48 protein-coding genes and 1 tRNA gene (2 of these 49 only partly in view) are annotated in these 57671 nt (G+C 74.2%); 12 read left to right on the top strand and 37 right to left on the bottom strand.

Features of this window, described 5'->3' with window-relative positions:
• Together D459_RS0101945 and D459_RS0101940 are read left to right on the top strand one after the other, a co-directional pair.
• Window positions 1-73, top strand: partial view of a TldD/PmbA family protein gene (locus D459_RS0101945; RefSeq protein ID WP_017591303.1) — the end only. It extends 1415 nt beyond the left edge of the window; the window shows 73 of its 1488 coding nt (coding positions 1416-1488); the start codon falls outside the window, past its left edge; it ends in the stop codon at window positions 71-73.
• Window positions 70-1479 carry a metallopeptidase TldD-related protein gene (locus D459_RS0101940; protein ID WP_026119971.1) on the top strand — a complete coding sequence of 470 codons (1410 nt, stop codon included), beginning with the start codon at window positions 70-72 and terminating at the stop codon, window positions 1477-1479. Before D459_RS0101945 ends, D459_RS0101940 begins: the two co-directional genes overlap by 4 nt.
• Window positions 1480-1641: 162 nt before the next feature.
• Here D459_RS0101940 and D459_RS0101935 read toward each other — a convergent pair whose 3' ends face one another.
• The gene (locus tag D459_RS0101935; RefSeq protein ID WP_017591301.1) at window positions 1642-1860 is read right to left on the bottom strand and encodes a dodecin; all 219 of its coding nucleotides are present in this window, start codon (window positions 1858-1860) and stop codon (window positions 1642-1644) included.
• A 478-nt stretch (window positions 1861-2338) separates the two neighbouring features.
• Here D459_RS0101935 and D459_RS0101930 point away from each other — a divergent pair, with 478 nt between their 5' ends.
• On the top strand, window positions 2339-2566 hold the full coding sequence (locus tag D459_RS0101930; protein WP_017591300.1) for a hypothetical protein: 228 nt from the start codon (window positions 2339-2341) through the stop codon (window positions 2564-2566).
• Window positions 2567-2644: 78 nt separating this feature from the next.
• On the opposite strand, the gene mobA is transcribed toward D459_RS0101930, so the two are convergent.
• Both mobA and D459_RS30395 read right to left on the bottom strand, forming a co-directional pair.
• Entirely contained in the window at window positions 2645-3229 is a 585-nt protein-coding gene (mobA, locus tag D459_RS0101925; RefSeq protein ID WP_017591299.1) for a molybdenum cofactor guanylyltransferase, read from the bottom strand.
• A gap of 196 nt (window positions 3230-3425) precedes the next feature.
• Complete coding sequence (locus D459_RS30395) at window positions 3426-5831, bottom strand: serine/threonine-protein kinase (RefSeq protein WP_051065297.1); 2406 nt, start codon at window positions 5829-5831, stop codon at window positions 3426-3428.
• 365 nt (window positions 5832-6196) lie between these two features.
• Here D459_RS30395 and D459_RS35745 point away from each other — a divergent pair, with 365 nt between their 5' ends.
• Entirely contained in the window at window positions 6197-6334 is a 138-nt protein-coding gene (locus tag D459_RS35745) for a hypothetical protein (RefSeq protein ID WP_017591298.1), read from the top strand.
• A 9-nt stretch (window positions 6335-6343) separates the two neighbouring features.
• On the opposite strand, the gene D459_RS0101910 is transcribed toward D459_RS35745, so the two are convergent.
• Entirely contained in the window at window positions 6344-7783 is a 1440-nt protein-coding gene (locus D459_RS0101910) for an MFS transporter (RefSeq protein ID WP_017591297.1), read from the bottom strand.
• A 168-nt stretch (window positions 7784-7951) separates the two neighbouring features.
• Between D459_RS0101910 and D459_RS0101905 the strand changes: the two genes are divergently transcribed.
• Complete coding sequence (locus D459_RS0101905; protein WP_017591296.1) at window positions 7952-8332, top strand: ArsR/SmtB family transcription factor; 381 nt, start codon at window positions 7952-7954, stop codon at window positions 8330-8332.
• A gap of 284 nt (window positions 8333-8616) precedes the next feature.
• On the opposite strand, the gene D459_RS0101900 is transcribed toward D459_RS0101905, so the two are convergent.
• Entirely contained in the window at window positions 8617-9438 is an 822-nt protein-coding gene (locus D459_RS0101900; RefSeq protein ID WP_017591295.1) for an alpha/beta fold hydrolase, read from the bottom strand.
• Between the two features lie 294 nt (window positions 9439-9732).
• On the opposite strand from D459_RS0101900, the gene D459_RS0101895 reads away from it, so the two are divergent.
• Window positions 9733-10203, top strand: coding sequence for a MarR family winged helix-turn-helix transcriptional regulator (locus tag D459_RS0101895; RefSeq protein ID WP_017591294.1), 471 nt, complete (start codon window positions 9733-9735; stop codon window positions 10201-10203).
• A 142-nt stretch (window positions 10204-10345) separates the two neighbouring features.
• Here D459_RS0101895 and D459_RS0101890 read toward each other — a convergent pair whose 3' ends face one another.
• The 22 genes from D459_RS0101890 to polA form a co-directional block, all read right to left on the bottom strand.
• A complete protein-coding gene (locus tag D459_RS0101890) occupies window positions 10346-11149 on the bottom strand; it encodes an SAM-dependent methyltransferase (protein ID WP_017591293.1) in 804 nt (267 codons plus the stop codon).
• Between the two features lie 191 nt (window positions 11150-11340).
• Window positions 11341-11841: a DUF523 domain-containing protein gene (locus D459_RS0101885; protein WP_017591292.1), complete on the bottom strand. Its 501-nt coding sequence runs from the start codon at window positions 11839-11841 to the stop codon at window positions 11341-11343.
• A gap of 120 nt (window positions 11842-11961) precedes the next feature.
• On the bottom strand, window positions 11962-13377 hold the full coding sequence (gene der / locus D459_RS0101880) for a ribosome biogenesis GTPase Der (protein WP_017591291.1): 1416 nt from the start codon (window positions 13375-13377) through the stop codon (window positions 11962-11964).
• A 129-nt stretch (window positions 13378-13506) separates the two neighbouring features.
• Entirely contained in the window at window positions 13507-14250 is a 744-nt protein-coding gene (gene cmk, locus D459_RS0101875) for a (d)CMP kinase (protein WP_017591290.1), read from the bottom strand.
• A 104-nt stretch (window positions 14251-14354) separates the two neighbouring features.
• On the bottom strand, window positions 14355-15440 hold the full coding sequence (locus tag D459_RS0101870; RefSeq protein ID WP_017591289.1) for a prephenate dehydrogenase: 1086 nt from the start codon (window positions 15438-15440) through the stop codon (window positions 14355-14357).
• A gap of 367 nt (window positions 15441-15807) precedes the next feature.
• Complete coding sequence (gene aroH, locus D459_RS0101865) at window positions 15808-16170, bottom strand: chorismate mutase (RefSeq protein ID WP_026119970.1); 363 nt, start codon at window positions 16168-16170, stop codon at window positions 15808-15810.
• 97 nt (window positions 16171-16267) lie between these two features.
• Complete coding sequence (locus D459_RS34035; RefSeq protein WP_017591287.1) at window positions 16268-18148, bottom strand: pseudouridine synthase; 1881 nt, start codon at window positions 18146-18148, stop codon at window positions 16268-16270.
• Window positions 18132-18737 (bottom strand): SMC-Scp complex subunit ScpB, encoded by a 606-nt coding sequence (gene scpB, locus D459_RS0101855; protein WP_017591286.1) that lies wholly within the window; start codon window positions 18735-18737, stop codon window positions 18132-18134. Before scpB ends, D459_RS34035 begins: the two co-directional genes overlap by 17 nt.
• The gene (locus D459_RS0101850; protein WP_017591285.1) at window positions 18734-19594 is read right to left on the bottom strand and encodes a segregation and condensation protein A; all 861 of its coding nucleotides are present in this window, start codon (window positions 19592-19594) and stop codon (window positions 18734-18736) included. The genes scpB and D459_RS0101850 overlap by 4 nt, the downstream gene beginning before the upstream one ends.
• Before the next feature lie 67 nt (window positions 19595-19661).
• Window positions 19662-20045 carry a hypothetical protein gene (locus D459_RS0101845; RefSeq protein WP_017591284.1) on the bottom strand — a complete coding sequence of 128 codons (384 nt, stop codon included), beginning with the start codon at window positions 20043-20045 and terminating at the stop codon, window positions 19662-19664.
• Window positions 20018-20980: a ParA family protein gene (locus D459_RS0101840; RefSeq protein WP_026119969.1), complete on the bottom strand. Its 963-nt coding sequence runs from the start codon at window positions 20978-20980 to the stop codon at window positions 20018-20020. Before D459_RS0101840 ends, D459_RS0101845 begins: the two co-directional genes overlap by 28 nt.
• 237 nt (window positions 20981-21217) lie before the next feature.
• Window positions 21218-22201 carry a site-specific tyrosine recombinase XerD gene (locus tag D459_RS0101835; protein ID WP_017591282.1) on the bottom strand — a complete coding sequence of 328 codons (984 nt, stop codon included), beginning with the start codon at window positions 22199-22201 and terminating at the stop codon, window positions 21218-21220.
• Between the two features lie 218 nt (window positions 22202-22419).
• Window positions 22420-23049 (bottom strand): NUDIX domain-containing protein, encoded by a 630-nt coding sequence (locus D459_RS0101830; RefSeq protein ID WP_017591281.1) that lies wholly within the window; start codon window positions 23047-23049, stop codon window positions 22420-22422.
• Window positions 23046-24692: a CTP synthase gene (locus tag D459_RS0101825; protein ID WP_017591280.1), complete on the bottom strand. Its 1647-nt coding sequence runs from the start codon at window positions 24690-24692 to the stop codon at window positions 23046-23048. The genes D459_RS0101830 and D459_RS0101825 overlap by 4 nt, the downstream gene beginning before the upstream one ends.
• Before the next feature lie 456 nt (window positions 24693-25148).
• Complete coding sequence (locus D459_RS0101820; RefSeq protein ID WP_017591279.1) at window positions 25149-26069, bottom strand: hydroxymethylglutaryl-CoA lyase; 921 nt, start codon at window positions 26067-26069, stop codon at window positions 25149-25151.
• 116 nt (window positions 26070-26185) lie between these two features.
• On the bottom strand, window positions 26186-27181 hold the full coding sequence (locus D459_RS0101815) for a GNAT family N-acetyltransferase (protein WP_017591278.1): 996 nt from the start codon (window positions 27179-27181) through the stop codon (window positions 26186-26188).
• Between the two features lie 314 nt (window positions 27182-27495).
• The gene (uvrB, locus tag D459_RS0101810; RefSeq protein WP_017591277.1) at window positions 27496-29592 is read right to left on the bottom strand and encodes an excinuclease ABC subunit UvrB; all 2097 of its coding nucleotides are present in this window, start codon (window positions 29590-29592) and stop codon (window positions 27496-27498) included.
• 275 nt (window positions 29593-29867) lie between these two features.
• Window positions 29868-30506, bottom strand: coding sequence for a dephospho-CoA kinase (gene coaE / locus D459_RS30385; RefSeq protein ID WP_020380024.1), 639 nt, complete (start codon window positions 30504-30506; stop codon window positions 29868-29870).
• A 10-nt stretch (window positions 30507-30516) separates the two neighbouring features.
• On the bottom strand, window positions 30517-31071 hold the full coding sequence (locus D459_RS0101800) for a GNAT family N-acetyltransferase (protein WP_017591275.1): 555 nt from the start codon (window positions 31069-31071) through the stop codon (window positions 30517-30519).
• A gap of 260 nt (window positions 31072-31331) precedes the next feature.
• Window positions 31332-32822 (bottom strand): 30S ribosomal protein S1, encoded by a 1491-nt coding sequence (rpsA, locus tag D459_RS0101795; protein WP_017591274.1) that lies wholly within the window; start codon window positions 32820-32822, stop codon window positions 31332-31334.
• A 375-nt stretch (window positions 32823-33197) separates the two neighbouring features.
• Window positions 33198-33629: an alternative ribosome rescue aminoacyl-tRNA hydrolase ArfB gene (arfB, locus tag D459_RS0101790; RefSeq protein ID WP_017591273.1), complete on the bottom strand. Its 432-nt coding sequence runs from the start codon at window positions 33627-33629 to the stop codon at window positions 33198-33200.
• A 43-nt stretch (window positions 33630-33672) separates the two neighbouring features.
• Window positions 33673-36438: a DNA polymerase I gene (gene polA / locus D459_RS0101785; protein WP_081620405.1), complete on the bottom strand. Its 2766-nt coding sequence runs from the start codon at window positions 36436-36438 to the stop codon at window positions 33673-33675.
• Between the two features lie 87 nt (window positions 36439-36525).
• On the opposite strand from polA, the gene D459_RS0101780 reads away from it, so the two are divergent.
• Entirely contained in the window at window positions 36526-36942 is a 417-nt protein-coding gene (locus tag D459_RS0101780; RefSeq protein WP_017591271.1) for a PaaI family thioesterase, read from the top strand.
• Window positions 36943-37261: 319 nt separating this feature from the next.
• Window positions 37262-38494 carry an ABC transporter substrate-binding protein gene (locus D459_RS0101775; RefSeq protein ID WP_017591270.1) on the top strand — a complete coding sequence of 411 codons (1233 nt, stop codon included), beginning with the start codon at window positions 37262-37264 and terminating at the stop codon, window positions 38492-38494.
• Window positions 38495-38799: 305 nt separating this feature from the next.
• Here D459_RS0101775 and D459_RS0101770 read toward each other — a convergent pair whose 3' ends face one another.
• The 5 genes from D459_RS0101770 to D459_RS0101750 all read right to left on the bottom strand — a co-directional run bounded on the left by D459_RS0101770 (window position 38800) and on the right by D459_RS0101750 (window position 44011).
• The gene (locus D459_RS0101770) at window positions 38800-39690 is read right to left on the bottom strand and encodes an ABC transporter ATP-binding protein (protein ID WP_017591269.1); all 891 of its coding nucleotides are present in this window, start codon (window positions 39688-39690) and stop codon (window positions 38800-38802) included.
• Entirely contained in the window at window positions 39690-40538 is an 849-nt protein-coding gene (locus D459_RS0101765) for an ABC transporter ATP-binding protein (RefSeq protein ID WP_017591268.1), read from the bottom strand. Before D459_RS0101765 ends, D459_RS0101770 begins: the two co-directional genes overlap by 1 nt.
• A 28-nt stretch (window positions 40539-40566) precedes the next feature.
• Window positions 40567-41553 carry a branched-chain amino acid ABC transporter permease gene (locus D459_RS0101760; RefSeq protein WP_017591267.1) on the bottom strand — a complete coding sequence of 329 codons (987 nt, stop codon included), beginning with the start codon at window positions 41551-41553 and terminating at the stop codon, window positions 40567-40569.
• 13 nt (window positions 41554-41566) lie between these two features.
• Window positions 41567-42982 carry an ABC transporter permease subunit gene (locus D459_RS0101755; protein ID WP_020380023.1) on the bottom strand — a complete coding sequence of 472 codons (1416 nt, stop codon included), beginning with the start codon at window positions 42980-42982 and terminating at the stop codon, window positions 41567-41569.
• 462 nt (window positions 42983-43444) lie between these two features.
• A complete protein-coding gene (locus tag D459_RS0101750; protein ID WP_017591265.1) occupies window positions 43445-44011 on the bottom strand; it encodes an ANTAR domain-containing response regulator in 567 nt (188 codons plus the stop codon).
• A 136-nt stretch (window positions 44012-44147) separates the two neighbouring features.
• Here D459_RS0101750 and D459_RS0101745 point away from each other — a divergent pair.
• The 3 genes from D459_RS0101745 to D459_RS0101735 all read left to right on the top strand — a co-directional run bounded on the left by D459_RS0101745 (window position 44148) and on the right by D459_RS0101735 (window position 46346).
• A tRNA-Leu gene (locus D459_RS0101745) sits at window positions 44148-44233 on the top strand.
• Window positions 44234-44333: 100 nt separating this feature from the next.
• The gene (locus D459_RS0101740; RefSeq protein WP_017591264.1) at window positions 44334-45134 is read left to right on the top strand and encodes a helix-turn-helix domain-containing protein; all 801 of its coding nucleotides are present in this window, start codon (window positions 44334-44336) and stop codon (window positions 45132-45134) included.
• Window positions 45135-45308: 174 nt separating this feature from the next.
• On the top strand, window positions 45309-46346 hold the full coding sequence (locus D459_RS0101735) for a DUF1266 domain-containing protein (RefSeq protein ID WP_017591263.1): 1038 nt from the start codon (window positions 45309-45311) through the stop codon (window positions 46344-46346).
• A 251-nt stretch (window positions 46347-46597) separates the two neighbouring features.
• On the opposite strand, the gene pyk is transcribed toward D459_RS0101735, so the two are convergent.
• The 5 genes from pyk to gltB all read right to left on the bottom strand — a co-directional run bounded on the left by pyk (window position 46598) and on the right by gltB (window position 55986).
• Window positions 46598-48028: a pyruvate kinase gene (gene pyk / locus D459_RS0101730; RefSeq protein ID WP_026119967.1), complete on the bottom strand. Its 1431-nt coding sequence runs from the start codon at window positions 48026-48028 to the stop codon at window positions 46598-46600.
• A gap of 222 nt (window positions 48029-48250) precedes the next feature.
• On the bottom strand, window positions 48251-49144 hold the full coding sequence (locus D459_RS0101725) for a hypothetical protein (RefSeq protein WP_017591261.1): 894 nt from the start codon (window positions 49142-49144) through the stop codon (window positions 48251-48253).
• 123 nt (window positions 49145-49267) lie between these two features.
• Window positions 49268-49678, bottom strand: a complete 411-nt coding sequence (locus D459_RS0101720) for a DUF2784 domain-containing protein (protein ID WP_017591260.1) — start codon at window positions 49676-49678, stop codon at window positions 49268-49270.
• Between the two features lie 221 nt (window positions 49679-49899).
• The gene (locus D459_RS0101715; RefSeq protein ID WP_017591259.1) at window positions 49900-51360 is read right to left on the bottom strand and encodes a glutamate synthase subunit beta; all 1461 of its coding nucleotides are present in this window, start codon (window positions 51358-51360) and stop codon (window positions 49900-49902) included.
• A 30-nt stretch (window positions 51361-51390) separates the two neighbouring features.
• A complete protein-coding gene (gene gltB / locus D459_RS0101710) occupies window positions 51391-55986 on the bottom strand; it encodes a glutamate synthase large subunit (protein ID WP_026119966.1) in 4596 nt (1531 codons plus the stop codon).
• Between the two features lie 696 nt (window positions 55987-56682).
• On the opposite strand from gltB, the gene D459_RS0101700 reads away from it, so the two are divergent.
• Window positions 56683-57671: the 5' portion of a bis-aminopropyl spermidine synthase family protein gene (locus D459_RS0101700; protein ID WP_017591256.1), read on the top strand. It continues 643 nt past the right edge of the window; the window shows 989 of its 1632 coding nt (coding positions 1-989); it begins with the start codon at window positions 56683-56685; the stop codon falls past the right edge of the window.

Here is a 57671-nt window from a genome sequence, read left to right as displayed (position 1 = left end):
CAGCCACGGCTGCCCGTCGGCGGTCTTCACCGATGTCCGCGTCCTCAACACCGCGCAGGAGGCAGGAAAGTGAGCGGGTCCTCCCCTCAGGCAGTGGTCGAGCGGGCGCTGGAGCTCTCCCGCTCCTCGTCCTGCATGGTGCTGGTGCGCGAGCGCAGCACCGCCAACCTCCGCTGGGCCGGCAGTTCGCTGACGACCAACGGGGTCGCCCGGAACCGGACGGTGACCGTCATCGCGCTCACCGACGGCCCATCGGGCACCTCGGTCGGCGTGATGGCCCGCAGCGGCCTGCGCGACGACGAGCTGGAGGGGCTGGTGCGCGCCGCCGAGGCGGCGAGCGAGTCGGCGCTGCCCAGCGAGGAGGCGGTGCCGCTGCTCGGCCCGGCCGAGGCGGGCGCCGGCGGCGACTGGGACGCCCCGGCCGCCGCCACCGGCGTGGACGTCTTCTCCGCCGCCGCCACCGGGCTGGGCCGGGCGTTCCGCGCCTCCGCGGAGTCGGGCCGGCTGCACTACGGCTACGCCGAGCACACCGTGGAGTCGGTGTTCCTGGGCACCTCCACCGGGGTGCGGCTCCGGCACGACCAGCCCACCGGGACCATCGAGATGAACACCCGGGGGAGCTCCGCGGACGGCACCGACCCGCGCTCGGCGTGGGTGGGCCGGGCCACCCGGGACTTCACCGACGTCGACCCGGACGCGCTCGACGCGGAGCTGGCCCGGCGCGCCGAGTGGGCGCGCACCCCGGTCGAGCTGCCGGCCGGGCGGTACGAGACGGTCCTGCCGCCCACCGCGGTGGCCGACATGATGGTGCCGATGTACTTCGACTCCGGGGCCCGGGACGCCTCGGAGGGCCGCAGCGCGTTCTCCGACGGCGAGGGCGGGGTGCGGATCGGCGAGCGGATCGCCGGCCTTCCGCTGACCCTGCTGAGCGACCCGGCCCGCCCCGGCCTGGAGTGCGCGCCGTTCGTCGTCGCCGACGCCCCGGGCCGGGACGTCAGCGCCTTCGACAACGGGCTCCCGCTGCGGCGGACCGAGTGGATCTCGAAGGGGGTGCTGTCCGCGCTGGGCCAGACCCGGGCCACCGCGGCCCGGCTGGGCACCCCGCCCGCCGGGTTCGCGGACAACCTGGTGCTGGAGCAGGAGGGCGCGGCCGGCGGCACCGACGACCTGGTCGCCTCCACCGAGCGCGGCCTGCTGCTGACCTGCCTGTGGTACATCCGGATGGTCGACCCGCAGACGATGCTGCTGACCGGCCTCACCCGGGACGGGGTCTACCTGATCGAGGACGGCCGGATCACCGGCGCGGTGAACAACTTCCGGTTCAACGAGTCCCCGGTGGGCCTGCTGCAGCGGGCCACCGAGGCGGGGGCGCCGGTGCCGGCGCTCTCCCGGGAGATGGGCGACTACTTCCCGCGCACGGAGATGCCCGCGCTGCGCATCCCGGACTTCAACATGTCCACGGTGAGCAAGGCGTCCTGAGGCGTCCCGGGGCGCCCTGAGGCTTCCTGGGGCGTTCCGCGGCCGGTCCCGGTGCCCGCCGCCGGGGCCGGAACGGCCCGCGGGGCGCGAGGCGCGGGGCGCGAGGGCCGGGCGGGGGAGGCGGGAGACCGCCTCCCCCGCCCGGCCCTCTTTGCGCGGCGGTCACCCGCCGGTGGACTCCAGGCGGAAGCCGACCTTCATCCCCACCTGGTAGTGGGCGATCTCGCCGTTCTCCAGATGGCCGCGCACCTGGGTGACCTCGAACCAGTCCAGCCCGCGCAGCGTCTCGCCGGCCCTGGCGATCCCGTTGCGGATCGCCGCGTCCACGCCCTCCGTCGAGGTGCCCACGATCTCGGTGACGCGGTAGGTGTGGTCGGTCATGCCGCCTCCTCGGTCGTACCGTTCTCTCCCCGGCCGGGAAGAGGGATGTGTCATACACCACATTCCCTTTCCGTCTCCGCCTCGTTCCCGCTCGGGAAGACCGACAATCCGCCCGCCACGCCTACTTTCCCGTCCCTTTACCGGACCCTCTGCAGTGCCATAGGTCCCTTGCCAGACAATTCGCCATTCATCGACAAAAGCGCACTTCGCTGAACTGTCCCGAGATCACGTCGTAACCGACTCTTGACGTACCGGAGGGGGTCGCGGTGTACATTGGTTTTCGGCGCTTCGGTCCCCCGTCGAAGCGCTTGGCCAGTGTTTCGAGCCCCCGTCGGAACACTGCGCGCGACGTCGGGTGGTTTGCCCCCGTAGCCACCCGGCGTCGCCTTTTTTCTTGTACCGATCCCGGCCGCGCCGCACCGGCGCCCCTCCGCCCTCCGGGCGCGGACCGCCCGGGCCGCACCAGGAAAGTCCCGAGTTGAACGACGACGCAGCCGCCGCCCCCGCCGAGCCCCCCGTGTGCTCCCGGAAGGGGTGCCGGGCCGCCGCCCGCTGGGCCCTGGTGTGGAACAACCCGAAGGTGCACACCCCCGACCGGCGCAAGACCTGGCTGGCCTGCGACGAGCACCGGGAGTACCTGGCCGCCTTCCTGGACCTCCGCGGCTTCCTCCGGGAGACGGTCCCCTTCGACGAGTTCGAGGGCTGACCTCGGCCGCTCCCGGAGCGGCCCGCCGGGGCCGGGAGCGGCCGGTGCGGCGCTCCCCCGGGGCGGCCGGTGCGGCGCTCAGCGGTCGCGCCGCCGGGCGGCGCCGAGCAGCTCGCGGGCGCGGGCCAGCTGCTCGGGAGTGTCGCAGTCGAACGCGGTCAGGTCCTGCTCGCCGGCCGGCGGGACGGGCACCGGCCGCAGCGGGCCGAGCAGCCCGCGCAGCGACCCGCCGGAGTAGCCGCCCAGGGCGGTCCGGAGCACCTCCGTGCGCCAGACGCCCAGCAGCCACTGCTCCCGCCCCCCGGCGTCCAGCAGCACCGCGCCGGCGCCCTCCTCGGCGGCGGCGCGCAGCGCGTCGATCCGCTCGGGGCGCAGGAACGGCAGGTCCCCGGCGAGCAGCGCGGTCCAGGGCTCGCCGACCTCGGCCAGCCCGGCGCGGAGCGCGGGCACCGGGCCCGCGCCCGGCGGGTCCTCCCGCACGTAGAGCGCGCGCGGCCGGTCCCGCTCCGGCCCCACGACCACGATCCGGCCCGGCGCCGCGGCGGCCACCCGCTCCAGCAGCGTCGCCCCGCCGGCCTCCAGGCCCGGCTTGTCCCGGCCGCCCATCCGGTCGGCCCGCCCGCCGGCCAGGATCACGCTGTCGCAGGCCTCGCGCACGCCCATCGCCGTCCTCCCGGCTCCCGCGCGGCCGGGCGGCCGCGCCCTGCCCCCAGTATGCGGACGGGGCGCGCCGGAGCCCGGCACCGGGTGCGCGAAGCCCGGGCGGGGCCGCTCCCGGCGCCCGCCGCTCCCGCGCCCGGCGGCGGCCCGGCGCCGACCGCAGAGCGCCGCACGGCCAAGCCCCCCTGGGCGGCGGCCGTCAGGCGTCGGCGGCGCGCAGGATCCGGTCGAGCTCCTCGGTGCCGTACTCGTCGACGACGAGGATCTCCGAGTCCGGCAGCAGCCAGTACCGCTGCCGGTACTCGGAAGGGCCGCCGGCCCCGGTGTCCAGGCAGTCGATCGTCCAGGTGCGGTGGTAGGCCATCAGCGACCCGATCGGGGCGAGGTCCTCGGCCCGCTCCGGCGGGCCGCCGTCCGCGCCCTCGGGGCGGGCCGGGCACTCGACCACGCCGGTGGAGGGGTGGTACGGCGCGTTCTCGTCCAGCGGGCCGTTCTCGTCGCCGGTGGCGATGGCGCCGGGGCCGAGCAGCAGCACGTGCGGGCAGTCGGCGGCCCCGGGTTCGGCGTCCGCGCCGCAGGGCTCGTCCGGGTCGGTGCCGAGCAGCACCCAGCCGTCGGTGACCGGCTCCCCCTGGAACCGGGCGTACTGGGACTCGCCCTCGACGACCCGCCAGTCCCCGGGCACCTCCAGGGACACGGACCGGTACTCGACGGTCTGCGTCCCGCCGCCGGCCCCGTCCTCCCACTCGGCGCCGGCCAGGGCCTCCTCCAGCGCCTCCAGGCCGTAGTTGTCGACGAGCAGGATCTCCCGCTCCTCCAGCAGCCACATCCGCTGCACGTAGTACCGGTAGTCCGAGGTGTCCTGCGTCCTGCCGTCCACGGGGGCGCACGGGACCGAGCCTTCGGCGTAGGCGGCCCGCTCCCCTCCGATGTCCGGGCTCCGCCTGTCCCACTCCTGCGGGCCGCGGTGGCCGGCGTCCCCCTCGGCGTGCAGCTCCACCCCGCCCGGGCAGGGGCGCAGCTCGCTCGCGGGGTTGTAGGAGGAGGCCAGGCTCTCCTCGTCCAGCGGGGCGTAGCCGGCGCCGCCGTAGGCGATGCCCTCGGGCCCCAGCACCTTCACGTGCTCGCAGCCGGTGTCGTTGTCGGTCCAGGACCACTCGGCGGAGGCGCACCCCTGCTGCCCCTCCGGGTAGAGCACCAGCCACTCCTCTGTCTTCCAGTCCCCCGGGGAGGAGAGCGCGCCGAACTCCTCCTCGACGGTGTCCGCGGCCCACCCCTCGGGCAGCGGGAGCGACATCCCCCGGTACTCCACCCGCTCCCCCTCCGGTTCGCCCGGCTCCTCGGAGGCCTCCGCGCCCAGCGGGAGGATCGGCTCGCCGGCGTAGAGCCGGCCCGCGGTCCAGCCGCCGGCGCCGACCGCGGCGACCGAGGCGGTCACCACGATCGCGGCCGCCACCTTGGAGGCCCCGGCGACGGTCCCGGCCCCCGCGGCGGCCCCGCCGAGCGCCCCGGTCGAGGCCGCTCCCGCCGCCCCGGCGGCGCCGGCGGCGCCGGCGGACGCCGCGCCGGCCGCAGCGGCCCCGGTGGCGGTGGCCGCCGTGCCCGCACCGGCCGCGGCCGCCCCGGACAGCGCCGCGGCCGAGCCGGCGGCCGCGATCCACGGGCCGGCGCCGCGCACCGCCTCGAACCCGGTCCAGGCCGCCCGGAGCAGCCCGCGCAGCCGCTCCCGGTCCCCGCCCTGCGGTGCGTCCGCGCCGGTGAGCGCGAGGACCTCGGCGAGCGCCGCGGCCGCGCCGGGCCGCTCGGCCGGGTCCCGGGAGAGCGCCCGGGAGACCACGGGGAGCAGCTCGTCCGGCACCCCCTCCAGGCCGGGCTCGGCGGTGCGGGTCCGCTCGACCAGTTCGGCGGCGCTCCCGGTGCCGAACGGGCCGCGCCCGGTGGCGGCGTAGACCACCAGCCCGCCCCAGGCGAACACGTCGGTGGCGGGGGTCTCCGGTTCGCCCGCCAGCCGCTCGGGGGCGACCCAGCCGGGGGTGCCGTACACGCCCTCTTCGGGCGTCCGGTCGCCGGCCGCGCGGGCGATGCCGAAGTCGAGCACCTTCGGCCCGCCGGGGGCCAGGATCACGTTGGCCGGCTTGACGTCGCGGTGCACGATCCCGGCGGCGTGGATCGCGGCGAGCGCCTCGGCGGTGCCGGCCGCGAACGACAGCAGCGCCCGCCCGCCGAGGGGGCCGCGTTCGCGCAGGTGCCCGCTGAGCGTGCGGCCGGGGACGAACTCGGTGGCCATCCAGGGGGTTCCGGCGTGCGGGTCGGCGCCGTAGAACGCCGGTGCGCACTCGGCGTCGACCCGTGCGAGCAGCTCGGCCTCGCGCGCGAACCGCTCCCGGAACACCGGGTCGCCCGCGTGGCGGGGGTGGACGACCTTGACCGCCACGCGGCGGCCGCCGCCGTCCAGGGCTCCGTAGACCGCGCCCATGCCGCCCGCGCCGATCCGCCCGACGATCCGGAACGGGCCGACGGTCCGCGGGTCGGCCTCCTCCAGCGGGGAGAATCCGGTGGGCAGGGGGCGCGGTTCCGCTCCGGGACCGCCTGCATCGGGGGACATGCGCGCCTCTTCTCTTCTTCGCTCTGCTCCGGTCCCCGGCCCGGGGAGGCGGGGACCGCACCTGGTCCGCCGGAGGGAGGGACGCGGCGGGCGCGGGGGCCGCCGCCCCTTCCGGGCCCGCAGGTCCGGAAGCGGTCCTCCGTCGACGCTCTAGGATGCGCGGTCTCCGCTCCCCGTTCCAGTCCGCCGGCGAAAGAGGTACGCGACCGGAACCCCGGCGGGCGGACCGGGCGGCGCCCGGGGCGGGCCGGCCGCTCGGGAGCCGCCCCCGAGGGCGCCCTCGGGGGGCTTGCCGCCGCCCTTCACCCCAATGGTCGTCGGGCCGACCAGCACCGGAACCGCCAATGCTCTTCTGGAGGTCCGCAGTGTCCACCGCCCCCGACACCGCACCCGCATCCGACACCGGCCTCCGGCGGCGGGTCGCCGACCTCACCGACCGGGCCGAGATCGCCGACCTGTTCACCCGGCACTGCCACTGGCTCGACGCGGCGCCGGGCGGGTGACCGGGCCGGTCAGGGCCTCCGCACCGCCTCGGCCGGCGGGCGCCCGGCCGGGGCGGGCGGCGCCGCGCGCCGGCCGGCCGCGAGCAGGCCGAGCAGGGCCGAAGCGAGCTGGACCGCGCCGGCCAGGGCCAGCGCGAGCGGCAGCCCGGCGGCCAGCGCGCCGGGGGAGGCCTCGCCCACGACCAGCCCCATCACCGCGATCCCCAGCACCACCCCGACCTGGCGGGCGGCGTTGAAGGCACCGGAGGCCAGACCGGCGGCGCCGGGCTCCACCGCGGCCAGCACCGCGTTGGTGACGGCGGGCACCACCAGCCCGAGCCCGCCCCCGACCAGCAGGAACGGCACGGCCAGAGCCGGGTGGCTCGCGGAGTGCACCGCCGGGACCATCGCCCAGAACCCGGCGGCCGCGGCGGCGCCGCCCGCGACCAGCACGGCGCGCAGGCCGAACCGGGCCGCGGCCCTGCTGCTGAGCAGGTTGGCCGCCAGGATCGCGGCGGTGGCCGGCAGCAGCGCCGCCCCCGCCTCCACCGGCGAGTACCCCCAGCTCTTCTGGAAGAACAGGCTCAGCACGAAGACCAGGCCGTAGAAGGAGAAGTTCAGCAGCGCCCCGATCAGCACGGCCGAGGTGAACGCGCGGCCGCGGAACAGCGCCGGCGGCAGCATCGGCTCGGCGGCGGCCCGCTCCACCAGGAGGAACCCGGCCAGCCCGAGGGCGGCCGCGGCCAGCAGCGCCCAGACCACAGGCGCGGACCAGCCCAGCGTGTTCGCTTCGACCAGGCCCGCGGTCAGCGCGGACAGGAAGAGCACGGCCAGCAGCTGGCCGGGGAGGTCGAAGGCGCGCGGGGCGCGGCCGGCCGCCCGGGCCGCCTCTCCGGCGCCGAACCTGGCCAGTGCGATGCCGACCGCGGCGATCGGCAGGTTGATCAGGAAGACCGACCGCCAGCCGGCCTGCTCGATCAGTACTCCGCCGAACAGCGGGCCGAGCGCGAGGGCGAGGCTGCCTCCCGAGGCCCACATCCCGACCGCGCGCGCCCGGGCGGCCGGTTCCGGGAAGGCCCGGTTGACCAGGGCCAGCGACGAGGGCAGCAGCAGCGCCGCCCCCACTCCCTGCACGGCGCGGGCCGCGATCAGCGCGCCGGGGCCGGTGGCCGCGGCGGCGGCCAGCGAGGCCGCCGCGAAGAGCGCGAACCCGGCCTCGAAGACCCGCCCCGGGCCGAACCGGTCGGCCAGGGTCCCGGCGCTGAGCAGGAACGCGGCGAAGGTGAGCGTGTAGCCGTTGACCACCCATTCCAGCGCGGCCATGCCGGCGCCCAGGTCCCGGTCGAGCGCGTCCGCGGCGACGTTGACCACGCTGACGTCGAGGGTGACGACGACGGCCCCCAGGCTCGCGGAGGCCAGCGCCCAGCGGCGCCGCCTCCAGGGGGCGGTCGAAGGATCGGCTGCGGGCATGGCTGTCCTCGCTTCGTTCGCGGTCTGCTCCCCGGCGCGGGGAGATCGGAAGGGGGTCGGCCGGCCCCGGCGCGCGCCGCGCACGGCGCGCATAAGATGTTCGATGCAGATCGAACAGCCGTGAGTGTACGACCGCCATCGAACACTTTGCAATCCCGGGAGGCCCCGATGCCGTCCGCGTCCCCTCGCCACCGCAGCTCCCCCGAGCACGCCGACCCCGGCGACGTCACCCTGCACGCCGCGCTGGCCGCGCTGGCCGACCCGGTCCGCCGCCGGCTCATCCGCGAACTCGCCGCCGCCGAGGACTGGGCCCGCGCCTGCGGCACCTTCGACCTGCCGGTCGGCAAGGCGGCGCGCAGCCACCACTTCGCGGTACTGCGCTCCGCCGGCCTGCTGGAGCAGCGCGACTCCGGCGCCAAGCGCCTCAACCGGCTGCGCCGCCCCGAGTTCGACGCGCGCTTCCCCGGACTGCTCGACCTCGTCCTCGCCGAGAAGGACGGGGAGGAGGACCCGGGGGCGGAGCCGGCCCCCGGCGGCCGGGACCGCTGACGGGGGAGGGAGGAGTCCCGGCACCGGGAAGCGGCGCCCGTCCCGCTCAGTGCGCCGCCCCCGGGACGCCGGACCGAGCGGGACCGAGCGGGGACCCCGCCCGCTCGAAGCACGCGGCGGTCGCGGCGCGGCGAAGCGACGGAGAAGGCCCTCCGATGAAACCGGACCCCGCCCGGCGGTTCACGCCCCCGTCCCCGCCCTGGTTCCGATACGCCCGCCGAGCGCCCTCCCGGGCCGGACCGGCGGGAGGCGGCCGCGCCCCGCTCCGCGCCGGTCCGCGGTGGTCAGCGGGCCGGGGCGGGCCGCCGGTCCAGGTGGTCCAGGACCGCGGAGGTGAAGGCCTCCGGCGCCTCGAAGGGCAGGGCGTGGCCCCCGGGCAGGCGGAGCAGTTCGGCGTGCGGGATGAGCCGGGCCTGCTCCTCCTGGTGGCGGGGCGGGACGATGCGGTCATCGGTCCCGGAGATCAGCAGGGTGGGCGCGGTGATCTCGGGGAGCAGCGCGGCGACGTCCACCGCGAGGTCCGCCTCGACCTGGCGGACGAAGCCGTCCGCGGCGCCGTCCAGCAGCGCGGCGAACCCGGCCGCAGCCGCCTCGAAGTCGGCGGCGGTGCGCGAGCGCAGCGTCGCCTCGCCCATCGCGGTGGCCTGCAGCAGCCGGGCCTGGAGTCCCGGGTCGATGCGCATCAGCCGCAGCCACAGGTCGAACTGGAACGCCATGTGCGGGTCGGTCCGGACCCACCCGGCGTGCGCGGTCAGCGAGAGCACCCGGTCCGGGACCGTGCCGGCGACGGCGGTGGCGACGACCGCGCCGAGGGAGTGTCCGACCAGGTGGAACCGGTCCAGCCCGGCGTGCCGGGCCGCACCCAGCACCTCGGCCACCAGGTCGTCGACGGTGATCGGCCCGCCGGGATCGGTGGTCGCGCCCGAGCCCGACAGGTCCGGGGCGACCACGGTGAACCGGTCCGCGGCGGCCTCCGCGAGCGGCGCCCAGTTGCCCTCGGCGGTCGCGCCGGTGCCGTGCACCAGCACCAGCCCGGTCCCGGTTCCGGCGCGCAGGTAGTGGACGCCGCCGACGCCGGCGGAAAGGGGGACGTCTGCGATGGGCATGCCTGCTTCTCCTCGTCGGTCGCTATCGGGGGTCGGTGTCGGAGGTCGGCGTCGGGGCTTCGCGGCGGCCCGGTCGCGGCGGGAGCCGCCGGTCAGGCCGTCGGCGCGGGGTCCGCGGCCCGATGCGGCGGGGCCGGGCGCGCGGCCGCCACGGACACCATTCCATTCGTCTCCTGATGACCATAAGAGTCCTGATACACATCAGAGGTTGCACGACGAGCGAAGTCGCGTCAACTCGACTGGTAGAGTCCATGGGCACATCAGGGCCCTGATGCTCTGAGCGGAGGAGGCGGCATGGCGGAGCACGGCGCCGAGGAGGAAGAGAAGGTCCGCGCCTCGGTGGCCTGGCGCCCCGGCAACGCGATCAAGCAGGCCGAGCAGGCGCTCATCGCCGAGAAGACCCGGGTGCTGCGCCCCTTCGGGCTGACCGTCCCGCAGTACGTCGCGCTCTACGCGCTGTCGCTCGCGCCCGGCGCCTCGGGGGCGCGGCTGGCGCGGCTCTGCTCGGTCACCCCGCAGAGCATGACCACGGTCCTCAAGACCCTGGAGTCACGCGGTCTGATCGAGCGGCACCCCTCCCCCGACCACGCCCAGGTCCTGGTCACCCGGCTGACCGAGGAGGGCTCCGCGCTCCTCGCCGGGGCCGACGCCGCCGCGGTCGCGGTGGAGCGCCGCCTCCTCGGCGCGTTCACCTCAGAGGAGGCCGACCGGCTCCGCTCCCTGCTGGAACGCGCCATCAGGACCCTGGCCGACCAGGGCCCCTGAACCCCTGAGCCGCCGCCGGAAAGAGCCGGGGCGGCGCCCCTTCGCGCTCCGCGGCGGCCGGCCGGGCGGAGCGGACGGCCCGCGCACTCCGCCGGGCGAGCGGTGTGCCGGGTGCCGCCGGGGCGCGCCCCGGCGGCCGCTCTCAGGGCTTGCGGGCCAGGCCGCAGTACTGCTCGACGTCGGTTCCGGGGCCCTCCTCGGGGCGCCAGCGGTTGGCCGGGACCACACCGGGGTCCAGCAGTTCCAGGCCGTCGAAGTAGGAGGCGATCTCCGCCGGGGTGTGCGCCCGGTAGGGCAGCGCGGCGCCGGCGTTCCAGCGCTCCAGCGCCTCGGCGCTGGCCGGGTCCTCCGGCAGCACCAGGTCGCACAGGGCGAGGAGGCTTCCCGAGGGCAGCGCGTCCAGGTAGCGGCCGATGAGGGCGCGGGCCTCGGCGAAGTCGGGGATGTGCCCGATCGTGCCGAGCACGGTCAGCCCGATCGGGCGGTCGAAGTCGAGCAGCCGGCCCGCCGCCTCCAGGACCTTCTCCGGTTCGCGCAGGTCGGCGTCGACGAACTCGGTGGCCCCCTCCTCGGTGCCGGCCAGCAGGGCGCGGGCGTGCACCAGCACCATCGGGTCGTTGTCCACGTAGACCACCCGGGCGTCCGGCGCGACCGCCTGGGCCGCCTCGTGGGTGTTGTTGTGCGTGGGCAGCCCGGTGCCGATGTCCAGGAACTGCCGGACGCCCTCCTCCCGGGCCATGGAGGTGACGGCCCGGACCAGGAAGCCCCGGTCCGCGCGGGCGCCCTGGACGATCTGCGGGTAGACGTCCATGATGCGGTCGCCGAGCTCCCGGTCGACCGGGTAGTTGTCCTTGCCCCCCAGCCAGTAGTTCCACACCCGCGCCGAATGCGCCACCGTGGTGTCCACGCCCGAGGGGGCGCCGTCGCCGGAAGGCGTGCCGGTCATCTGCGTCACTTCCCATCGGGTCGGGAACGCGGCGCCGGGCCGGCGTCCGCTGCGCGCATTCTCGTGTCCCCCGGCGAAGCACCGCAACCGGCGGGCGCCCCGGCCCCCTTGCGCCCCAGGGGTTTCCTGCGGTCACAGCGGTGGCGGGCGCCCGGCCGCGGCCTCATCCGGCCACCGCCCCGCAGCGGGACTCAGTCCCGCTCCTCCAGTGCGCGCAGGCGGGCGGCGGCCGCGTCGATCTCGTCCTCGGTGAAGACGGCGATGCCGGCGTCGGCCAGCAGGCGGGCGGTGACGCCCGGCCCGGGCACGGTGGAGCCGGTGAACGAGCCGTCGTAGACGCGGTGCAGCCCGCAGCTGGGGCTGCCCTCCTTGAGCACCGCGACGGCGACGCCGTGCTCGCGGGCGGCGGCCAGGGCCGCCCGGGCGCCGTCGGTGAAGTACCGGGTGACGTCGGCGCCGTCCGGGGTGCGGATGGCGGCGGTGCCGTCCAGGACCGCGCGGGCGCCGGCGCCCGCGGCGATCTCGGCGGGCGGGCGCGGCACCGGCAGGCCCCCGGAGACCTCCGGGCAGAACACCACCAGGCGCCGCTCGGCCCGCCACCGCGCCAGGACCGGGTGCTCCGACGTCTTGGCCCGGCCGTCGTAGCGCACCGGCCGCCCCATCAGGCAGGCGCTGACCATGACCTTGTGCACGTCCCGGCCCCCTCCCTCGTGCGGCGGCCCGGCCGGGGACGCCGCGGGCGGAGCGGCCCCCGGCCGCCCCGCCCTTCCGATCCTACGCACCGGTGCACCCCGCGCCGGGGCGCGGGCGCCTCAGCGGTGCCAGTCCTTGCGGACGCTGCCCTTGGAGGCCCGGGTGCTCCCCTTCTTCTCCCGGATGCGCATGCTGACCTTCACCGGGGTGCCCTCGAAGCCGAACTCCTCGCGCAGCCGGCGCTCCACGAAGCGCCGGTAGTTGTCCTCCAGGAACCCGGTGGTGAACAGCACGAAGTGCGGCGGCCGGGTGTCGGCCTGGGTGGCGAAGAGGATCTTGGGCTGCTTGCCGCCGCGCACCGGCGGCGGGGTGGCCGCGATCAGCTCCTTGAGCCAGCTGTTCAGCCGCCCGGTCGGGACCCGGGTGTCCCAGCCCGCCAGGCCGGTCTCGATCGCCGGGACCAGCTTCTCCACGCTCCGGCCGGTCTTGGCGGAGATGTTCACCCGCGGCGCCCAGGCGACCCGGGACAGCTGCCGGTCGATCTCCTTCTCCAGGTAGTAGCGGCGCTCCTCGTCGAGCGTGTCCCACTTGTTGAAGGCGAGCACCAGCGCCCTGCCGGACTCCACCACCTGCTCCACGACCCGGATGTCCTGCTCCGCGAGCGGCTCGGAGACGTCCATCAGCACCACCGCGACCTCGGCCCGCTCCAGCGCCGAGGAGGTGCGCACGGTCGCGTAGTAGTCGGCGCCCTGGAGCTGGCGGAACCGGCGCCGGATGCCCGCGGTGTCGATGAACTTCCAGGTGATGCCGCCCAGGTCGATGAGTTCGTCGACCGCGTCCCGGGTGGTCCCGGCCACCGAGTCGACGACCACCCGGTCCTCCCCGGCGAGCCGGTTGAGCAGGCTGGACTTGCCGACGTTGGGCCGCCCGACCAGGGCGATGCGGCGCGGCCCGCCCTCCTCCTCCGCCGGTTCCCCGCCGGCCTGCTCCGGGAGGGAGCCGACGACCGCGTCCAGCAGGTCGCCGGTGCCCCGGCCGTGCAGCGCGGAGATCGGGAACGGCTCGCCCACGCCCAGGTTCCACAGCACCATGGCGTCGGCTTCCTGCAGCTCGCCGTCGACCTTGTTGGCGGCCAGCACCACCGGGCGGCGGGTGGCCCGCAGCACCCGGGTGACGGCCGCGTCGGCGTCGGTGATGCCGACGGTGGCGTCCACCACGAACAGGATGACGTCGGCGGTCTGCGCCGCGTACTCGGCCTGCCGGGCGACCATCGCGGCCAGGCCCTCGGCACCGGTCTCCCAGCCGCCGGTGTCGACGAGCGTGAACGCCCGCCCCTGCCAGGAGGCGTCGTAGGCCACCCGGTCCCGGGTGACCCCCGGAACGTCCTCCACGACCGCCTCGCGGCGCCCGATGATCCTGTTGACCAGCGACGACTTGCCGACGTTGGGTCGTCCGACGACCGCGACGACGGGCTTGACGGCGACCTCTTCGCCCTCGGCCGCCCCGGCTTCGAAGGCTTCGGTGTTCTCACTCATGCGAAAAAATCCAATCCCGGTACATCGCCCCCACGCGCCCAGGCCGCGTGCCGTGAGGACGGCAGTGTCGGCGCCCGGCCGGACCGGCCGGGCGCCCGTTCCGCGCGGCCCGGTGCGGGCCGCGCCGGCTCATCCGGCCGCGGGGCTCGCCTCCGCGGCGGCGGCCTCGTCGGCCAGGCCCGACACGAGGTCGATGACCTCCTGCAGGCCGAGGCCGGTGGTCTCCAGCTCCACCGCGTCCGCGGTGCGGGTCAGCGGGGAGACGGCGCGCGAGGAGTCCATCCGGTCCCGGCGGGCCAGCGCCTCCTGGGTGCCGGCCACGTCGTCGCTGCTGTTCTCCTTGCTGCGCCGCTGGGCGCGGGCCTCCGCGCTGGCGGTGAGGAAGACCTTCACCTCCGCGTCGGGGGCGACGACGGTGGTGATGTCGCGCCCCTCGACCACGATCCCTCCGGACTCGCGCCGGGCCCGCGCGATCGTGTCGCGCTGCATGGCCACGAGCCGCTCGCGCACCGCCGGCACGGCGCTGACCGCGCTGACGGACGAGGTGACCTCCTGGGTCCTGATCTCACGGGCGACGTCGGTGCCGTCCACCTGGACGGTGGGGGCCGACGGGTCGGTGCCCATGGTGATGACCGGCTTCGATGCGGCGTCCGCGACGGCCACCGCGTCCTCCGCCTCGACGCCGTTGCGCAGCATCCACCAGGTGATGGCGCGGTACATCGCCCCCGTGTCCAGGTACTCGAGGCCGCGTGCCCTGGCGACGCCCTTGGACGTGCTGGACTTGCCCGAACCGGACGGCCCGTCGATGGCGATGACGATGCCCGGCCCGGCCGCGTCCTCCACGCCTTCCCCGGCGTTGCCCTGCGCGCTCACGTCGGTCCTCTCCCCAGGGGTCTGATTCCATCTCATCTCAACGACCCAGGGTACAGCCGCGCATCCCCTGCTCCGCCCGCGTCGCGGCGGGCCCGGAGGACCGCTCAGCCGTGCACCGACCAGCCCTGCTCCTTGAGGGAGGCGGCCAGCGGCCCGGCCGCCTCGGGGAGCACGGAGAGCTGGGCCAGGCCCAGCGGCTGGCCGGGCGAGTGGTCCATCCGGACGTCCTCGATGTTCACCCCGGCCGCGCCGACCTCGGCGAACAGCCGGCCCAGCGCGCCCGGCTCGTCCGGGAGGACCACGGCCAGCTCGGTGTAGCGGGAGGCGGCCCGCTCCGGCTCGCCGTGCTTGCCGGGGATGCGGTCGCGGCCGGCCCGGCCGCGCTCCAGGATGTCGCGGATCCCGCCGCCGGTGCCGCGCTGCTCGGCGCGGAGCCGCTCGGCGGCGCCGGCCAGGTCGGCCGCCATGGCCTCCAGGACGTCGGCCACCGGGCCCGGGTTGTGCCCGAGGATCTCGGTCCACAGGCCGGGGTCCCCGCCGGCGATCCGGGTGACGTCGCGCACCCCCTGGCCGGACAGGCGCAGCGCCTCCGCCTCGCCCTCGACCAGCCGCGCCGCGACCGCGGAGGAGGCCACGTGCGGTGCGTGCGAGACCAGCGCGACCGCCCGGTCGTGGGCGTCGGGGGCCATCGCCACCGGTTCGCCGCCGCACAGCCGGGCCAGCTCGGTGACGGCGGCGACGGCCTTCGGCCCGGCCTCGGCGGTCGGGCAGAGCACCCAGGAGCGGCCGAGGAAGAGGTCGGACCGGGCGGCCGCGGGGCCGCTCTTCTCCCGGCCGCCCATCGGGTGGCCGGGGACGTAGCTCGCCATGTCGCAGCCGATCCGGGCGGCCTCGGCGACCACCCCGGCCTTGACGCTGGCCGCGTCGGTGTAGACGTGCGCCAGCCCGGCCCGCTGGGCGCCGAGCAGCGCGCGGGGCACCACCGCCGGGGGCGCGGCGACCACCGCGACGTCGGCCGGCGGCCCCGCGTCGGCCGGGTCGACCGCCTCACCGGCGCCGATGTCGCAGGCCAGGCGGAGGTTGCGCGCGTCGGGGTCGTACAGCCCCACCCGCACCCCGTGCTCCCGCAGCGCGAGCGCGATCGACGTCCCGATCAGCCCTGCGCCCACGACCACGGCGCGGTCGATCATCCCCCCACGGCCCCTTCCGTCCGCTCTTCCCCCCGCTGATCAGCGGAGACCCCAAGCGTACCGGGGAAACCCGACCCGGGGCGCACCCGCGCGGCCGGCGGCGAGCGGTCCTCCGGCTCCCCGGGCGGGGGGCCGCCGCCCGGGAGGGCCGTCCCGCACCGGCGGCGAGCGGTCCCGGGCGGCCGCGGGCCTCCGGGGCAGGCGTCCGCCCCGGGTGCGCAGGGCGGGGGCCGCTACGTCCGGCGGGACCCCGGGGACCCCCTCCCGGCCGGGCCCGGGAAGCGGGAGCGGCCCCCGCCGGGAGGGCGGGGGCCGCGGTGTCCGGGGCCGGGGCCCTTCCGTCGGCGGAGGGGCGCCCGGGCGGGCGTCACTGCGCGATGTCCAGCCGGAGCGCCTGGGCGCCGCGCAGGTAGACGTGGTGCAGCTCGGCGCGGGGCCGGTCGGTCTCCACGTGGGCCATCAGCCGGACGACCCGGGGCAGCCCGTGCGGGACGGCGATCTCGCTCGCGCACATCAGCGGCACGTCGGAGAAGCCGAGCTTGCGGGCGGCCAGGGCCGGGAACTCCGAGGTGAGGTCGGTGGTCGCGGTGAACAACACACTGATCACGTCGTCGGTGTGCAGCCCGTTGCGCCGCATCACCTCCGAGACCAGCTCCGCGGTGGCCTCCAGGACGAGCTCCCGCTCGTCCGCGTCCACCTGCACCGCACCACGGATCGCTCGAACTGCCACTGTGGTTCCGTTCCTCTACTGGCCGTCGTTCCTCTGCCCGCTCCACTGTGCACCATCCGGCCGGGGCGCGGGTACTCCGCGCCCCGGCCGGGCGGGGCTACATGCCGGCGGCCGCGTACAGCTCGCCGATCTCGCGGGCGGTGAGCGCGCGCATGGTGCCCGGCTTGAGCACGTTCAGGTCGATCGGGCCGACCTGGGTGCGCGCGAGGTCGGAGACCGGGTGGCCCACCGCCTCCATCAGCCGGCGCACGATGTGCTTGCGCCCCTCGTGCAGGCGGATCTCCACCAGCGCCTTGGGCTCCAGGTTCTCCACCACCCGGAAGGAGTCCACCTCCACCGGGCCGTCCTCCAGCTCGACGCCGTCGCGGATCTCCCGCGCGACCTCGCGCGGCACCGGGCCCGGCACCTTCGCGATGTAGGTCTTGATGACCTTGTACCGCGGGTGGGTGAGCCGGTTGGCGAGCTCGCCGTCATTGGTGAGCAGGATCAGGCCCTCGGTCTCGGTGTCCAGCCGGCCGACGTGGAACAGCCGCTCCTCGGTCTGGCCCGCGTAGTCCGCCAGGGTGGGCCGCCCCTCCGGGTCCGACATGGTGCTGACCACGCCGCGCGGCTTGTTCAGCGCGAAGTAGAGCCGGTCCGGGGAGGCCGCCACGAGCATCCCGTCCACCCGGATCTCCGAGGTCTCCGGGTCGACCCGGGCGCCGAACCGGCGCACCACCTGGCCGTCCACGGTCACCCTGCCGTCGGAGATCAGCTCCTCGCAGGCCCGCCGGCTGGCCACCCCGGCCTGGGCCAGGGCCTTCTGCAGCCGGATGCCGCCGGGGACGTTCTGGTAGGTGTCCCGCGGGCCGCCGTCGGAGCGGTCCTCGTCGGCCGGGTCGTACTCGGAGCGCAGCGCCTTCAGCCGGGCCCGCGCCGCCGGGGACAGGTCGCGCTCGCTGCGCGCGCCCTGGTCCGGTGCGGGGGCGGAGGAGCGCTCCGCGCCCCGGCCGCCGGCACCGCCGGAGCGGCGGTCCCGGTCCCCGTGGGAGCGGCCGCGGTCGCCGCGCGCGTCCCCGCGCCGGTCGTCACGGCGCTCGTCGCGGCGGTCGCCGCGGGGCCGGTCGTCACGGCGCTCGAAGCGGCGCTCGCCCCGGGGGGCGGCCCGACGGTCGTCGCGGGAGCCGCCGCGCCGGTCGTCGCGGTCGCCGTAGGGGCGCCGGTCGTCCCGGAAGCCGCCCCGGCGGTCGTCGCGGCGGTCGTCCCGGCCGCGGTCGCGGTCACCGTAAGGGCGCCGCTCCCCGCGGTCCCGGTCGCCGTGCGGGCGGCGGTCCCGGTCGCCGAACGGGCGGCCCCGGTCCTCCCCGCGGTCCGCACGCGGACCCCGCCGCTCGTCCCGGCGGTCATCACGGCGGTCGTCGCGGAACCCGCCCCGGCGGTCGTCCCGCCGGTCGTCCCGGAATCCGCCGCGCCGGTCGTCCCGGCGCTCGTCCCGGTCGCCGTAGGGGCGCCGGTCGCGGTCCCCGTAGGAGCGGCCGCGGTCGCCGCGCGCGTCCCCGCGCCGGTCGTCCCGGAATCCCCCCCGGCGGTCGTCGCGGCGGTCGTCGCGGCGGTCGTCCCGGCCGCGGTCGCGGTCGCCGTAAGGGCGCCGGTCCCCGCGGTCCCGGTCGCCGTGCGGGCGGCCCCGGTCCTCCCCGCGGTCCGCACGCGGACCCCGCCGCTCGTCGCGGCGGTCGTCGCGGAAACCGCCCCGGCGGTCGTCCCGCCGGTCGTCACGGCCGTGGCCGCGCTCGGAGCGCCGCTCGTCGCGGAAGCCCCCGCGCCGGTCGTCCCGGCGGTCATCGCGACGGTCGTCCCGGCGGTCGTCGCGCCGGAAGGGGCGCTCGGAGCGGTGGGAGTCGCCGCGCTCACCGCGCGGGGCGCCTCGTCCGCGCTCACCGCGCGGTCGGAAGGAGTCCCGCTCACCGCGGGACCTGTCGTTTCTATGTGGCGTGTTCACCGGTGTCGTCAATACCTTCGATGTCGTCAGGCAGGAACGGGGCGAGATCCGGGAGGTCGTCGAGGCCCATCAGCCCCAGACGCTCCAGGAAGTAGCTCGTCGTGCGATACAGGATGGCGCCGGACTCCCGGTCCTGGCCCGCCTCCTCGATCAGCCCCCGCAGTACGAGGGTACGCATAACTCCGTCGCAGTTGACACCCCGGACCGCCGAGACCCGGCCCCGGGAGACCGGCTGCCGGTAGGCGACCACCGCGAGCGTCTCGAGGGCGGCCTGGGTGAGCCGGACCTCCTGCCCCTCCTTGAGGAAATGCTCGACGACCTCCGCGCATTCCGGGCGGGTGTAGATCCGCCACCCCTCGGCCACCCGGCGCAGGTCGAAACCGCGCCCCTCGGCGGTGTACTCGGCGGACAGCTCCTCCAGCGCGTCGGCCACGTCGCCGACCGGGCGGCCCAGCCCCCGGGCCAGCTCGAAGGCCTCCACCGGCTGGTCCACCACCATCAGCACCGCCTCCAGGTCGCGCCGCAGGGCGCGGTCGGCGACCCCTCCCGCCGCGGCCGCGGCCCCCGGGGCGTCCTCTCCCACGGTCACGCGCCCTCCCTTCCGCCGCCCTCCGCCTCGCGCGGTGCGGCGTCGTCGTAGTCGTCCTCCACGGCCACCTCGCCGACGGTGTCACCGGTCCAGCTCACCAGCAGCTCACCGAGCGGCTCGGGCTGGTCGAGGCCGACGTTGGCGGCCCGGTACAGCTCCAGCAGCGCCAGGAACCGGGCGACCACCTCGAAGGTACCGGTGCAGTCCTCGGTCAGCTCGGCGAACGTGAGGCTGCCGTGCTCCCGCAGCGCCTCCACCACCAGCGCGCCCTGCTCGCGCACCGACGTCTTGGCCTGGTGGATGTGGGTGACCGGCACACTGGGCGGCTCCCGGGGGGTGAACACCCGGCCGGCCAGCGCCGCGAACTCCTGCGGCCCCAGCCTGATCAGCACGTCGGGGCGGGACTCGGCGAACCGGTCCTCCAGCCGCACGGCGCGCGCGAACCGCCGCCCCTGGGAGGCCATCCGCTCCGACAGCACCGCGGCGACCTGCTTGTAGGCCCGGTACTGCAGCAGCCGGGCGAAGAGCAGGTCGCGCTCCTCCAGCAGCGCCAGGTCGTCCTCGTCCTCGACGTCGCCGCGCGGCAGCAGCCGCGCCGCCTTGAGGTCCAGCAGGGTGGCCGCCACCAGCAGGAAATGGCTGGCCTGGTCGAGGTCCCAGGATTCGCCGTGCGCCTTGATGTAGGCGATGAACTCGTCGGTGACCTTCGACAGCGACACCTCGGTGATGTCCAGCTTGTGCTTGGAGATCAGCCCGAGGAGCAGGTCGAAGGGCCCCTCGAAGTTGTCCAGGTGGACCCGGAAGCCGCCGCCCCCGCTCTCCTCCCCGGCCTCGCCCCCGGTGCCGTCTTCTGTCATTCCTCTAGGTTGGCACCGCCGCGCCGGTGGTCGGACCGGGCGCGCCCGGCGCGCCGGGGGCCGCCGATCAGCCGCTCAGCCGGCGGACCAGCATGCTGCTGTCGCCGTTCTCCTCGAAGTCGGCGAGCAGCACGCCGACCGCCTCCCGGACGATGCGGCCCCGGTCGGCGCTGAGGCCGTACTCGGCGCGGAGCGCCAGCCGGGTCTGCTCCAGCGCGAGCAGCTCCGCGGCGGAGACGTAGACGGTGATCTTCTCGTCGTGCCGCTCCCGGCCGCTCGGCTCGGGCGCACGGCGGCGGGGCGGCTTCGGCCGCTGCGCGGGGGCGGCCTCCGGCGCGCCGGCGCCGGCCGGAGCGGCGGGCTCCGGCTCGGCACCGGCCGGTTCCGCGGAGCGGAAGAACATCTCGTCCGCCCCCGGCAGCGTCACCCGGCGAGGCCGCTGCTTGGCCATCTGGCCAGCACCTCCTTCGCGAGGTCGCGGTAGGCCGCGGCGCCCGCGGACGAGCTGTCGAACCGGGTGATCGGCTCCCCCGCCACCGTCGCGTCCGGGAACCGGACGGTCCGGTTGATCACCGTGCCGTACACCTTGTCGCCGAAGCCGTCGATGATGGTGGACAGCACCTCGCGGGCGTGCAGCGTGCGCGGGTCGTACATGGTGCCGAGGAACCCGTCGATGACCAGGCGCTCGTTCAGCCGCTCCTGGACCTTCTCGATGGTGTCCATCAGCAGCGCCACCCCGCGCAGCGCGAAGAACTCGCACTCCAGCGGCACGATGACCCCGTCGGCCGCGGTGAGCGCGTTCACCGTGAGCAGGCCCAGCGAGGGCTGGCAGTCGATGAGCACGACGTCGTACTCGTCGATCACCGGGCGCAGCGCGCGGGCCAGCATCTGCTCCCGGGCGACCTCCCCGACCAGCTGCACCTCGGCCGCGGACAGGTCGATGTTGCTCGGGATGAGGTCGAGTCCGTCGACGTCGGTCTTGAGCAGGACGTCGCCGACCGTCACGTCCCGCTGCATGAGCAGGTTGTAGACGGTGAGGTCGAGCTCACGGGGGTCGAGCCGCCCCAGCCCGACCGAGAGCGCGCCCTGCGGGTCGAAGTCGACGAGCAGCACCCGCCGCCCGAACTCCGCGATCGCCGCGCCGAGGTTGATGGTGGTGGTCGTCTTGCCGACGCCGCCCTTCTGGTTGCACAGTGCTACGATCCGTGCCGGACCGTGGCGCTCCACCGGAGCGGGCTCCGGATAGCCGCCCTGCCGTGATCTCCCGGTCTGCAGTTCGTCCCCCGTGCTGCGTGGTTCTCCCCATGGGTCGTGCGCCGATCCGCCCTGCACTCCCCCGTCGGCCGGGGTCTGCGCCTCCGCGCCGTCGTATCGAGACCAGCTCACAACCCTTTGACCTCCCTACGGACCGGCCATGGCCGGACCTGGCGGATCCGCCCCGTCGGCCGGCCGTCGGAAAAAACTCAATATGTCGACAGCGACCTACCGTCGTGCGGCGACTCTAGAACGACCGCACGGGGTGATTCAACGCGACACTCTACGCGCTCGGAACGCCCCCTTGCGGCACTTGTCCGGCTCCGGATCCGCTCCGCGCCCCGCCCGGCGCCGCGATCCCCTGCGTGGTCACGGCTGCCGCGCCGAGCGGGCCCTGGGGTGGCTGGCGGCGTAGACCTCGCGCAGCCGGTCCACCGTGACCAGCGTGTAGACCTGGGTGGTGCTCACCGAGGCGTGGCCGAGCAGCTCCTGGACGACCCGCACGTCGGCGCCGCCGTCGATGAGGTGCGTGGCGAAGGAGTGCCGCAGGGTGTGCGGGGAGACCTCGTCCAGGCCGGCCCGGGCCGCCGCGGCGCGCAGCACCGCCCACGCGCCCTGCCGGGTCAGCCGGCCGCCCCGGGCGTTGAGGAAGAGCGCCGGGACGCCCCGGCCGGCGGCGGCCAGCGCCGGCCTCCCGCGCACCAGGTAGGCCTCCAGCGCCTCCTGGGCGAACCGGCCGATCGGCACCGCCCGCTCCTTGCCGCCCTTGCCGCGGAACCGGACCACCCCGGCGGAGTCCCCGGCCACGTCGTCGACGTCCAGGCCCACCGCCTCGGAGATCCGCGCCCCGGTGCCGTACAGCAGCTCCAGCAGGGCCCGGTCGCGCAGCCCGCGCGCGTCCCCGGAGACCCCGGCCGCGGCCAGCAGCGCCTCGATGTCGGAGAGCGGCACCGCCTTGGGCAGCCGGCGCCGCGGCCGCGGCGGGCTGATCTCCTCGGCCGGGTCGGTCCGGGCGATGCCCTCGCGCAGCGCGAACCGGTGCAGGCCGCGCACCGCCACCACGGCGCGCCCGGCCGAGTTGCTGCCCAGCGGCGGGTGGTCGGCGTCGCCCTCGCGCAGCCGGCGCAGGAACGCGGCGACGTCCTCCGGCCCCACCCCGGCGAGCGAGCCGATGCCGCGCTCGGCCAGGAACTCGGCGTAGCGCCGCAGGTCGCGGCGGTAGGAGGCGAGGGTGTTCGCGGCGAGCCCGCGCTCCACCGCGAGGTGGTCCAGGTACCCGCGCACCTCGGCACCGGCCGGCGCCGCCTCTGCGGCCGCCCCGCCGCGCTCGTCCCGCTCCGCTGCCGTCGCCATCACCCGGCTCTCCGTCGTGTCCGCAGAGATCATGCCATAACCGGGCGGCGCGACCGGGCCGCCGCCGCGCCGCCCGGCGTTTCGCGCGGACCCGCCCCTCCCCTCCGGTGGTCTCGGGGCCGCGGCCCCGAGACCACCGGAGGGGAGGGGCGGGTCCGGAGACGGCTCCGGCGCCGCACCCCGTGCAGGGGGTGCGGCGCCGGTGCGCCTGGGCCGGGTCAGCCGGCGGGGCGCAGCGAGGCGTACCCGTCGCGCCGGGCGGTGGCCGCGGCCAGCACCCCGGCCACGGTCGCCCCGTTGCGCAGCCGCCCGGCCAGCACCGCCTCCACGGCGTCGTCCAGCGGGATCCACTCCACCGCCATGTCGGCCTCCTCGTGGACCCGCCGGTAGCCGGAGCGCTCCGGGGGGACCTCGGTGACGCCGCGGGCCAGGAAGACCTGGATCCGCTCGGTGGAGAAGCCCGCCGACGGGTAGAGGTCGACCAGCTCGAACCAGTGCTCGGCGCGGTGGCCGGTCTCCTCCAGCAGCTCCCGCTCCGCGGTGCGCAGCGGCGGCTCGCCCTCCTCGTCCCGGATCCCGGCGGGCAGCTCCCAGAGCCGGGCGCCGACCGCGTGCCGGTACTGGTGCACCATCAGCACCCGGTCCCGGTCGTCCAGGGCGAGCGCGGCGACCGCGCCGGGGTGCACCATGTACTCCCGGGCCACCAGCTCGGGGCCGTCCTCGCCGGGCAGCATGAGCCGGTCCACCCGCATCGCGGTCTTGGCGCCGCGGAACGGCTCCTCCCGCTCGACGACCTCGGCGGACTCCGGCGAGTCGGAGACCGCCCCGGTCCGCTGCGCGCCGGTCACCCGCGGCCGCCGGCGTCGTGCTTGAGCGCCGCGGCGACCAGGCCGGAGAAGAGCGGGTGCGAGCGGGTCGGGCGGGACCGCAGCTCCGGGTGGGCCTGGGTGGCGATGAAGAACGGGTGCTCCTCGCGGGGCAGCTCGGCGTACTCCACCAGCCGCCCGTCCGGCGACAGGCCGGAGAAGACCAGGCCGGCCTCCTCCAGGCGGGCGCGGTAGGCGTTGTTCACCTCGAAGCGGTGCCGGTGCCGCTCGGAGGCCCGGGGGGCGCCGTACAGCTCGCGCGCCAGGGACTCCTCGGCCAGGTCGGCCGGGTACATGCCCAGGCGCATGGTGCCGCCCATGTCCCGCTCGCCGGAGACCACGTCGGCCTGGTCGGCCATGGTGGCGATGACCGGCTCGGCGGCCTTGTCGTCGAACTCGGTGCTGTTGGCGCCCTCGATGCCGGCCACGTTCCGGGCGAACTCGATGACCAGGCACTGCAGGCCCAGGCAGATGCCGAGCAGCGGGATGCGGTTCTGCCGGGCGTGGCGGATCGCGCCGAGCTTGCCCTCGATGCCGCGGACCCCGAACCCGCCGGGGACCAGCACGCCCTGCACCCCGGCCAGCTCGCGCCGGGCGCCCTCCTCGGTGGCGCAGTCGTCCGAGGCGACCCAGCGGATCTTGACCCGGGTGTTCTCCGCGAAACCGCCGGCGCGCAGCGCCTCGGTGACCGAAAGGTAGGCGTCGGGCAGGTCGATGTACTTGCCGACCAGGGCGATGGTGACCTCGTGCGAGGGCTCGTGCACCCGGCGGAGCAGCTCGTCCCACTCGGTCCAGTCCACGTCGCGGAAGGCCAGGCCCAGCCGGCGGACCACGTAGGCGTCCAGGCCCTCGCGGTGCACGACCTTGGGGATGTCGTAGATGGACGGGGCGTCCGGGCAGGAGATCACGCCGCCCTCGTCCACGTCGCACATCAGGCTGATCTTGGACTTCATCGCCTGCGGGATGGGCCGGTCGGAGCGGCACACCAGCGCGTCGGGCTGGATGCCGATGCTGCGCAGCGCGGCCACCGAGTGCTGGGTCGGCTTGGTCTTGAGCTCACCGGAGGGCGCCAGGTAGGGCACCAGCGAGACGTGCAGGAAGAAGCAGTTGTCCCGGCCGATCTCGTGCCGGATCTGGCGCACCGCCTCCAGGAAGGGCTGCGACTCGATGTCGCCGACGGTGCCGCCGATCTCGGTGATGACGACGTCGACGTCGGCGCTCTCCATCGCGTAGATGCGCGCCTTGATCTCGTTGGTGATGTGCGGGATGACCTGGACGGTGTCGCCCAGGTAGGCGCCCTGCCGCTCCTTGGCGATCACGCTGGAGTAGATCTGCCCGGTGGTGACGTTGGCCGAACCGGAGAGCTCGGTGTCCAGGAACCGCTCGTAGTGGCCGATGTCGAGATCGGTCTCCGCGCCGTCGTCGGTGACGAACACCTCGCCGTGCTGGAAGGGGTTCATCGTCCCCGGGTCGACGTTGAGGTAGGGGTCAAGCTTCTGCATGGTGACCCGGAGGCCCCGCGACTTCAGCAGCCGGCCGAGGCTGGAGGCCGTGAGGCCCTTCCCGAGGCTGGAGGCGACCCCGCCGGTGACGAAGAGGTGTTTGGTGCTCGCGGCGGATGCCAAGTGTTGCTCCCGTGGTCGAATGGCTACGGATCGCCCGAACGCGGACGGGCGGCCGTGCGGCGCCCTCGCGGACCCTGCGGTGCTCCCGCTCCGGGCCTCGGACTCCACGGGCCACCAGGATAACAGGCACGGCGCCCGGCGGGGCCCGGCCCGCTCCCCGCACCCTGCCGCGCGGCACCCTTGAGGGCCCCGCCCGCACCCGCACTGACCAGCACCGGGACCGGTTCCGCCGGGCCCTGCGGCGGGGCGGGGCGGTCGCCTGCGCCGCCCCGCGTGTCCCTGGTCTCCCTCCGCGCGCGGGCGGCCCGGGCGCCGCCGTGCGGGCGCGGGCGGCGCGCCGCCGCGGCCGGTACCGCCGGTGCCGCAGGCTCTCCGGCGCGGCGGTGCCCGGCCCGCGCCGGGGGCTCGGTCCCCGGCCGGGCCCAGTTCCCCGCGGGGCTCGGCCCCCGGCGGGGCTCAGCCCTCGGCGGGGAAGGCGCCGGCCCGGCTCAGCTGCGCCGGCGGCGTCTTGCCGAGCCGGGATCCGAGCCACTCCGCGGCGGCCGAGGCCTCCGCCAGCGCCACACCGGTGCCGGAGCCGCCCCGCTCCAGCATGTACACCAGGTCCTCGGTGCCGATGTTGCCGGTGGCCGCCGGCGCGAACGGGCAGCCGCCGAACCCGCCGACGCTGGAGTCGAGCACGGTGACGCCCTGCTCCACCGCGGTCAGCGCGTTGGCGTAGCCGGTGTTGCGGGTGTTGTGGAAATGGCAGCGCAGCACCGCCTCGGGCGCGGCCGCGCGGACCCGGCCCACCAGGTCGGCCACCTGCCGGGGCACCCCCACCCCGATGGTGTCGGCGATCGCGACCTCCCAGGCGCCGGCGGCCGCCGCGCGCCGGGCGATCTCTGCGACCCGCTCCGGCGGCGTCTCCCCGTCGAAGGGGCAGCCGAACGCGGTGGAGACGGTGACGCTGACCGGGGTGCCGGCCTCCAGGCAGGCCGCGGCGATCCCGTCGAAGGCGTCCATCATCTCCTCGACCGTGCAGCCCTGGTTGCGGACGCAGAACCCGTCGGTGGCCGGCACCGCCACGTTCACCTCGTCCACGCCGGCGGCCAGCGCCCGGTCCAGGCCCCGGCGGTTCAGCGCCAGCCCGATGTAGGAGACCCCGGGCAGCCGCTCCACCCCGGCCATGACCTCCTCGGCACCGGCCATCTGCGGCACCCGGCGGGGATCGACGAAGCTGACCGCCTCGATCCGGCGCAGCCCGGCCGCCACCAGCCGCCGGATCAGCTCCACCTTCTCCTCGACGGTGAGGCTCTTCTCCTCGTTCTGCAGCCCGTCGCGCGGTCCGACCTCGACGATCTCCACGCCCCGGCCGCGCGCCTCTCGCTCCGCCACGCCGCACTCCCTTCACCGTCCGGGGCCGGCCCAGCGGACCCCGGCGTCCGTACAGGTAGGGCCGACCCTAGCCGGAGGGCGGCGGCCCCGGGGCGGCCGGGGTGGCGGGGCGGGCCTCAGCGCAGCGCGAGGGCCGGGCGCGCCTCCCAGGTGGTCCAGAGCGGCCGGTAGCCCATCCGGTGCCAGAACGGCCCGGAGACCGGGTTCAGCAGCGAGTAGTCGAGCAGGGCGGCCTGGGCGCCGGTGCTGTCCAGGGCCTGGTGCGCCTGCTCCACCAGGGCGGTGCCGATGCCCGCCCCGCGCTCGTCCTCGGTGACCACGCCGTAGCCGATGTGCGCCGGGGAGGCCCCGGAGACCAGCGGCGCGGCCCACCGGGCGCGCTGCGGCGGGGAGACCCAGACCAGGCCGACCAGGCGGCCGCGGCGCTCGGCCACCCAGATCCAGGAGGGGCGGCGGGAGAGCGCGCGGGCCAGTATCCCGCGGGTCTGCTCGGCCGTCTCGGTCTGCACGAACACCCCGCCGAAGTGCTCCTCGAAGCGGTGCTGCTCCATCAGCAGCGAGACCGCCTCGGTCAGGTCGCCGCGGTCGGCCAGGCGGATCACGACGTCGCGCGGCGGCAGCACCGGGGGGACGCCCCGGCCGCGCCCCCGGACCGCGAGCACGCTGTAGGGCTGCAGGCCGTGCCGCTGCAGCGGCACCACCCCGCAGAGGTCCCGGGCGGGCCAGGTGAGCAGCGCCGAGGACTCCGATCCGGTGCCGGTGGGCAGCGCCTCCAGCTGCTCGCGCCAGCTGGTGAGCAGGGAGTCCAGCGCCCGCCCCGGCTCGGGGCCGCCGACCAGGGGCGTCAGCCAGTGCTGGTCCGGCATGCCCCAGGTGCGGCCGGCCTCGCCCGGCTGGTACCAGGAGTAGCGCATGGTGCCGGCGGCCACCGGCCGCCCGGCCTCGTCGGAGACGGTCAGCAGCGTGTCGCCGCTGCGCCGGGGGCGCGGCGGCGCGGGCAGCAGCGGGTCGACCGAGGCCCAGCGGTGCGCGGCGGACTCCATCAGCCGGTCGAACTCGGTCCCGCCGCCGGGCAGGTCGCCGCGGCGCACGCGGGCCACGTAGCCGCTCATCCTCCCCCTCCCTGACCGGGTCGCACCCGGCCCGCGCAGCGGAGCGGGACCGGGGAGCGGCTCGGCCCCGCGGTGCGCCGCGGGGTGCCGCATACCGTGACCGTGCGTTCCCCGCCGGTCACGGATGAGCGTACCGGCCGACGCACCGGGCGGTCGGTCGAATCGGACGCATCGCATCGATTCGTTTCGAAATCGACGCCATGCAATCCCTTATAAGACGTTTTATCGCCCGGCCTACGGTATCCGACGCCCCCCGGCGCCGAAACGCCGGGACCGCCCGGGAGCACTCCCAGGCGGTCCCGGCGGCCGCGCGCTCACTCCACGCCGGCCGCGTCCATCCCGCGGAGCTCCCGCTTGAGCTCCTTGATCTCGTCCCGCAACCGGGCCGCCAGCTCGAACTGGAGGTCCGCGGCGGCCTGGTGCATCTGCCCGTCCAGCTGCTGGATGAGGGCGGCCAGCTCGGCCCGCGGCATCCCCGCGACGTCCTCGCGGCCCCCCTCGCCCGGCCGGCCCGGCACCGGGGCGCGCTCCGGCTGCGCCCGGTACCCCGAACCGAGCAGCTCCGCGGTGTCCACGTCCTCCCGGGCCAGCGAGTCCAGGATGTCGGCGATCTTCTTCCGCAGCGGCTGCGGGTCGATGCCGTGCTCGGCGTTGTAGGCGAGCTGCTTCTCCCGCCGCCGGTTGGTCTCGTCGATCGCCGCGCGCATCGAATCGGTGACCCGGTCGGCGTACATGTGCACCTGCCCGGCCACGTTCCGCGCCGCCCGGCCGATGGTCTGGATCAGCGACGTCTCAGAGCGCAGGAAGCCCTCCTTGTCCGCGTCCAGGATCGCCACCAGCGACACCTCGGGCAGGTCCAGGCCCTCGCGCAGCAGGTTGATGCCGACCAGCACGTCGAACTCGCCGGTGCGCAGCTCGCGCAGGAGCTCCACCCGGCGCAGCGTGTCCACCTCGGAGTGCAGGTAGCGCACCCGGATGTCCAGCTCGGCGAAGTAGTCGGTGAGGTCCTCGGCCATCTTCTTGGTGAGCGTGGTGACCAGCACCCGCTCGTCCCGCTCGGCCCGCACCCGGATCTCGTGCACCAGGTCGTCGATCTGCCCCTCGGTCGGCTTGACCACCACCTCCGGGTCGACCAGGCCGGTCGGGCGGATGACCTGCTCCACCACGTCGCCGCCGCTCCGCTCCAGCTCATAGGAGCCCGGGGTGGCCGACAGGTACACCGTCTGCCCGATCCGCTCGGTGAACTCCGCCCACTTCAGCGGCCGGTTGTCCAGCGCCGAAGGCAGCCGGAACCCGTGGTCGACCAGGGTCCGCTTGCGCGAGGCGTCCCCCTCGTACATGCCGCCGATCTGCGGGACCGTCACATGCGACTCGTCCACGACCAGCAGGAAGTCCTCGGGAAAGTAGTCCAGCAGGGTGTTGGGGGCGCTGCCCGGCTCCCGCTCGTCGAAGTGCCGGGAGTAGTTCTCCACCCCCGAGCAGCTGCCGACCTGGCGGAGCATCTCGATGTCGTAGGTGGTGCGCATCCGCAGCCGCTGCGCCTCCAGCAGCCTGCCCTGCGCCTCCAGCTCGCCCAGCCGCTCGCCGAGCTCCCGCTCGATCCGGCCGACCGCGCGCTCCAGCCGCTCCGGCCCGGCCACGTAGTGCGAGGCCGGGAAGATGAACATCTCGTCGTCCTCGCCGAGCACCTCACCGGTGAGCGGGTGCAGCGTCATCAGCCGCTCGATCTCGTCACCGAACATCTCGATCCGGATCGCGAGCTCCTCGTAGACCGGGATGATCTCCACCGTGTCCCCGCGGACCCGGAACGTGCCGCGGGTGAACGCGATGTCGTTCCGGGTGTACTGCATCTCCACCAGGCGGCGCAGCAGCTCGTCCCGGTCGACCTCCATGCCGACCCGCAGCTGCGCCATCCGGTCCACGTACTCCTGCGGGGTGCCCAGGCCGTAGATGCACGACACCGAGGCGACCACCACCGTGTCCCGCCGGGTGAGCAGGGAGTTGGTGGCGGAGTGGCGGAGCCGCTCCACCTCGTCGTTGATCGAGGAGTCCTTCTCGATGTAGGTGTCGGTCTGCGGGACGTAGGCCTCGGGCTGGTAGTAGTCGTAGTAGGAGACGAAGTACTCCACCGCGTTGTTCGGCAGCATCTCCCGCAGCTCGTTGGCGAACTGCGCGGCCAGCGTCTTGTTCGGCTGCATCACCAGGGTGGGCCGCTGCACCTGCTCCACCAGCCAGGCCACCGTCGCCGTCTTGCCGGTACCGGTCGCGCCGAGCAGCACGGTGTCGGTGTCGCCGGCCCGCACCCGCCCGGTGAGCTCGGCGATGGCCGCGGGCTGGTCGCCCGCCGGCGTCATGTCCGAGACGACCTCGAACGACGCCTCCCTGCGCTGGATGCCGCTGACCGGCCGCATGAGTCCCCACTCTCCCCGATGCCGCAACCGGGCGACGCGCCCGGGACACCGCCCACCGTACAGCCGCCCTGCGACAGGCGCCGCGGATCCGCGGCGCCCCGGGGCCGCCCCTCCGTGCAACCCGGCCCGACCGCCGCCGATTCCGCCCCGCCGCAGGCGGGCCGGTGCCCCCGCTCCCGCTCATCGCCGCGCCGGCCGCAGGCCCCGGCGGCCGGGGGCGCGCCCCGCCCGGCAGGGAAGGCGCCCCGGCGCCCGGCCCGGGACCGGCCTCCGGGTCAGCCCCGGGGCGCCCCGTCCCCGGCCTCTTCGGCGTGCTTGACCGCGGCGCGCAGCTCCAGCTCCTGCCAGAGCCCGGCGACCCGGGCGTCCAGCTCCTCCCGGGTGCCGGAGTTGTCCACCACGACGTCGGCGGCGGCGAGCCGCTCCTCCCGGGAGGCCTGGGCGGCGATCCGGGCCCGGGCCTGGTCCTCCGGCATGCCGCGGTTCCCGGTGAGCCGCCGGACCCGGTCCTCCTCCGGAGCGTCGACCACCACCACCACGTCGTACAGCTCCTGGAGGCCGTTCTCCACCAGCAGCGGGACGTCGTAGACCAGTACCGCGTCCGGCGGCGCGGCCGCCATCAGCTCCTCGCTGCGCGCCCCCACCCTCGGGTGCACGATCGCGTTGAGCCGGGCCAGCCGGTCCGGGTCGGAGAAGACGATCTCGCCGAGGCGGGGGCGGTCCAGCGCCCCCTCGGCGGTGAGGACCTCCTCGCCGAACTCCGCGACCACCTCGGCCAGCCCGGGCGTGCCCGGCTCGACCACCTCGCGGGCCAGGGCGTCGGCGTCGATGACGACCGCCCCGCGGGCGGCCAGCCGCCCCGACACCTCGCTCTTTCCGGAGCCGATCCCCCCGGTCAGTCCTACGCGCAGCATGGCGCCGAGCCTACGGGACGCGCTCCTGCACCGGTTCACCGGGACCGCCGGCCGGGGCCTCCGCGGCGTCCTTGCGGAAGTGCAGCAGGGTGAGGTGGTCGTGCAGCGCCTCGCGGTGGGTCTGCCGGTAGCCGGCGGCGAGCAGCAGGGCCGGGGCGGCGCGGCCGCCGTGCCCGGTGGACAGGGTGATCGCGGCCGGCGGCGGGTCCGCGGCGAGCAGCCTCCGCTCCATCTCGGCCAGCAGGGCGGCGCCGATCCCCTCGCGGCGGCGGTCCGGGGCGACGAACAGCCGCGCCACGGTGGCCGCGCTGCCCACCGCCTTGCCCCGCGCCCCGCCCACGATCCGCCCGCCGGACACCGCCTTGAGCAGCACCGCGCCGCCCTCGACGGCGCGCAGCAGCTGGCCGCGGCTCTCGGTGAGCGGGAGGACGAACGGGTCCCCGTAGATCTGGGCCTCGTCGACGTAGGCGGCGCGCTGCACCGCCCACAGCTCCCCGATGTCGTCCCGCTCCGCCTCGGTGACGGCGACGTCCGATGACGCCCCGCCCCGCTCCGGTGCCGCCATGACCCTCCTCGCAGCCGTTGCGGACCGCCTGCGGCCGACGATACCCCGCGCGGCCCGGCCGCGCCGCCGAATCGCCGCGGAGGGCCCGATTCCGGTTCGGCGGCGCCGGGCCGCTCCGGCCGCCCCGATCCGCGCGGGCGGCGTCCCGGGGCGAGCGGTTCGGACGCCGGGCCGCCGCACGCCGCCGCGGCCCGGGCACGGCGAAGGGCCGCCCCCCTTCCGGGGAGCGGCCCTCAGGTGCTACCGGGTGCCGGTGAGCGCTACTCGCCGCCGCCGGCGAGCTTCTCCCGCAGCGCGGCCAGGGCCTCGTCGGAGGCCAGCGCACCGCCGGTGCTCTCCGAACCGCTGCTCGAGCCGCCCGAGGAGGAACCGCCCTCGGACTCGCCCTCGTAGGGGGCGGGCGCCGCGGCGGCCTCGGCCTCGGCGGCCTGGGCCTCCTCGACCTGCTTGCGGTGCGCCTCGAAGCGGGACTGCGCCATGGCGTACTGGCGCTCCCACTCGTCGCGCTGGGCCTCGAAGCCCTCCATCCACTCGCCGGTCTCCGCGTCGAAGCCCTCGGGGTACTTGTAGTTCCCCTGCTCGTCGTACTCGGCGGCCATGCCGTAGAGGGTCGGGTCGAACTCCTCCTGGTCCGGCGAGACGCTCTCGTTGGCCTGCTTCAGCGAGAGGCTGATCCGGCGCCGGTCGAGGTCGATGTCGATGATCTTGACGAAGATCTCGGTGCCGACCTGGACGACCTGCTCGGGGATCTCCACGTGGCGCTCGGCCAGCTCGGAGATGTGCACCAGGCCCTCGATGCCCTCCTCGACCCGGACGAACGCGCCGAACGGAACCAGCTTGGTGACCTTGCCGGGAACGACCTGGCCGATCTGGTGCGTGCGGGCGAACTGCTGCCAGGGGTCTTCCTGGGTGGCCTTGAGGGACAGGGAGACGCGCTCGCGCTCCATGTCGACGTCGAGGACCTCGACGGTGACCTCCTGGCCGACCTCGACGACCTCGCTCGGGTGGTCGATGTGCTTCCAGGACAGCTCGGAGACGTGCACCAGGCCGTCCACGCCGCCCAGGTCCACGAACGCACCGAAGTTGACGATCGAGGAGACGACGCCCTTGCGGATCTGGCCCTTCTGCAGGGTGTTGAGGAAGGTCTGGCGGACCTCCGACTGGGTCTGCTCCAGCCAGGCGCGGCGGGACAGGACCACGTTGTTGCGGTTCTTGTCCAGCTCGATGATCTTGGCCTCGAGCTCGCGGCCCACGTAGGGCTGCAGGTCGCGGACGCGGCGCATCTCGACCAGGGAGGCCGGGAGGAAGCCGCGCAGGCCGATGTCGAGGATGAGACCGCCCTTGACGACCTCGATGACGGTGCCGGTGACGACGCCGTCCTCTTCCTTGATCTTCTCGATCGTGCCCCAGGCGCGCTCGTACTGGGCGCGCTTCTTGGACAGGATGAGGCGCCCTTCCTTGTCCTCCTTCTGGAGGACCAGGGCCTCGACGTGGTCGCCCACGGCAACGACCTCGCCCGGGTCGACGTCGTGCTTGATCGACAGTTCCCGGGAGGGGATCACCCCTTCGGTCTTGTAGCCGATGTCGAGCAAGACCTCGTCTCGATCGACCTTCACGATGGTGCCCTCGACAATGTCACCGTCGTTGAAGTACTTGATGGTCTCGTCGATCGCCGCGAGGAAGGCTTCCTCGGACCCGATGTCGTTGACCGCTACCTGGGGTGTCGAGGTGGCCTCGGTGCTGCTCGTCATGTGTGGGTGGACTCCGGATACGGACATTGGCAGAAAGTTGTCACACCGAGAGCGCACGCGTCCGCCCGGATCCGGGCAAGGGATGTGAAGACGACAGAAGCAGGAACGGAAGACCGTCCCTGACACCGCCCGCTGCACGCCCCCCGCTTCACCGGGGCGCCCGCCGCGCGCCCCGCCCCTCGGTACCGTCTGTGGGGCCGGACAGCGCATGCGCGTTCTCAATGCTCCGGCCAGAATATGAGACGCACGCGTCCTGGTCAATCGGAATCCGGGCGGCGAATGCGACCAAGACCGTATTCCGCGCATGCTACCCGGCCCGAGAGCCGCTCCCCGGGCCGGGACGGCCCCCGGACCGGCCCCGCACCGGGGATTCGGTCAGTCCTCGAACCTTCTGGAGCGTGTCCGCTTCAGCTGGGAGCGGCGGTGCTTGCCGTCCAGCCGCCGCTGCCGGGCCGCCCGGCTCGGCCGGGTCGCCCGGCGCGCCTTGGGCGGCGGCGCGCACGCCCCGCGCACCAGCTCCGCCAGGCGCTCCCGGGCCAGCTCCCGGTTGCGCGCCTGGGAGCGGCTGTCCGAGGCGGTCACGGTGAGCACCCCGCCGCGCAGCCGGCCGGCCAGCCGCTCCAGCGCGCGCTCCCGCTCCCGCTCGGTCAGCGCCGAGGTGGCGGCCAGGTCCAGCGAGACCGACACCCGGGTGTCGGAGGTGTTGACGTGCTGCCCGCCCGGCCCGCTCGACCGGGAGAACCGCCAGACCAGCTCGGCCTCGGGCAGCTCCGGGCCGGCGCCCCGCGGCGCACCGCTCCCGCTCATCGCCGACCCCTCCCCGTCTCGTCCGATCGGGCGCCCCGCGCCCCTAGTGCGCGGCGTCGCGCCAGTTCTCGCCCACGCCGACCGACACGGCCAGCGGCACACGCAGATCATAGGCGGCCGCCATCTTCTCCGAAACCAGTTTCCGGACGTCCTCCACCTCCGCGGCGGGCACCTCCAGCACCAGTTCGTCGTGGACCTGCAGCAGCGCCCGCGCCCGCAGCCCGCTCTCCCCCAGCGCCCGGTCCACGTCGATCATCGCCGCCTTGATGATGTCGGCCGCCGACCCCTGGATCGGCGCGTTCAGCGCCATCCGCTCCGCCATCTGCCGGCGCTGCCGGTTGTCGCTGGTCAGGTCGGGCAGGTAGCGGCGGCGGCCGAGGATCGTCTCGGTGTAGCCGTCCCGCCGGGCCTGCTCCACCACCTCGTGCAGGTAGTCCCGGACCCCGCCGAAGACGACGAAGAAGTCGTCCATCAGCGCCCGCGCCTCCTTCGGAGCGACCCCCAGCTGCTGGGAGAGCCCGTACTCGCTCAGCCCGTAGGCCAGGCCGTAGTTCATCGCCTTGATCCGGGCCCGCTCCTCGGCGCCGACCTCGCCCACCTCGGTGCCGAACACCCGCGCCGCGATCTCGGCGTGGAAGTCGTGCCCGGTCGCGAACGCCTCGATCAGCGTCTCGTCCCCGGACAGGTGCGCCATGATGCGCAGCTCGATCTGGCTGTAGTCGGCGGTGAGCAGAACGTCGTAGCCCTCCCCCACCACGAACGCCCGCCGGATCCGCCGGCCCGCGTCGGTGCGCACCGGGATGTTCTGCAGGTTCGGCTCGACCGAGCTGAGCCGCCCGGTGGCCGCCACCGTCTGGTTGAACGTGGTGTGGATCCGGCCGTCCTCCGCGATCGTCTTGACCAGCCCCTCCACCGTGGTGCGCAGCCGGGTCTGGTCCCGGTGCCGGAGCAGGATCGCGGGCAGCTCGTTGTCTGTCTGGGCGGCCAGCCAGGCCAGCGCGTCGGCGTCGGTGGTGTACCCGGTCTTGATCTTCTTCGTCCGGGGCAGCCCCAGCTCCTCGAAGAGGACCTGCTGCAGCTGCTTGGGCGAGCCCAGGTTGAACTCCCGGCCCACCACCCGGTGCGCCTCCTCCACCGCCCGGCGCTGCTCGGCGGCGAACTCGCCCTCCAGCCCGTCCAGGTAGTCCCGGTCCGCGGCGATGCCGGTGCGCTCCATCCCCGCGAGCACCCGCACCAGCGGCAGCTCCATGTCGCGCAGCAGCCCCGCCGCGCCCCGCTGCTCCAGCAGCACGTCCAGCCGGTCGGCCAGCTCCGCGGTGGCGCGGGCCGCCACCGCCAGGTCGGCGCGGACCGCCGCCCCGGCGTCCGCCCCCTCCCCGCCGAGGTCCAGCGAGAGCTGCCCGCCGTCCTCCTGCCGCCGCTCCAGCTCCTTGTTCAGGTGGCTGCGGCACAGGTCGACCAGGCCCGCCTTGCGCTGGCCCGGCTGGACCAGGTAGGCCGCGATCGCGGTGTCGGAGGTGACCCCGGCCAGGTCCCAGCCGTGCGCGGCGGCGGCCAGCAGCGGCCCCTTGCCGTCGTGCACCGCCTTGGGGCGGTCCGCGTCGGCCAGCCACGCGGCCAGCGCCCGCTCGTCCTCCTCGCCCAGCTCCGCCGGGTCGACGTGGAGCGCCGCGCCGTCCGCGGCGGCCGCCGCGATCCCGGAGAGCCGGCCGGTCCCCCGGCCCCACTCCCCCTCGAAGGCCAGGCCGGTGCGGCCCTGCGCGGTGTGCTCGGCCAGCCACGCCCCCAGCCCGCCCGGCTCGGCCGCCTCCACCTCGTCGGAGAACCCCTCGGCCTCCGCGGCGGCGGCCTCCGCGCCGCCCTCCGCCTCCTCGCCGAAGACCGCGAACAGCCGGTCCCGGAGCGTGGAGGCGAACTCCAGGTCGTCGAAGAGCGTGTCCACGCCCTTCCGGTCGGCCGAGCCGCGCACCAGGTCGGCCAGGCCCACCGCGAGCGGAACGTCCGGCGCGAGCAGGTTGAGCCGCTGGTTGCGCAGCACGTCGTCGAGGTGGTCGCGGAAGTTCTGCCCCGCCTTGCCGGTCAGCTCGTCGGCGCGCGCCACCAGCTCGTCCAGCGACCCGTACTTCACGATCCACTTCGCCGCGGTCTTGGGGCCCACCCCCGGAACGCCCGGCAGGTTGTCCGCCTTCTCCCCGACCAGCGCCGCCAGGTCCCGGTAGCGCTCCGGCGGGACCCCGTACTTCTCCTCGATCCGCTCCGGCGTCATCCGGGTCAGATCCGACAGGCTCTTGCCCGGGTAGAGCACCGTGCAGCCGCCGTTGACCAGCTGGAAGGCGTCCCGGTCGCCCGAGGCGATCAGCACCTCCATGCCCGCCCCGCAGCCCTGGGCCGCCAGCGTCGCGATCACGTCGTCGGCCTCGAACCCCTCCGCCGACACCGACGCCACCCCGAGCAGCCGCAGCAGCTCCTGGGTCAGCTCCACCTGGGAGGGGAACTCCGGCGGCGTCTCCGCCCGGCCCGCCTTGTACTCGGCGTAGGCGTCGTGGCGGAACGTCGGCCCGGACAGGTCCCAGGCGACCGCGATGTGCGTCGGCCGCTCGTCCCGGAGCAGCTTGATCAGCATCGAGGTGAAGCCGTACACCGCGTTGGTGGACTGCCCGGTGCTGGTGCCGAACTTGTCCACCGGCAGCGCGAAGAACGCGCGGAAGGCCATGGAGTGGCCGTCCAGCAGCAGCAGGCGGCCTCCACCCCCCTCTGCCGGGGCCGGGGGCGTGCTGTTCTGTCCGGGGGTCTGCTGAGTGTTCGCCACATGGGGAATCCTAGGATGCGGGGCGGACTTTTTCGCGCGGCCCGGCGCACCCGCCCCCGCGCACGACCCCGGAAGGGACCGACCGCGATGAGCGTGGACACCGAACGGCTCGCCGAGATCATGGGCTCCGGCAGCGGGGGCGGCAGCCTCGGCGAGCGGATGGGCATCGAGTTCCTCGAAGCCTCCCCCGAGCGCGTGGTCGGCCGGATGCCGGTCGCCGGCAACACCCAGCCCTACGGCCTGCTGCACGGCGGCGCCTCCTGCGTGCTCGCCGAGACGCTCGGCTCGGTCGGCTCCGCCCTGATCGCCGGAGAGGGCCGGATCGCCGTCGGCATCGAGATCAGCGCCACCCACCACCGCAGCGCCACCGAAGGCCACATCACCGGCGTCGCCGTGCCGGTGCACGCCGGCCGCACCCTGGCCACCTGGGACATCGAGATCACCCGCGAGGACGGCAAGCGCGTCTGCACCTCCCGCCTCACCTGCATGCTCCGCGACGCCTGAGCGGCCGCGCACCGGGCCCGGCGGGACGCCTCCCGCCGGGCCCCTCCCATGTCCGCACCATCCCCGGACCGCGCGGCATCCTCGCAGGTCAGCCAAGAAACCCCGATCCATTCACAAAGCACCTCAGACTTCACTACGACCCGATAACGGCATGAACCCGACTCGGCAGCAACCCCTCCCGCCTCCTTCCGCAACCCGCCGCCCGCGAATTAAGCTCCGCTAACGCCATCGGTTAAGCGCGGCGCAGCACGCCGCCCACCCGCGGACCGAGCGCGCAGAAGCCACACCGATCCAGCCGGCTTGAACGGAGACACCTCAGATGCCGAGCAGAAAGGCCATCAGCCTCACAGCTGCGGCTGCAGCCCTGACCCTGGGACTGACCGCCTGCGGCGGTGGAGGAGAAGGCGGAGGCGGCGGGGACGGCGAAGCCCTGCAGTACGGCTACGTCCTGCCGCAGACCGGCGACCTCGCGCACCTCGGCCCGCCCCAGGAACAGGCCGCCAAATACGCCCTCCAGGAGATCAACGGCGCCGGCGGCGTCAACGGCGCCGAACTGCCCGACTTCCTCGAAGGCGACGAGGCCAACGACGCGGCCCAGGCCAACGACGCCGCCACCCGCCTGATCGACGGCGGGGCCAACGTCATCATCGGCGCCGCCGCCTCGGGCATGACCCAGGCCATCATGGACAACGTCACCAGCAACGAGGTCGTCCAGTGCTCGGGCTCCAACACCGCCCCGGGCCTGGCCGAAGAGGACGAGAGCGGCTACTACTGGCGGACCGCCCCCAGCGACCTCCTCCAGGGCCCCGTGCTCGCCGAGAAGATCGCCTCCGACGGCCACCAGAGCGTCGCCATCACCTACCGCGCCGACGACTACGGCGAAGGCCTCGCCAACGCCACCGCCGACGCGCTGGAGGAGAACGGCATCTCCGTCGACTACAACGAGGGCTACGACCCCAACGCCCCCAACTTCGACGCCGTCGTCGGCGAGATCGCCAACGCCCAGAGCGACGCCGTCGTCATGGTCTCCTTCGAAGAAGGCGTCCAGATCATCACCGGCCTCATCGAGGAAGGCGTCAACGCCGACCAGATGTACGCCACCGACGGCCTGAACGACGAGACCCTCGGCGAGAAGGTCGACTCCGACGACCCCGGCACCATCGCCGGCTTCCAGGGCACCGCCCCCGACGTCGGCGAGGACACCTTCATGAACGGGCTCCGCGAGTTCGCCCCCGAACTCGAGGTCTTCCAGTTCGCCGGCCAGGTCTACGACTGCATGATGGTCACCGCGCTCGCCGCCGAGCAGGCCGGCAGCAACGTGCCCGGCGAATTCGTCGGCGAGATGGAGGCCGTCTCCAAGGACGGCACCGAATGCGCCTCCTTCGAGGAGTGCAAGCAGCTCATCGCCGACGGCGAGGACATCGACTACCAGGGCGTGAGCGGCCCGATCAACTTCGACGAGAACGGCGACGTCACCCAGGCCACCTTCCAGGTCTACGGCTTCGACGACAAGGGCGAGCACAGCAAGGTCGACGCCATCACCGTCCCCTGACCCCCGGAGGCGGCCGGAAGACCGGCGGCCACCGAGGGCCGGAGCACACCGGAGGCCCCCGCGCGGACGACCCCGCGCGGGGGCCTTCCCCATTCCCCGGACGAACACCCCGTCCCGCGGTGCTCCCGGCGGCGCGACCCCGACGGAACGCTCCCGCAGGCCGCACCACCGAGACCACCGCCCCGAGAACGGCGACCCCCCGCACCGAGCGGCCCCGCGCACAGCGGAGCGGGGCGGCGCCCCCGTCGGACACCGCCCCGCCCCACACCGCACCGGACCGGAAGAGAGCCCCGGCGCGGCAGGCCTCAGTCCGCCTTCGCCAGCGTGCCCAGGTACAGCTCGATCACGTTCGGGTCCGACAGCAGCTCCCGCCCCGTACCCGTGTACGCGTTCCGCCCCTGGTCCAGCACATAGCCCCGGTCGCAGATCTGCAGGCACCTGCGGGCGTTCTGCTCCACCATGATCACCGACACCCCGGTCGAATTGATCTGCTTGACCCGGTGGAACACCTCGTCCTGGAAGATCGGCGACAACCCCGCCGTCGGCTCGTCCAGCAGCAGCACCGACGGCTCCATCATCAGCGCCCTGCCCATCGCGACCATCTGCCGCTCACCGCCGGACAGCGCCCCCGCCTTCTGCCGGCGGCGCTCCGCCAGCAGCGGGAACAGCTCCGCCACCTTCTCGAACCGGCCCCGGAACGCCTTCGGGCGCAGGAACACGCCCATCTCCAGGTTCTCCTCCACCGTCAGCGTCGGGAACACGTTCTGCGTCTGCGGGACATAGCCCACCCCCCGCGACACCAGCTCGTGCGCGCTCAGGTTCGCGATGCTCTTCCCACGCAGCACCAACTCCCCCGAACGCACCGGAAGCAGCCCGAACACCGTCTTGATCAGCGTCGACTTCCCCGCGCCGTTCGGGCCGATGATGCCCACGACCTCGCCCTCGGCCAGCGTCAGCGTGCACCCGTTGAGGATGTTCACCCCCGGGATGTACCCCGCCACCAGCTCATCGGCGACCAGCAGGTACTCCCCGTAGTCCCGCACCGGGCCCACGCCCGCGTGCTCCAGCACCTCCTCCCGGGCGTCCTGCAGCGCCGCGGCGCCCTCGGCGGCCGTCGCCGCCTCCGCCGCCTCCGCGGCCTTCCCGGTCCCCGGGGCCTCCGCGGCCTCTCCGGCGCCGCGCTCGACGTCGCCCATCAGGCCTCCTCCTCCGCGCCCCGCGCGGCCTCGCCGTCCCCGCCCGGCTCATCGTGCCGGGTCCCCAGATAGGCGTCGATCACCCGCTCATCGGAGCGGATGTCCTCCGGCCGCCCCTCCGCGATGACCCGCCCCTGCGCCAGCACCACGATCCAGTCGCTGATCCCCATGATCACGTCCATGTCGTGCTCGACGAAGAGCACCGTCATGCCCTCGTCCCGCAGCGCGGTGATATGCCCCAGCAGCGACTGCACCAGCGCCGGGTTCACCCCCGCCATCGGCTCGTCCAGCATCACCATCGACGGATCCACCATCAGCGAGCGCGCCATCTCCAGCAGCTTGCGCTGACCGCCGGACAGGCTCCCCGCCAGATCGTCCTTCTTCGCGTCCAGCTTGAACCGGCGCAGCAGGTCCATCGCCCGCTCCCGCTGAACCGCCTCCTGCCGCCGCCACGCCGGCGGGTACAGCGCCCCGAAGAAGCGCTCCCCCACCTGCCCCGGCGCCGCCAGCAGCATGTTGTCCAGCACCGTCAACCGGGTCAGCGCCTTGGTCAGCTGGAACGTGCGCACCATGCCCTGCCGGGCCACCCGGTGCCCGCCCAGCCCGTTCAGCCGGCGCCCCTCGAACGACCACTCGCCCGCATCCACCCGGTCGAACCCGGTCAGCAGGTTGAACAGCGTCGACTTGCCCGCGCCGTTCGGACCGATCAGCGCCGTGATCGTCCCCCGCTGCACCTCCAGGTGCTCCACGTCCACCGCGGTCAGCCCGCCGAACGAACGGCGCACCCCGCTCGCCTTCAGAATCGGATCCGGCTTCGGCACACCCGGCACCGGCTCCACACCGGCCATGCGGTCCGCGGCCCGCGCCGCACTCGCCTCACTTGACATTGACCAGCATCTCCTTGCGGTTGCCGATGAGCCCTTGCGGCCGGTACACGATCAGCAGCACCAGCGCCAACCCCACGAACGCGTGCCGCAGCGCACCGATGTCCCCGCCGTCCAGGAACGGCAGCGCACCGATCGTCAGCAGCGACCGCAGCGTCTCGTCGAACGCCGTCAGCAGGAACCACAGCACCATCGGGCCCAGCACCGCGCCGAACGTCCGCGCGGCACCGCCCAGCAGCAGCATCGCCCACAGGTAGAACGTCACCTGCGGCATGAACTGGTCCGGCGTGATGTTCTGCTGGTGGATCGCCAGCAGCGCGCCGGCCACACCGCCCAGCACACCCCCCAGCACCAGGCTCTGCATCTTGTAGACGAACACGTCCTTGCCCAGACTGCGGACCGCGTCCTCGTCCTCCCGGATGCCCTTGATCACCCTGCCCCACGGGCTGTGCATCAGCGCCCAGGTCAGCAGCAGCGCCACCGCCACCAGGGCCCACGCCACCAGCATCGTCCACAGCTGGTTCGCGCTGAACTCCACGCCCGCCACGCCGTACCGGCCCGACGGGATCGGGTTGGCCGCGATGAACCCGGCGGCCAGGCTCTGCCTCCCGTACACGCCACCGGTCAGCGGCCGCGCGAACTCCGCCCGGTACAGCAACCGGAGCGCCTCCGCCACCGCGATCGTCGAGATCGCCAGGTAGTCCGCCCGCAACCGCAGCGTCGGAATGCCCAGCAGCAGCGCCAGCACCGTCGCACACGCCACGCTCAGCAGCAGCGCCGCCCACAGCGACAGGCCGAACGTGCCCACGCCCACGCCCACGCCGTACGCGCCCACCAGCATGAAGCCCACCTGGCCGAAGTTGAGCAGCCCGGTGTAGCCGAAATGCATGTTCAGGCCGATCGCCGCCAGCACATAGATCGCCGCGATCGGGCCGATGGCCGTCGTCAGGGAGGTCGAGATGATGTTCCAGAAGTCCATCGCCGTATCTCCCCTAGCCCACTCGCTCGCGGCGGCCCAAGATGCCCTGCGGCCGGACCAGCAGCACCAGGATCATGATCCCCAGCGCCCAGACGTTCATCAGCTGCGGCGAGAACCACAGCGTGGACAGCATGGCCACCAGACCCACCACCAGGCCGCCGACCATCGCCCCGTACGCGGTGCCCAGACCGCCCAGGATCACCCCGGCGAACATCAGCAGCAGCAGGTGGAAGCCCATCTGCCAGTGCACCGTCTGGTTCAGCCCGTAGAAGACGCCGCCCAGGGCCGACAGCGCGCCGCCCAGCCCCCACACGTACAGCGTCACCCGGTCCACGTCGATCCCCGACGACTCGGCCAGGTCCCGGTTGTCGGCCACCGCCCGCATCGCCTTCCCGATCCGGGTGAACTGCAGCATGCTCGCCACCAGCACCAGCACGACCACCGACAGCAGCAGGATGGACAGGTCCCGCGGGGTGATCGACAGCGGCCCCAGCTCCAGCGGCTCCTGGATCCGGAACTGCTCGTACTTCTCCCGGCGGGCGCCGAAGAGCACCAGCAGCACATGGCGCAGGATCAGCGAGACGCCGATGGTCACGATGAACATCTGGATCAGCGCCACATGCCGCTTGCGCAGCGGGCGCCACAGGAAGCGCTCCAGGAACATGCCGAGCCCGCCGCCCAGCACCACCGCCAGGACCAGCCCCACCACCAGCGGGTTGAGCAGGAAGCCCAGGACCGGCACGTCCGCCACCGAATCGTGCAGCGACGAGAAGACCGTCATCGTGCTGAACATCATCGCCATGAAGGCGCCGAAGGTGACCATGTCGCCGTGGGCGAAGTTGATCATCTTCGTGGTGCCGAAGATCAGCGACAGCCCCACCGAGGAGATCGCGATGATCAGACCGAAGATCACGCCCGAGACGGCGAGCTGGACGAACTTGTCGCCGAACGAGGCCCCCGCGTCCACGCCGGGCACCTCCTCGGCGCCCTCGTCCCCGGCCGCACCGTCATCACCGGCGCCGGCGCCGCCCTCGGCGTCGTCCTCCGCGCTCGGCGAAGCCGACTCCTCTGCGGCCTCCTCCGGGGTCTGCAGCCGGAAGACCACCGTCCGCTGCTGGTCGGGCCGGACCTCGACCTCGAGCTCGCTGCCGGGCTTCTCCGGCACGACGTACTCGTCGGGGACCGACTCCTCATCCAGGACGACCCGGTAGTCGCCCGGACCGGGCAACTCGACTTCCCATCTTCCCTCAGAGTCGGTGGTCGCCTCACCGATCACCTCGTCGCCTTCCGTACCTTCGTAGACCGTGATCTCCAGGCCTTCGACGGTGGTGGGCTGACGAATCTGACCGTTGAGGTTCTCACCGCCCTGGGCGTCTGCCGCTGCCGCCCCTGGGATCACCATGAAAGCGGCGATCACGGCGAGCAGCACAGTCACGAGGCGTGTGCGCACGCGCGCTCCTTGCGCATCTGAGAACTGACGGTTCCAGACGGTTCGTCCGGAACCGGGAGGTATCCATCGGTGGCGCGAGTTTAGCCCGGTTTATCGGAGGCTTTCAGCATCGCTAATGCGACGTGATGCAACCGGTACCCCTTCGTGCGAATCCGTGACCGGATCGCAACACCCGTCGCCTCGGAAACCACCACACCCCTCTTGACCTGCACACTTCCAAAATGAGAGGAGGTCGGCCGCCCGCACGGCGGAGGCCGGGCGCGGCGCTCCGCCCGAGCGCACGGCTCCGCTCCGTACACGGATCCCCCGCACACAGGGCCGGCACAGGGCCCGCACGCAGAACGCCCCCGGCCGGAACCGGCCGGGGGCGTCGCGCGCAGCGGAGCGCCTTCGAGGGCGGGGCAGGGCGGAGCCCGGAGAGGGCCCGCCGCCCGCCGGGGGCTACCCCTCCTGCTCCAGGGTCTCGACCACGGTCTCGGCCACCTTGCGCATGGTCAGCCTGCGGTCCATGGAGTTCTTCTGGATCCAGCGGAAGGCCTCGGGCTCGCTCAGCCCGTGCCGGCTCTGCAGCAGGCCCTTGGCCCGCTCCACCAGCTTGCGCGTCTCCAGCCGGTCCTGCAGCCCGCTGACCTCGGCCTCCAGCGCGGACAGCTCGGCGTAGCGGCTGACCGCCATCTCGATGGCCGGCACCAGGTCGGTCTTGCTGAACGGCTTGACCAGATAGGCCATCGCCCCGGCGTCCCGCGCCCGCTCCACCAGGTCGCGCTGGGAGAACGCGGTCAGGATGACGACCGGAGCGATCCGCTCGGCCGCGATCCGCTCGGCCGCCGACAGGCCGTCCAGCACCGGCATCTTGATGTCGAGGATGACGAGGTCGGGTTTGAGCTCGCCGGCGAGCCGCACCGCGGTCTCACCGTCGCCCGCCTCCCCCACCACGGCATAGCCGTCCTCCTCAAGCATCTCCTTGAGGTCCAGCCGGATCAGGGCCTCGTCTTCCGCGATCACCACGCGGCTCTGCGTCGTCGTCACGGACACGAGGGTACCGAGAACGTGTAGACTCCGGGACGTCGGCTTGCTCTTCAGGGGCGGCCTCTCCAGACAAAACCGGACATCTAACACATCCGAGAAGATGTCAGGAAATAGAGCCGGAATGGCGGAATCGGCATACGCGATCGCCTCAAAAGCGATTGCCCTTTGGGCTTGTGGGTTCGAATCCCACTTCCGGCACCAGGCAAATTATCCACAGGGAACCCCGAGGCGCGTCAGCGCCTCTTATTTTTTTCCTGTGGATATCGAACGCGAGTTCGACTCAATGGGCGACCCTTGACCCATGTACCCCCGCGAAACCGTGGACGAAGCCCTCCTGCTGCACACCCTCGGTTGGACCGACCGAGAAGTCGCCACCGCACTCGGCGTCTCCATCCAATCCGTACGCCATTGGCGCACCGGCCGCCGGCGCGCCCCCGAGACCGAACTTCGTCGTGCGAACCGGACCACCTACTGCCCCATCTGCTCAAAAGCCGCCCTAGACCGGCCCGCCTACTCCTATCTGCTCGGGCTCTACCTGGGAGACGGCCACATCACCCGCCACCGGCGCGGTGTCCACTACCTCTCCGTCTTCTGCACCGACTCCTACCCCTCACTCATCCGCCAGTGCGAGGAGAGCATGGGGAAGGTCTTCCCGTGCACGCCTTTCCGTGTCCAGCGGGTGGGTTGCACCGAGGTGAAGGCCGCCTCGAAGCACTGGCCCTGCGTGTTCCCCCAACACGGCCCCGGCAAGAAGCACAGTCGGCGAATCCTCCTGGCCGAGTGGCAGGAAGAAATAGTGAACGAATATCCCCAGGGGCTCGCCCGCGGACTGTTCCATTCCGACGGCTGCCGGATCAACAACCGGGTCCGCCGGAAAGTCCGGGGCGAGTGGAAGTACTACGACTACCCCCGGTACTTCTTCAGCAACACCTCCCCCGACATCCACGTCATCCTCATCCGCTCCCTCGACCTCATCGGGGTCGAGTGGACCCTGCGCTGGCAGAAGCTGAAGAACGAGAAGCACCGCGACGCCGGCATCCTCTCCGTCGCCAAACGGGATTCCGTCGCTCTGCTCGACACCTTCATCGGGCCGAAAAGCTGATTGCGGAAGGCTCAGATCCCCCGGTGCTCCCGGCGGTCACATCACGGCTACAACCTGGGCACAACCCGTGAGTTTGGTCGCCACAAGGGCCTGAGGTCCCTGATCCTGGAATTGGAGGGGTGCCGCGGAACGACTTCGTCGGCCGCCGGTGCCCGGTGGCGAAGGGAGTGGACGGTGCTGACCGCGGTGGCCGGGATCGTCGGGGTGCTGGTGATCGGCGCCTGGGCGGTCGTGGCCTGGGGTTCCAAGCGGCGGCAGCCGTGGCTGATGGCCCCGCTGGCGCTGCTCGCGGTCGTTCTCGTGGTGCTGGGGCAGCCGGGTTGGGCCTTCCTGCCCATCGCGGCGCTGCTCGCCGGCTCCTTCGCCGAGCTGGTCATCGGCGCCCGGGAGGCGCCGACCCTGCGCACCAAGGACCCCGACGGGCCGCTGAGCACCGAGCGGTGGGCGGCCGCGGTGGCCGCGCCGTTCCGGGTCGCGGTGGCCGAGCCGTGGGACGTGGTGGTCCGGCCGCAGCTGCGCCGCCGGTACCGCAAGGTGCTGCAGGCCGAGTGGAACGTGACCGACCGGGCCGGGCTGCTCGCCGCCGTCGACCGGCTCTGGGCCGAGCTGCACGCCGGCCCCGCCGCCGACCTGGTGGTGGACCTGCGCACCGGGACGGCGCGCACCCGGGTGCCGGAGGGGGCTCCGGCGGGCGCCGCGGAGCAGCGGGTGCTGCTCACGCCCGAGCAGGTCGGGCGGATGCGCGAGGTGACCGGTGCCGACGACCGGGCCGAGACGGTGGTCATCGGCGCCTACGAGTGGTGGAAGTCGGCGCACCTGGTCCGGTTGGCGTGCGGGGGCGCGACGCTGGACTGGCTGAGCCAGGCCGAGACGCAGAACCTGCTCCGCCGGGTCGCCACGGATCTGCAGCGGCGCTATTCGGGCTGGCAGCAGCTGGCCGAGGCGTTCCATGCCGGGTACCTGCTGTGGCACGGCGGGGGGCCGGACGAGGACGTGGTGGACCGGGTGTGGACGGCGCTGGGGCTGCTGAACTCCGCGCCGGACAGCCCGTGGAACCTGCTGCCGTGGGACATGCCGCTGGAGCGGGCCCCTTATGAGGCGGCGCCGGGGTCGGCGGCGGAGTCGGCGGGGGCGAGTGACGGGCGCCAGGGCGGTGCCTCGCCCGGTCCGGAGGGGTCGGTGGGGGGTGCGCCGCAGGCGCGGCATCCCTGACCCGGGGCCGGTCGGCGGTCGCTGGAGGGCCGCCGGGGGCCAGGGAGCGGGCGGCGGGCGCGCTGGGCGCCCGTTGGCCGATCCGCCGCTCCCCGTGCCCCGCCCGGGGTCGCGCGGGGTCGCGCTTCCCGGGGTCGGGGCCGTTGGCCGGGGTGTCGGTGGGGCGGTGGCTGGTCGCCCCGTTCCGGTTCCCGTGCCGTGTCGGTGCCGTTCTTCGGCGGTTCCGGTTCAGCGGTTCCGCCGGCGGCGGGTCACTTCCCGTGCGTGATGGCGTCGCCGATGCGGTGCACGCGCAGGGAGTTGGTGGAGCCGGGGGTTCCGGGCGGGCTGCCGGCGACGACGACGACCTTGTCGCCCTTCTGGTAGATGCCCATGTCGAGGAGTTCGGTCTCGACCTGGCGGACCATTTCGTCGGTGTGGTCGACCCAGGGCACGCAGTAGGCGTCCACGCCCCACTGGAGGGAGAGGCGCCCCTTGGTGGTGCTCTGGGTGGTGAAGGCGATCAGCGGGATGGGCGACCGGTAGCGGGCCAGCCGGCGGGCGGTCTCGCCGGACATGGTGAAGGCGACCAGGGCCTTGGCGCCGACGGTGGCGCCGACCTCGGCCGCGGCGCGGGCGATGGCGCCGCCGGTGGTCTCGGGGACCCGGTTGAGGATGTGCGAGGCGCGCAGGGATTCCTGCTCTGCGGCGACGACGATGCGGTCCATGGTGCGGACGGTCTCGACCGGGTACTTGCCCACGCTGGTCTCGCCGGAGAGCATGACGGCGTCGGCGCCGTCGAGGACGGCGTTGGCGACGTCGGAGGTCTCGGCGCGGGTGGGCCGGGGTGCGCTGATCATGGATTCGAGCATCTGGGTGGCGACGATGACCGGTTTGGCCTTGTCGCGGCAGCGCTCGATGGCCCGCTTCTGCACCATCGGGACGTTCTCCAGGGGGAGTTCGACGCCGAGGTCGCCGCGGGCGACCATGACGCCGTCGAAGACCTCGATGATGTCCTGGAGCCGTTCGACGGCCTGGGGCTTCTCGATCTTGGCGATGAGGGGGACCCGGACCCCGGCCTCGTCCATGATGCGGTGGACCTCGTCGGCGTCGGCGGGGCTGCGCACGAAGGAGAGGGCGACCATGTCGACGCCCTGGGCGAGGGCCCAGCGCAGGTCGCGCTCGTCCTTGTCGGTGAGTGCGGGGACGCTGACGGCGACGCCGGGGAGGTTGAGTCCCTTGTGGTTGGAGACGGGACCGCCGATGACGACGCGGGTGTGCACGTCGGTTCCGGTGGTCTTGGTGCATTCGAGGACGACGCGGCCGTCGTCGATGAGGACGCGGTCGCCGGGGCGGACGTCTCCGGGGAGGCCCTTGTAGGTGGTGGACACCTTGCGGGCGTCGCCGGGGACTTCTTCGGTGGTGATGGTGAAGGGGTCGCCCGGGGTGAGGTCGACCGGGCCGTCGGCGAAGGTGCCGAGGCGGATCTTGGGGCCCTGCAGGTCGGCGAGGATGCCGACGTTGCGTCCTTTCTCCTTGGCCGCCGCGCGGACGTTCTCGTAGTTCGCGCGGTGGTCGTCGTGGGTTCCGTGGCTGAGGTTGAGCCGCGCCACATCGAGCCCTGCGTCGACGAGTTCGCGGAGGGTCTCCGGACTCGAGGTGGCAGGGCCGAGGGTCGCGACGATTTTCGCTCGACGTGTCACTCTTCCCACTCTAGAGCTTTTCGGGGCCGGAGTGGTCTAAACCAGGTTGCGAGTGGGCGTATGATCGGCGGCTTTCTCGCGATGTGGACGCGGCGGCGGGGGGAAGGGGCGGGGGCGTCCTGCTTCGGGGCGGTGCCGTGTGCGCGCGGAGGGGTTCGCCGGTCTCGGCGCTGTGGGGGTGTCAGGGCGCTCTGATTCCCCCGCAGCGCCGAGGTCGCCGGTTCAGGGTGTGTCGGTGCGGCCGGGGATGCGGCCGTAGGCGCGGAGGACGAGGAGGCGGCGGATGGTGGCCATGCCGCGCCAGTCGTCGCGGGCGCGCTCGGTCCAGTAGGGGCGGGCGGTGGGCCAGCCGCCGTCGGGTCGCTGGGTGCGTTCCAGGAGGTCGAGGTTGGCGTCGATCTCGGCGTCGGTGAACATGCGCCGGGCCAGGGAGTCGGGGCCGGGTGCGAGGTCGAGCGGCCTGCGGACGGCTCCGGGGCGGTCGGCGTCGAGTTCGATGGCGGCGCGGATCATGGGTGCGAGCCGGTCGGCTTCGGCGGCGGCGCGGGCCTGGTCGGGGACGTGGTGCAGGAAGGTGCACACGGCCATGGCCTCGTCGGGGTCGGTCCAGTGCAGGGCGGCGATGCGGGTCCAGCAGAAGGCGGTGGCGCGGTCCCTCCAGGGGCCGGTGACGTGGCCGCGGTGGAGGAGGCCGGCGATGGCGGCGGTGGGGCGGAGGGCGCCGCGGGGGCTGATGTCGGGGTCGCGCCATTGGGGGGCGGCTTCGGTGTAGCGGGCGCCGTGGGTGACGGGTGGTACGCCGCCGTCGCGTCCGGTGACGGAGGTGAGGTAGGTGGTGATGCCGGTGGCGGTGGCGGGTGGGACGGGGCCGAGTTCGAGGAGGTGGCGGAGGGCGTATTCGACGGCGAGCGGTTCGCTCCGGTGGCCGCGCAGGTCGGGGTAGAGGCCGTTGCCGTAGCCTCCGTCGATGTTGCGGTAGGCGTCCAGGGCGGTGCGGACGGGTTCGGTGGGGCCGGCGGCGAACAGGTGGTCGTAGCGGCGCCGGTCGAGGAGCCGGGCGGTGCGGCTGATGAAGTGCTCTGCGGCGTGTAATGCGTCGGCGGTGACCGTCTTCATGCCTCGGAATCTACGCCTGGGGGCCGCCCCGCAAACCTGACCGACTTGCACGCTATGCCGGTTTTTGCCACTTCTATAACCGGGCAAAGAGGATGAACGGCGACGAACGCCGCCGACAGATGCTCACGCATCCTTAACGCCCTCGGCGGTCCGGACGCCCCGCCCGCCTGCGGCGCGGCGCCGCCGGCGGGCCAGGACCGGCGCCCCGGCCCAGGAGAACAGGACCACCGCGGCGGCCGCGAGCCGGACCTCCATCAGGTGGGCCTCGGGGTAGACCACCCCGGTCAGGTAGTGGTCGACGAACCCGCCCGGCGGCAGGCCGCTCTCCCCCGCGCGCAGCCGCGCCCACTGCTCCACGTGGGTGAGCGGGCAGTCCCAGCCGATCACGATGATGCCCAGCCCGTAGCAGGCGGCCGCGGCGTGCGGCCACAGCGCGGCCGGCCACCGCCAGGCGAGGAACCCGCCGGCGACGACGTAGCCGAGGAAGGCGAAGTGCAGCACCATCGCGGCCTCGGCGAGCAGCCGGTAGCCCATACCCGGACGGTACCCCGGGAGGGGTGTCCCGCCCAGGGCCGCGGACGGCTCCGGCCGGGGCCTGCGGACGCGCCCCGCGCACCCGGGCCGGGCCGGCGGCCCCGGGGCGCGCCGCAGGAGCCCGCCGGTTCGGCCGGCGGCCCCTGGGAACGGCGCCGCCCGCCGACCCGGGGCGGGGCGCTCCGGGGCGGCGGGCGGTGCGGTCCGGTGCCGGCGTCCGGTCAGACCAGCGGGCGGGCGGTCGGCGGGATCGCGGTGGGCAGCGAGGACGGGGCCCCGGCGCCCAGGTAGCGGTCGACGCCGGCGGCCGCGGAGCGGCCCTCGGCGATGGCCCAGACGATGAGGGACTGGCCGCGCCCCATGTCGCCGGCGCAGAACACGCCCTCGACGCTGGTCGCGTACTCCTCGTCGCGCCGCACGTTGCCGCGGCCGTCGAACTCGACGCCCAGCTGCTCCAGCAGGCCCTCCTTCTGCGGCCCGGTGAAGCCCATGGCCAGGGTGACCAGGTCGGCGGGGATCTCCCGCTCGCTGCCGGGCACCGGCTCGAAGCCCTTGTCGGTCCGCTCGACGTCGACCAGCTTGAGCGCGCGCACCCGGCCGCTCTCGTCGCCGAGGAACTCCAGGGTGTTCACCGAGTAGACGCGCTTGCCGCCCTCCTCGTGGGCGCTGGTGACCTTGTACAGCGCCGGCATGGTCGGCCAGGGCTGGGAGCCGGGCCGCTTCGCCGGCGGCTTGGGCATGATCTCCAGCTGGGTGACGGAGGCGGCGCCCTGCCGGTGGGCGGTGCCGACGCAGTCGGCGCCGGTGTCGCCGCCGCCGATGACCACGACGTGCTTGCCCTGGGCGGTGATCGCCGGGGTGTCGGTGTCGCCCTCCTGCACCCTGTTGGCCTCGGGGAGGTAGTCCATGGCCTGGTGCACGCCGTCCAGTTCGCGGCCGGGGACGGGCAGGTCGCGGGTGACGGTGGCGCCGCCGGTGAGCACCACGGCGTCGTTGTTCGCGCGCAGTTCGCGGGCGGTGATGTCGGTGCCGATGTCCAGCCCGGTGCGGAACCGGGTGCCTTCGGCGGCCATCTGCGCCAGGCGCCGGTCGAGGTGGCGCTTCTCCATCTTGAACTCGGGGATGCCGTAGCGGAGCAGGCCGCCGATCCGGTCGGCGCGCTCGTAGACGGTGACGTCGTGGCCTGCGCGGGTGAGCTGCTGGGCGGCGGCGAGGCCGGCCGGGCCGGAGCCGATGACGGCGACCTTCTTTCCGGTGCGCACGGCGGGCGGCTGCGGGCGGACCCAGCCCTCCTCCCAGGCCCGGTCGATGATGGAGACCTCGACGTTCTTGATGGTCACGGCGGGCTGGTCGATGCCGAGCACGCACGCCGACTCGCACGGGGCGGGGCAGAGCCGCCCGGTGAACTCGGGGAAGTTGTTGGTGGCGTGCAGGCGCTCGATCGCCTCGCCCCAGTCGTGCCGGTAGACCAGGTCGTTCCATTCGGGGATGAGGTTCCCGAGCGGGCAGCCGTTGTGGCAGAACGGGATGCCGCAGTCCATGCAGCGGGACGCCTGCCTGGTGACGGTGGCGCGGTCGAAGTCCTCGTAGACCTCGCGCCAGTCGCTGATGCGGACGTCGACGGGTCGGTGGGCGGGCAGCTCCCGCTCGGTGATCTTGAGGAAGCCCTTGGGGTCGGCCATGTTCCTGAATCCCTCCTTTCGGCGCGGGCCCTATGCCTGGGCGGCGGCCATGACGGCCTGGTCGACGTCGGTCCCGTTCGCCTCGGCCTCGGCCTGGGCGGCCAGGACGCGCTTGTAGTCGCGCGGCATGACCTTGGTGAAGCGGGGCCAGGCGGCGGCGGGGTCGGCGAGCAGCCGGGCGGCGACGGCGGAGCCGGTCTGCTCGGCGTGCCGGGTGAGCACGTCGCGGAGGAATTCGCGGTCCTCGGCGTCGAGCGGGTCGAGGTCGACCATCTCGGGGTTGACCCGGTGCGGGTCGAGGTCGAGGACGTAGGCGATGCCGCCGGACATGCCGGCCGCGAAGTTGCGGCCGGTGCGGCCGAGGACGACGGCGCGGCCGCCGGTCATGTACTCGCAGCCGTGGTCGCCGACGCCTTCGGCGATGGCCAGTGCGCCGGAGTTGCGGACGCAGAACCGCTCGCCGACGATGCCGCGGAGGAACACCTCGCCGGAGGTGGCGCCGTAGGCGATGACGTTGCCGGCGATGATGTGCTCTTCGGCGGTGATCGGGGCCTGCTCGGGCGGGCGGACGGTGATCCGGCCGCCGGACAGGCCCTTGCCGACGTAGTCGTTGGCGTCGCCGACGAGGCGGAGTGTGACGCCGCGCGGGACGAACGCGCCGAACGACTGGCCGGCGGCGCCGGTGAAGGTGATGTCGATGGTGTCGTCGGGCAGGCCGTCGGCGCCGTGCCGCTTGGTCACCTCGTGGCCGAGCATGGTGCCGACGGTGCGGTTGACGTTGCGCACCGGCAGGTCCAGGGAGACCTTCTGGCCGTAGTCCAGGGCGCCTTCGCTGAGCTGGATCAGGGTGTTGTCCAGGGCCTTGGCCAGGCCGTGGTCCTGGGTGCGGCTCTGCTTGGCGTGGTCGCCCTCCCAGGGGTCGACCTTGTGCAGGACGGGGGCGAGGTCGAGCCCGGCGGCCTTCCAGTGGTCGACGGCGTCGGCGGTGTCGAGCAGCTCCACGGCGCCGATGGCCTCGTCCAGGCTGCGGAAGCCCAGGGCGGCGAGGTGTTCGCGGACCTCTTCGGCGATGAACTCGAAGAAGTTGACCACGAACTCGGCCTTGCCGGAGTAGCGCTTGCGCAGTTCGGGGTTCTGGGTGGCGACGCCGACCGGGCAGGTGTCCAGGTGGCAGACGCGCATCATGACGCAGCCGGAGACGACGAGCGGCGCGGTGGCGAAGCCGAACTCCTCGGCGCCGAGGAGGGCGGCGACGATGACGTCGCGGCCGGTCTTGAGCTGGCCGTCGGCCTGGACGGTGATGCGGTCGCGCAGCCCGTTGCGGAGCAGGGTCTGCTGGGTTTCGGCGAGGCCGAGCTCCCAGGGGGTGCCGGCGTGCTTGAGCGAGGTCAGCGGGGACGCGCCGGTGCCGCCGTCGTGGCCGGAGATGAGCACGACGTCGGCGTGGGCCTTGGAGACGCCGGCGGCGACGGTGCCCACGCCGGCCTCGGAGACCAGCTTGACGTGCACCCGGGCCTGCGGGTTGGCGTTCTTCAGGTCGTGGATGAGCTGGGCGAGGTCCTCGATGGAGTAGATGTCGTGGTGCGGCGGCGGCGAGATGAGGCCGACACCGGGGGTGGAGTGCCGGGTCTGGGCGACCCAGGGGTAGACCTTGTGGCCGGGCAGCTGGCCGCCTTCGCCGGGCTTGGCGCCCTGGGCCATCTTGATCTGGATGTCGTCGGCGTTGGTGAGGTAGTGCGAGGTGACGCCGAACCGGCCGGAGGCGACCTGCTTGATGGCACTGCGCCGGAGGTCGCCGTTGGGGTCGGGGGTGAAGCGGCGCGGGTCCTCGCCGCCTTCGCCGGTGTTGGACTTGCCGCCGAGGCGGTTCATCGCGACGGCGAGGGTCTCGTGGGCCTCGGCGGAGATGGAGCCGTAGGACATGGCGCCGGTGGAGAACCGCTTGACGATGGCGGAGACCGGTTCGACCTCGTCGATCGGGACGGGTTCGCGCACGCCCTCCCTGAGCCGGAACATTCCGCGCAGGGTCATCAGCTCGCCGGCGCGGCGGTCGACCTTGGAGGTGTACTCCTTGAAGATCTCGTAGCGCCGGGTGCGGGTGGAGTGCTGGAGCTTGAAGACGGTCTCGGGGTCGAACAGGTGCGGTTCGCCCTCGCGACGCCACTGGTATTCGCCGCCGACGGGCAGCCGGCGGTGGTCGGCCGGGTTGGCGGTGTGCGCGGCGGCGTGCCGGATCCGGACCTCTTCGGCGAGCACGTCGAAGCCGACGCCGCCGAGCCGGGAGGTGGTGCCGGTGAAGCAGTGGTCGATGACCTCGGGGCCGATGCCGACGGCCTCGAAGATCTGCGCGCCGGTGTAGGAGCTCACCGTGGACACGCCGATCTTGGACATGACCTTGAGGACGCCCTTGCCGTAGGCCTTGACGGTGTTGCGCACCGCGGTGTCGGCGTCGATGCCGCCGATGACGCCGCGTTCGGCGAGGTCGCGCACGGTGGACAGGGCCAGGTAGGGGTTGACGGCGGAGGCGCCGTAGCCGAGCAGGAGCGCCATGTGGTGGCATTCGCGGGCGTCGCCGGCCTCGGCGACCAGGCCGACCTGGTTGCGGGTCTTCTCCCGGACCAGGTGGTGGTGGACGGCGCCGGTGAGCATGAGCGAGGGCACCGGGGCGCGGCCGGGGCCGGAGCCGCGGTCGCTGAGGACCAGGATGCGGGCGCCGCCGGCGATGGCGCGGTCGGCTTCGGCGCAGATCTCGGCGAGGCGCCGGGAGAGCGCGGTACCGCCGCCGTCGGCCTCGTAGGTGCCGTTGAGGACGTGCACCCGGAAGGCGGGGTCGCCGCCGGGGGCGCCGGCGGCGCGGATCGCGGCGAGTTCGGCGTCGTCCAGGATCGGGGTGGGCAGCACGATCCGGCGGCAGTCCTCCGGGGTGCCGGCCAGGACGTTCTCCTCTGCGCCGAGGGCGACGCCGAGGCTGGTGACCAGCTCTTCGCGGATGGCGTCCAGCGGCGGGTTGGTGACCTGGGCGAAGCCCTGGGTGAAGTAGTCGAAGAGCTGCCGGGAGCGCTTGGAGAGCGCGGCGACCGGGGTGTCGGTGCCCATGGAGCCGATGGGTTCGGCGCCGGTGCGGGCCATCGGGGTGAGGATGATCCGGAGTTCTTCCTCGGTGTAGCCGAAGACCTGCTGGCCGCGGAGGAGGTCGTCGCCGGTGGCGGGTTCGGCCGGGGCGGCGGGCAGGTCGGCGAGGCGGACCACGCCCTGGGCGAGCCATTCGGCGTAGGGCTGCTCGGCGGCGAGTTCGGCCTTGACCTCTTCGTCTTCGACGATGCGCCCCTGGGCGGTGTCGACGACGAAGATGCGGCCGGGCTGCAGGCGGCCCTTGCGGACCACGGTGGCGGGGTCGATGTCGAGCACGCCGGCCTCGCTGGCGAGGACGACGAGGCCGTCGTCGATGACCCAGTAGCGGCCGGGGCGGAGCCCGTTGCGGTCCAGGACGGCGCCGACGAGGGTGCCGTCGGTGAAGGAGACGGAGGCGGGTCCGTCCCAGGGCTCCATGAGCATGGAGTGGAACTCGTAGAAGGCCCGCACCTGCGGGTCCATCTCGGTGTGGTTCTCCCAGGGCTCGGGGATCATCATCAGCACGGCGTGCGGCAGGGACCGCCCGCCGAGGTGGAGGAGTTCCAGGGCGGCGTCGAAGGACGCGGTGTCGGAGTCCTCGGGGTCGACGATCGGGAAGAGCCGGGACAGGTCGCCGGGGAGCACGTCGCTGGCGAGGGTGGCCTCGCGGGCCCGCATCATGTTGCGGTTGCCCTTGACGGTGTTGATCTCGCCGTTGTGCGCGACGTAGCGGAACGGGTGGGCCAGCGGCCAGGACGGGAAGGTGTTGGTGGAGAACCGGGAGTGGACCAGGGCCAGCGCGGAGGTGTAGCGCCGGTCGGACAGGTCGGGGAAGAACGGCTCCAGCTGCGGCGTGGTGAGCATGCCCTTGTAGGCGATGGTCCGCGGCGACAGGCTGGGGAAGTAGACGCCGGTCTCGTGCTCGGCGCGCTTGCGCACGCAGTAGGCGTACCGCTCCAGGTCGATGCCGGTGAGTCCGGCGGCGGGGCCGCCGGCGGCGCCGGTGAGGAACGGCTGGGCGAAGTGCGGCATGGCCTGGCGGGCGGCGGGGCCGCAGTAGCGCGGCTCCACCGGCAGGTCGCGCCAGCCGAGCACGGTCAGGCCCTCTTCGGCGGCGATGGCCTCGATGCGGGCGACGGCTGCGGCCCGGTCGGCCTCGCCGGTGGGCAGGAACGCGATGCCGGTGGCGTAGGCGCCCGCCTCGGGCAGGTCGAAGCCGGTGGTGGCGCGGTAGAGCTCGTCGGGGATCTGGGTGAGGATCCCGGCGCCGTCGCCGTCGTCGGGGTCGGCGCCGGAGGCGCCGCGGTGGTCCAGGTTGCGCAGGACGGTGAGGGCCTTGCCCACGGTGCCGTGGGTGCGCCGGCCGGTGAGGTCGGCGACGAAGCCGACACCGCAGGCGTCGTGCTCGAAGGAGCGGTCGTAGAGGCCCTGGTCGGAGCCGGGGCGGGTGGCCGCGTTGCGGGTGGGTTCCGCGTCCGTGCGGTCGAGCGGACGCTGCACCTGGCCAGCAGGCATCTACCCTCCATGTCGTCGTGCGTATGGGCTTCGGTGAAAGCGCATCCGGGACGACATTGGCCCTGCTGCGGTGTGTTCGGTTCGGTTGTGCCCGGCCGCGGTGCCGGGGCGGGCGGGCCGCCGCGGGCTCCGCTCGGTCCTGGGGGTGCACGTCCTCGTGGTGACCGTTGCGGAGCGCGCCTGTTCGGGCCCGCTCGGGTGGTTCAGGTTATACAACGTGGTCGGGGTGGTTCGCGAATCCCAGGTCTAGACCACGGGCCGCCACGGTGCGGCCCGGTTCGCTGCGCCGGTTCCCCGCCTCGGCAAGGATACGACGGTCGCCCCCTCCCGGTGGTACCGGGTTGGCGGAGGTGTTTCCAGCGGCCCGGGGGGTCAAACATCGACACACCGGGCGGGACCTTCTCGAGGCAGCGTAACAAGGCGTTGACGAGGGTGTTTCCGCCGGGTTCCGGTGGCCGCGGCGCGGCCGGCGCGGGCCGGGCCGCGGGCGGCGGGCCGGGCCGCGGGCGGCGGGCCGGGCCGCGGGCGGCGGGCCGGGCCGCACCGGGCGGTTCCGGCGGGGTCCGCGGCACCCCGCGGGGGCGGGCCGGCGGGCGGGGCCGCCGGGGCGCGGGTGGGGGATGTCACTCCGACGGGCCGGCCGGGCGGTGGCCCGGGCGCGGCGGCCGGGGGCGCCCGGGGTGGGAGGATCGTGGGGTGAGCGATCTTCCTTCCGACCTTTCCGCACTCCTGGACGAGCAGGGTGCCGATGCGGCCCTCATCCACCGCGTGCTCGGCGCGCTGGCGGGCGGGGAGCCGTGGAGCGCCCGGGAGCTGGTGCGGGCCACCGCGGTGCCGCACCGGCTGGTCGCGGCGGCGCTGGACGCGCTCGGCGGCGACCTGGAGCGGGGGGACGGCGGGCCCGAGGAGCGGGTGCGGCTGGCCCGGCCGGGCGGGTACGCGGGGTTCCGGGCGGCGGGCGGCCCGCCGGCCGATCCGGGTGAGGCGGCGGGCCGGTTCCCGCGGGCCGCCGAGGAGCTGCGGCGGCTGGTGGCCGAGGCGCCGCCGTCGCGGACCGAGCTGGACCATGTGGCGGCGACGCCGGGGACCGCGCTGCGGCGCGGAGCCTATCTGGCCGACCGGTTCGCGATGCCGGGGCGGCGGCTGCTGTGCGTCGGCGACCACGATCTGACGTCGCTGGCGGCGCTGCTGGTCTGCCCGGAGGCGGAGGCGGCCGTGGTGGACGTGGACGAGCGGATGCTGGAGTACATCGACGGCGCGGCGGCCCGGCTCGGTCTGGCGGTGCGGTGCCACTTCGCGGATCTGCGGGCGGGGCTGCCGGCGCCGGTGGCGGGCTGGGGGGACCTGGTCTTCACCGATCCGCCGTACACCCCGGAGGGGGTGGAGCTGTTCGTCCGGCGGGGCCTGGAGGGGATGGCCGATCCGCGGCGCGGCCGGGTGCTGGTGGCCTACGGGGCCAGTGGGACCACCCCGGGCCTGGTGGCCAGGACCCAGGCCCGGCTGGCCCGGTTGGACCTGGTGTTCGAGGCGGTGCTGCCGGACTTCAACCGCTACCTCGGCGCGGAGGCGATCGGCGCCGCCAGCGACCTGTACGTGCTGCGGCCGCTGTCGCGCACGGCGCCGGGCGGCGGCGCGGAGCAGGCCCGGATCTACAGCCAGGGCGGCAACGCCAAGGAGGCGGCGGG

Source organism: Nocardiopsis potens DSM 45234 (assembly GCF_000341105.1).
Lineage (GTDB): Bacteria > Actinomycetota > Actinomycetes > Streptosporangiales > Streptosporangiaceae > Nocardiopsis_A > Nocardiopsis_A potens.
Note: the sequence above shows the minus strand (reverse complement) of the source record. Positions and strands in the feature narration are given on the sequence as shown.

Bases quoted from the DNA above. Each gene is read 5' to 3' on its own strand.
- D459_RS0101775 (WP_017591270.1), top strand. From the start codon at position 37,262: ATGCCGAGCAGAAAGGCCATCAGCCTCACAGCTGCGGCTGCAGCCCTG.
- D459_RS0101900 (WP_017591295.1), bottom strand. From the start codon at position 9,438: ATGCCCATCGCAGACGTCCCCCTTTCCGCCGGCGTCGGCGGCGTCCAC.
- coaE (WP_020380024.1), bottom strand. From the start codon at position 30,506: ATGCTGCGCGTAGGACTGACCGGGGGGATCGGCTCCGGAAAGAGCGAG.
- D459_RS0101910 (WP_017591297.1), bottom strand. From the start codon at position 7,783: ATGCCCGCAGCCGATCCTTCGACCGCCCCCTGGAGGCGGCGCCGCTGG.
- D459_RS0101800 (WP_017591275.1), bottom strand. From the start codon at position 31,071: ATGGCGGCACCGGAGCGGGGCGGGGCGTCATCGGACGTCGCCGTCACC.
- D459_RS0101725 (WP_017591261.1), bottom strand. From the start codon at position 49,144: ATGAAGACGGTCACCGCCGACGCATTACACGCCGCAGAGCACTTCATC.
- uvrB (WP_017591277.1), bottom strand. From the start codon at position 29,592: ATGCGGCCGGTCAGCGGCATCCAGCGCAGGGAGGCGTCGTTCGAGGTC.
- D459_RS0101905 (WP_017591296.1), top strand. From the start codon at position 7,952: ATGCCGTCCGCGTCCCCTCGCCACCGCAGCTCCCCCGAGCACGCCGAC.
- gltB (WP_026119966.1), bottom strand. From the start codon at position 55,986: ATGCCTGCTGGCCAGGTGCAGCGTCCGCTCGACCGCACGGACGCGGAA.
- mobA (WP_017591299.1), bottom strand. From the start codon at position 3,229: ATGGGCGTGCGCGAGGCCTGCGACAGCGTGATCCTGGCCGGCGGGCGG.
- D459_RS0101765 (WP_017591268.1), bottom strand. From the start codon at position 40,538: ATGGCCGGTGTGGAGCCGGTGCCGGGTGTGCCGAAGCCGGATCCGATT.
- D459_RS0101935 (WP_017591301.1), bottom strand. From the start codon at position 1,860: ATGACCGACCACACCTACCGCGTCACCGAGATCGTGGGCACCTCGACG.
- arfB (WP_017591273.1), bottom strand. From the start codon at position 33,629: ATGAGCGGGAGCGGTGCGCCGCGGGGCGCCGGCCCGGAGCTGCCCGAG.
- D459_RS0101850 (WP_017591285.1), bottom strand. From the start codon at position 19,594: ATGACAGAAGACGGCACCGGGGGCGAGGCCGGGGAGGAGAGCGGGGGC.
- D459_RS0101895 (WP_017591294.1), top strand. From the start codon at position 9,733: ATGGCGGAGCACGGCGCCGAGGAGGAAGAGAAGGTCCGCGCCTCGGTG.
- D459_RS30395 (WP_051065297.1), bottom strand. From the start codon at position 5,831: ATGTCCCCCGATGCAGGCGGTCCCGGAGCGGAACCGCGCCCCCTGCCC.
- D459_RS0101715 (WP_017591259.1), bottom strand. From the start codon at position 51,360: ATGGCCGACCCCAAGGGCTTCCTCAAGATCACCGAGCGGGAGCTGCCC.
- D459_RS0101845 (WP_017591284.1), bottom strand. From the start codon at position 20,045: ATGGCCAAGCAGCGGCCTCGCCGGGTGACGCTGCCGGGGGCGGACGAG.
- D459_RS0101720 (WP_017591260.1), bottom strand. From the start codon at position 49,678: ATGGGCTACCGGCTGCTCGCCGAGGCCGCGATGGTGCTGCACTTCGCC.
- D459_RS0101890 (WP_017591293.1), bottom strand. From the start codon at position 11,149: ATGACCGGCACGCCTTCCGGCGACGGCGCCCCCTCGGGCGTGGACACC.
- D459_RS0101770 (WP_017591269.1), bottom strand. From the start codon at position 39,690: ATGGGCGACGTCGAGCGCGGCGCCGGAGAGGCCGCGGAGGCCCCGGGG.
- D459_RS0101740 (WP_017591264.1), top strand. From the start codon at position 44,334: ATGTACCCCCGCGAAACCGTGGACGAAGCCCTCCTGCTGCACACCCTC.
- rpsA (WP_017591274.1), bottom strand. From the start codon at position 32,822: ATGACGAGCAGCACCGAGGCCACCTCGACACCCCAGGTAGCGGTCAAC.
- D459_RS0101780 (WP_017591271.1), top strand. From the start codon at position 36,526: ATGAGCGTGGACACCGAACGGCTCGCCGAGATCATGGGCTCCGGCAGC.
- D459_RS0101760 (WP_017591267.1), bottom strand. From the start codon at position 41,553: ATGGACTTCTGGAACATCATCTCGACCTCCCTGACGACGGCCATCGGC.
- D459_RS0101835 (WP_017591282.1), bottom strand. From the start codon at position 22,201: ATGGCGACGGCAGCGGAGCGGGACGAGCGCGGCGGGGCGGCCGCAGAG.
- D459_RS0101815 (WP_017591278.1), bottom strand. From the start codon at position 27,181: ATGAGCGGCTACGTGGCCCGCGTGCGCCGCGGCGACCTGCCCGGCGGC.
- D459_RS0101870 (WP_017591289.1), bottom strand. From the start codon at position 15,440: ATGATCGACCGCGCCGTGGTCGTGGGCGCAGGGCTGATCGGGACGTCG.
- der (WP_017591291.1), bottom strand. From the start codon at position 13,377: ATGAGTGAGAACACCGAAGCCTTCGAAGCCGGGGCGGCCGAGGGCGAA.